At 60.5% G+C, this 47,542-nt stretch carries 39 protein-coding genes and 1 tRNA gene (1 of these 40 cut by a window edge); 15 read left to right on the forward strand and 25 right to left on the reverse strand.

Features of this window, described 5'->3' with window-relative positions; genetic code table 11:
- Positions 1-104: the beginning of an Lrp/AsnC family transcriptional regulator gene (locus POI8812_RS13865; protein ID WP_108783166.1), read on the reverse strand. The gene continues 400 nt to the left of window position 1, outside the view; only the first 104 of its 504 coding nucleotides appear in the window; it begins with the start codon at positions 102-104; its stop codon lies off the left edge, out of view.
- Positions 105-287: 183 nt separating this feature from the next.
- Between POI8812_RS13865 and POI8812_RS13870 the strand changes: the two genes are divergently transcribed.
- Positions 288-953 carry a 2OG-Fe(II) oxygenase gene (locus tag POI8812_RS13870; RefSeq protein ID WP_108783167.1) on the forward strand — a complete coding sequence of 222 codons (666 nt, stop codon included), beginning with the start codon at positions 288-290 and terminating at the stop codon, positions 951-953.
- Positions 954-972: 19 nt separating this feature from the next.
- Here the strand turns inward: POI8812_RS13870 and POI8812_RS13875 are convergent, their stop codons facing one another.
- Positions 973-1,917 carry a mitochondrial fission ELM1 family protein gene (locus POI8812_RS13875; protein WP_162844917.1) on the reverse strand — a complete coding sequence of 315 codons (945 nt, stop codon included), beginning with the start codon at positions 1,915-1,917 and terminating at the stop codon, positions 973-975.
- A gap of 137 nt (positions 1,918-2,054) precedes the next feature.
- Here POI8812_RS13875 and trxB point away from each other — a divergent pair, with 137 nt between their 5' ends.
- The gene (gene trxB, locus POI8812_RS13880; RefSeq protein ID WP_108783169.1) at positions 2,055-3,041 is read left to right on the forward strand and encodes a thioredoxin-disulfide reductase; all 987 of its coding nucleotides are present in this window, start codon (positions 2,055-2,057) and stop codon (positions 3,039-3,041) included.
- A gap of 63 nt (positions 3,042-3,104) precedes the next feature.
- Here the strand turns inward: trxB and POI8812_RS13885 are convergent, their stop codons facing one another.
- Positions 3,105-3,863 carry a glycosyltransferase family 2 protein gene (locus POI8812_RS13885; RefSeq protein ID WP_108783170.1) on the reverse strand — a complete coding sequence of 253 codons (759 nt, stop codon included), beginning with the start codon at positions 3,861-3,863 and terminating at the stop codon, positions 3,105-3,107.
- A 248-nt stretch (positions 3,864-4,111) separates the two neighbouring features.
- On the opposite strand from POI8812_RS13885, the gene POI8812_RS13890 reads away from it, so the two are divergent.
- On the forward strand, positions 4,112-5,818 hold the full coding sequence (locus POI8812_RS13890) for a bifunctional sulfate adenylyltransferase/adenylylsulfate kinase (RefSeq protein ID WP_108783171.1): 1,707 nt from the start codon (positions 4,112-4,114) through the stop codon (positions 5,816-5,818).
- A gap of 75 nt (positions 5,819-5,893) precedes the next feature.
- On the opposite strand, the gene POI8812_RS13895 is transcribed toward POI8812_RS13890, so the two are convergent.
- Both POI8812_RS13895 and POI8812_RS13900 read right to left on the reverse strand, forming a co-directional pair.
- Positions 5,894-6,127 (reverse strand): DUF1150 family protein, encoded by a 234-nt coding sequence (locus POI8812_RS13895; RefSeq protein ID WP_108783172.1) that lies wholly within the window; start codon positions 6,125-6,127, stop codon positions 5,894-5,896.
- The gene (locus POI8812_RS13900; RefSeq protein ID WP_108783173.1) at positions 6,124-6,546 is read right to left on the reverse strand and encodes an Hsp20 family protein; all 423 of its coding nucleotides are present in this window, start codon (positions 6,544-6,546) and stop codon (positions 6,124-6,126) included. Before POI8812_RS13900 ends, POI8812_RS13895 begins: the two co-directional genes overlap by 4 nt.
- Positions 6,547-6,724: 178 nt before the next feature.
- Here POI8812_RS13900 and POI8812_RS13905 point away from each other — a divergent pair, with 178 nt between their 5' ends.
- The 8 genes from POI8812_RS13905 to POI8812_RS13940 all read left to right on the forward strand — a co-directional run bounded on the left by POI8812_RS13905 (position 6,725) and on the right by POI8812_RS13940 (position 18,341).
- Positions 6,725-7,906 carry an acetyl-CoA C-acyltransferase gene (locus POI8812_RS13905; RefSeq protein WP_108783174.1) on the forward strand — a complete coding sequence of 394 codons (1,182 nt, stop codon included), beginning with the start codon at positions 6,725-6,727 and terminating at the stop codon, positions 7,904-7,906.
- Between the two features lie 11 nt (positions 7,907-7,917).
- Positions 7,918-9,099, forward strand: a complete 1,182-nt coding sequence (locus POI8812_RS13910) for an acyl-CoA dehydrogenase family protein (RefSeq protein ID WP_108783175.1) — start codon at positions 7,918-7,920, stop codon at positions 9,097-9,099.
- Positions 9,100-9,206: 107 nt separating this feature from the next.
- The gene (locus tag POI8812_RS13915; RefSeq protein ID WP_108783176.1) at positions 9,207-10,235 is read left to right on the forward strand and encodes an acyl-CoA dehydrogenase family protein; all 1,029 of its coding nucleotides are present in this window, start codon (positions 9,207-9,209) and stop codon (positions 10,233-10,235) included.
- 172 nt (positions 10,236-10,407) lie between these two features.
- The gene (locus POI8812_RS13920) at positions 10,408-11,847 is read left to right on the forward strand and encodes a sensor histidine kinase (RefSeq protein WP_108783177.1); all 1,440 of its coding nucleotides are present in this window, start codon (positions 10,408-10,410) and stop codon (positions 11,845-11,847) included.
- A 70-nt stretch (positions 11,848-11,917) separates the two neighbouring features.
- Positions 11,918-11,994 (forward strand) — tRNA-Arg (locus POI8812_RS13925).
- Between the two features lie 659 nt (positions 11,995-12,653).
- Positions 12,654-13,670 carry an AAA family ATPase gene (locus POI8812_RS13930; RefSeq protein WP_108783178.1) on the forward strand — a complete coding sequence of 339 codons (1,017 nt, stop codon included), beginning with the start codon at positions 12,654-12,656 and terminating at the stop codon, positions 13,668-13,670.
- A gap of 100 nt (positions 13,671-13,770) precedes the next feature.
- Positions 13,771-16,095: a S8 family peptidase gene (locus tag POI8812_RS13935; RefSeq protein ID WP_108783179.1), complete on the forward strand. Its 2,325-nt coding sequence runs from the start codon at positions 13,771-13,773 to the stop codon at positions 16,093-16,095.
- 932 nt (positions 16,096-17,027) lie between these two features.
- Entirely contained in the window at positions 17,028-18,341 is a 1,314-nt protein-coding gene (locus tag POI8812_RS13940) for an ABC transporter substrate-binding protein (RefSeq protein ID WP_211310384.1), read from the forward strand.
- A gap of 1,401 nt (positions 18,342-19,742) precedes the next feature.
- Here POI8812_RS13940 and POI8812_RS13945 read toward each other — a convergent pair.
- The 19 genes from POI8812_RS13945 to POI8812_RS14035 all read right to left on the reverse strand — a co-directional run bounded on the left by POI8812_RS13945 (position 19,743) and on the right by POI8812_RS14035 (position 42,614).
- Positions 19,743-20,666, reverse strand: a complete 924-nt coding sequence (locus tag POI8812_RS13945; RefSeq protein WP_108783181.1) for a sugar kinase — start codon at positions 20,664-20,666, stop codon at positions 19,743-19,745.
- Positions 20,663-22,723 (reverse strand): FAD-dependent oxidoreductase, encoded by a 2,061-nt coding sequence (locus POI8812_RS13950; RefSeq protein ID WP_108783182.1) that lies wholly within the window; start codon positions 22,721-22,723, stop codon positions 20,663-20,665. The genes POI8812_RS13945 and POI8812_RS13950 overlap by 4 nt, the downstream gene beginning before the upstream one ends.
- A gap of 22 nt (positions 22,724-22,745) precedes the next feature.
- Positions 22,746-23,756, reverse strand: a complete 1,011-nt coding sequence (locus tag POI8812_RS13955; protein ID WP_108783183.1) for a LacI family DNA-binding transcriptional regulator — start codon at positions 23,754-23,756, stop codon at positions 22,746-22,748.
- Positions 23,757-23,764: 8 nt separating this feature from the next.
- Positions 23,765-24,073: a Dabb family protein gene (locus POI8812_RS13960; protein WP_108783184.1), complete on the reverse strand. Its 309-nt coding sequence runs from the start codon at positions 24,071-24,073 to the stop codon at positions 23,765-23,767.
- Positions 24,070-25,668, reverse strand: a complete 1,599-nt coding sequence (locus tag POI8812_RS13965; RefSeq protein ID WP_108783185.1) for a GMC family oxidoreductase — start codon at positions 25,666-25,668, stop codon at positions 24,070-24,072. Before POI8812_RS13965 ends, POI8812_RS13960 begins: the two co-directional genes overlap by 4 nt.
- A gap of 11 nt (positions 25,669-25,679) precedes the next feature.
- Positions 25,680-27,197, reverse strand: a complete 1,518-nt coding sequence (locus POI8812_RS13970) for an FAD-dependent oxidoreductase (RefSeq protein ID WP_108783186.1) — start codon at positions 27,195-27,197, stop codon at positions 25,680-25,682.
- A complete protein-coding gene (locus tag POI8812_RS13975) occupies positions 27,194-28,306 on the reverse strand; it encodes an ABC transporter ATP-binding protein (protein ID WP_108783187.1) in 1,113 nt (370 codons plus the stop codon). The genes POI8812_RS13970 and POI8812_RS13975 overlap by 4 nt, the downstream gene beginning before the upstream one ends.
- A 55-nt stretch (positions 28,307-28,361) precedes the next feature.
- Positions 28,362-29,612, reverse strand: a complete 1,251-nt coding sequence (locus POI8812_RS13980; RefSeq protein ID WP_108783188.1) for an ABC transporter substrate-binding protein — start codon at positions 29,610-29,612, stop codon at positions 28,362-28,364.
- 100 nt (positions 29,613-29,712) lie between these two features.
- A complete protein-coding gene (locus tag POI8812_RS13985) occupies positions 29,713-30,594 on the reverse strand; it encodes a carbohydrate ABC transporter permease (protein WP_108783189.1) in 882 nt (293 codons plus the stop codon).
- On the reverse strand, positions 30,594-31,487 hold the full coding sequence (locus POI8812_RS13990) for a carbohydrate ABC transporter permease (RefSeq protein ID WP_108783190.1): 894 nt from the start codon (positions 31,485-31,487) through the stop codon (positions 30,594-30,596). The genes POI8812_RS13985 and POI8812_RS13990 overlap by 1 nt, the downstream gene beginning before the upstream one ends.
- A gap of 77 nt (positions 31,488-31,564) precedes the next feature.
- The gene (locus POI8812_RS13995; RefSeq protein ID WP_108783191.1) at positions 31,565-32,812 is read right to left on the reverse strand and encodes an ABC transporter substrate-binding protein; all 1,248 of its coding nucleotides are present in this window, start codon (positions 32,810-32,812) and stop codon (positions 31,565-31,567) included.
- Positions 32,813-32,873: 61 nt separating this feature from the next.
- Positions 32,874-34,400: an aldehyde dehydrogenase family protein gene (locus POI8812_RS14000; protein ID WP_108783192.1), complete on the reverse strand. Its 1,527-nt coding sequence runs from the start codon at positions 34,398-34,400 to the stop codon at positions 32,874-32,876.
- The gene (locus tag POI8812_RS14005) at positions 34,401-35,168 is read right to left on the reverse strand and encodes an enoyl-CoA hydratase/isomerase family protein (protein ID WP_108783193.1); all 768 of its coding nucleotides are present in this window, start codon (positions 35,166-35,168) and stop codon (positions 34,401-34,403) included.
- Positions 35,165-36,736: an acyl CoA:acetate/3-ketoacid CoA transferase gene (locus POI8812_RS14010; protein ID WP_108783194.1), complete on the reverse strand. Its 1,572-nt coding sequence runs from the start codon at positions 36,734-36,736 to the stop codon at positions 35,165-35,167. The genes POI8812_RS14005 and POI8812_RS14010 overlap by 4 nt, the downstream gene beginning before the upstream one ends.
- Positions 36,733-37,737, reverse strand: a complete 1,005-nt coding sequence (locus POI8812_RS14015; protein WP_108783252.1) for a Gfo/Idh/MocA family protein — start codon at positions 37,735-37,737, stop codon at positions 36,733-36,735. The genes POI8812_RS14010 and POI8812_RS14015 overlap by 4 nt, the downstream gene beginning before the upstream one ends.
- A gap of 505 nt (positions 37,738-38,242) precedes the next feature.
- Positions 38,243-39,322, reverse strand: a complete 1,080-nt coding sequence (locus tag POI8812_RS14020; protein ID WP_108783195.1) for a glycoside hydrolase 5 family protein — start codon at positions 39,320-39,322, stop codon at positions 38,243-38,245.
- A 65-nt stretch (positions 39,323-39,387) separates the two neighbouring features.
- Complete coding sequence (locus tag POI8812_RS14025) at positions 39,388-40,662, reverse strand: extracellular solute-binding protein (RefSeq protein WP_108783196.1); 1,275 nt, start codon at positions 40,660-40,662, stop codon at positions 39,388-39,390.
- Positions 40,663-40,692: 30 nt separating this feature from the next.
- On the reverse strand, positions 40,693-41,526 hold the full coding sequence (locus POI8812_RS14030; RefSeq protein ID WP_211310385.1) for a carbohydrate ABC transporter permease: 834 nt from the start codon (positions 41,524-41,526) through the stop codon (positions 40,693-40,695).
- The gene (locus tag POI8812_RS14035) at positions 41,526-42,614 is read right to left on the reverse strand and encodes a carbohydrate ABC transporter permease (RefSeq protein WP_211310386.1); all 1,089 of its coding nucleotides are present in this window, start codon (positions 42,612-42,614) and stop codon (positions 41,526-41,528) included. The genes POI8812_RS14030 and POI8812_RS14035 overlap by 1 nt, the downstream gene beginning before the upstream one ends.
- A gap of 82 nt (positions 42,615-42,696) precedes the next feature.
- On the opposite strand from POI8812_RS14035, the gene POI8812_RS14040 reads away from it, so the two are divergent.
- Positions 42,697-43,722: a LacI family DNA-binding transcriptional regulator gene (locus POI8812_RS14040; protein WP_146186176.1), complete on the forward strand. Its 1,026-nt coding sequence runs from the start codon at positions 42,697-42,699 to the stop codon at positions 43,720-43,722.
- A gap of 252 nt (positions 43,723-43,974) precedes the next feature.
- On the opposite strand, the gene POI8812_RS14045 is transcribed toward POI8812_RS14040, so the two are convergent.
- Complete coding sequence (locus POI8812_RS14045; protein ID WP_108783199.1) at positions 43,975-44,784, reverse strand: LuxR C-terminal-related transcriptional regulator; 810 nt, start codon at positions 44,782-44,784, stop codon at positions 43,975-43,977.
- Between the two features lie 182 nt (positions 44,785-44,966).
- On the opposite strand from POI8812_RS14045, the gene POI8812_RS14050 reads away from it, so the two are divergent.
- The 3 genes from POI8812_RS14050 to POI8812_RS14060 are packed head-to-tail and all read left to right on the forward strand — an operon-like array spanning position 44,967 to position 47,100.
- A complete protein-coding gene (locus tag POI8812_RS14050; protein ID WP_108783254.1) occupies positions 44,967-45,380 on the forward strand; it encodes an ester cyclase in 414 nt (137 codons plus the stop codon).
- Positions 45,380-46,558, forward strand: a complete 1,179-nt coding sequence (locus tag POI8812_RS14055; RefSeq protein WP_108783255.1) for an MFS transporter — start codon at positions 45,380-45,382, stop codon at positions 46,556-46,558. The genes POI8812_RS14050 and POI8812_RS14055 overlap by 1 nt, the downstream gene beginning before the upstream one ends.
- On the forward strand, positions 46,555-47,100 hold the full coding sequence (locus tag POI8812_RS14060; protein WP_108783200.1) for an amino acid synthesis family protein: 546 nt from the start codon (positions 46,555-46,557) through the stop codon (positions 47,098-47,100). Before POI8812_RS14055 ends, POI8812_RS14060 begins: the two co-directional genes overlap by 4 nt.
- Positions 47,101-47,542: the final 442 nt, after the last annotated feature.

Here is a 47,542-nt window from a genome sequence, read left to right on the forward strand (position 1 = left end):
GAAATGCCAACGCGGCGCGACAATTCAACATTGGTCATGCGCCCATCGGCCTGCAATTCGGCGAGGATCTTGCGGTCGATCGGATCAAGCTTTGTGCTCGGCATCTGGCTCTAAGGTCCTTTTTCGAAAGTTAGGGGAGTCTCTAAGGTTTGAGCAAGAATATTTCAAGACTCGGACCGATTTTTTCGCGCCTCGGCAATTATCGACCGCTTGCTTGACACCTCGTTGCGAGACACGACATTGAGGGGAAGCTGCAAAGTAAACGAGTCAGGAATAAGGGGCCGCATATGTCGCGTGCAGAGGAAATTCGCAACTCCATAATTGCATCCTTCCGCGCAGGTGAGCAGCGCGAAGCGCCCTACCGTCACTGGCTGATCGACAATGTGCTGCCAGCGGATGTCGCGGCCGAAGTCGCGGAACTGCCCTATGAAGCCCCCGCGCTAGAGATTGAGGGCGGCACGCGTGAGGCCAACAACAAGACCCGCAAGTACTTCGACGCGGACAGCATCGCGAAATATGACGTCGCCGCAGATGTCGCCACGGCCCTGCAATCGCCAGAGATGATTGCTGCGGTTGAAGACATTTTCGAAACCGACCTGACCGACACATATTTGCGCATCGAATATGCTCAGGACACGCAGGGGTTCTGGCTGCAGCCACATACCGATATCGGCGTGAAGAAATTCACCTTCCTGCTCTACCTGTCAGAGGGCGAAGGGCATGAGAAACTGGGAACGGATATCTACGCGGATGCCGACACTCACGTTGGGGCCTCTCCTTTCGCGCGGAATGCGGCCATGATCTTTGTGCCTGCCGACAACACATGGCATGGCTTTGAACCGCGTGAGATCAAGGGCGTGCGAAAGTCGCTGATCGTCAACTACGTGACGAAAGACTGGCGCGCGGTCGAACAGCTCGCCTTCCCTGGCGAATTCGTCAAGACCGCGGCCTGACGCCTTCACCAAGACTGTATCAGTGCGCCGCGATCCGGCGCCTGATCTCCTCTGCAATCTCGGCAGAGGCGTCTACTGCGGATGCCTGAAAGTCTTCGCCTCCATCGCGCAAATCCCGCAAAGCGCCCCGCTCTGCCATCCGGTCCAGAAACCGGTCGAGCTTGCGGGACAGACCCTTCGGCCGGAACACATGCAGCGGCACACCAAACATCGAGGCTTCTGATACCATGTTATGACTGTCGCCGGTTACGATCAGGCGGTCGGCATTTGTCAGGATATCGAGATACGGATTCTCCCCACTGCCATCCCAGTGCCACTGGCCCGGCAGGGCCGAGGCAACAGCCTCGCGCAATGCGTCAGGTGTTCTCCGTGACGGCACAACAACCGCAGTACCTGCCCCAATCGCCGCGCAGATCGCCTCGGCTGCGCGCAGGCTCTCGGCGCTTTCATATTTCACGGTGCCGGTGCGGCCGCCCAATATGACACCTGTCAGCGGGCGCGGTAGTGCGCCAAATCGGTCCTGCCCACGTGCGCGGGCTTCGGCCAGGACATCCGGTGTGAAGGGATGTGGCCCAGTATCGGTGCTCATCACCCGCGCCCCGCTCAACCCGTCATGAACGGGCGCCCAGATCATATCGAGCTCGACAGGTTGGATGCGCGGGTCCTTCAAGAAAACGGTGAATGTCCCCGGCGACGCCCGCTTGACCGCCCGAATATAGGGCACGGTGCGCCGCCCGCTGGCGATCAGCACATCGGGAAAGGGCGGGGCGATGGGGCTGTCTGGCTGTCCGATCCGCTCGGCGGGCGGCACCGGTCCGCGCGGCGCAAGCCAGACCCAGGGCTTGCCGGGACTGACCACCCGCTCCGTGACCTCACCGTCCAACCGTCGCGCCACGCCACGACATTGAACAAGATCCCCGATCTTGCCATCGGTCAGTATCCAGATACGTTGTCGCTCTGCCATGGTCTCGCTCCTGCCAGTCGCCTTGTGCATACGCGATAGAACCTCGGGGGGCACGCGCCTTCTGCCCCTTTATCAAGGCGATCCGCTCCCCTATATCTCAACGCCAGCCAGAAACAGGCCCGTATCAGGAGCGTTCCATGTCAGAGACCCGTCACACCCGCCTTCTCATCATCGGATCCGGTCCCGCAGGCTATACCGCAGCGGTTTATGGCGCGCGCGCCATGTTGGAGCCTGTTCTGATTCAGGGCATTCAGCCGGGCGGTCAGCTGACCACCACGACTGAGGTGGAAAACTGGCCGGGCAATACCGAAATTCAGGGCCCCGACCTAATGGTCAACATGGAAGCCCATGCCAAGGCGATGGGCGCGGATATCGTCTCAGACTACATCACTTCCCTCGATCTCTCCCAACGCCCCTTCAAGGCCTTTGCAGATAGCGGCCTCACCTACACAACCGACGCGCTGGTCCTCGCCACCGGGGCGCAGGCGAAATGGCTGGGACTTGAGAGCGAAGAGAAGTTCAAGGGCTTTGGCGTTTCAGCCTGTGCAACCTGCGATGGCTTCTTCTATCGCGGCAAGGAAATCGTCGTGATCGGCGGCGGCAACACGGCCGTGGAAGAGGCGCTCTTCCTGACGAATTTCGCCTCGAAGGTCACACTGATCCACCGCCGGGATGAGTTGCGGGCAGAGAAGATCCTGCAACACCGTCTGGAGAAGAACGAAAAGATCGAGATGCTCTGGAACCACCAGCTTGAAGAAGTGCTGGGCGACGACATGCCGCTGGGGGTCACCGGTATCAAGGCAAAGAGCACTATCGACGGCTCGATCACAGAGATCCCGTGCGCCGGTGTCTTCGTCGCTATCGGCCATGCCCCGGCCTCGGAACTGGTCAAGGACGTGCTCGAAACCCACAATGGCGGCTACGTGAAGACTGCACCTGACAGCACAGCCACCTCGATCCCCGGCGTGTTCGCAGCGGGCGACCTGACCGACCACATCTACCGTCAGGCCGTGACCAGCGCAGGTATGGGCTGCATGGCAGCACTTGAGGCGGAGAAATTCCTGGCCGAGCAAGAGGGCGACGACGTCTCCAAACCCCTCGGCTATGGCGCAGAGGTCGCCTGATCCGAAAAAGGGGAGCCCGCGCGCTCCCCTTTCTTTATCCCCCAAATATCCCCGCCGGAGGCGTCAGCCCCGCTCCAACAAACGCAGCACCCTCAACCAGCGCCCGAAGGCCGCAATGACGGCAACTGCAAATCCGCGCCATCCGGCACGCCAGTGCCCGCGTGTCAGCCAGATCTTCAGAACCTGAAGTGGAAATTCCAGCCAAAGCCGGATCAGCAATTGCCAACGCGGCTTTCGCTTCGCGGCCTCCGCCTGAAACGCCGCTGATCGCACGACCTTCTCGGCGAAGTCTCCATATGTCAGGATCGAAAAATGCCACATCGGCGCGTTGAGCTGGTGCACATTGGTCCCCGGCTCGGCATGAACCCGGTCGAATAGCGGATGGTCGGAAAACCGTGCGGCATCCAAATGATATAGCCGGATCACATTGTAGTCGAGCACCTGCCCGCGCGGCGCCTCATCACCGGGATAAACCAGATATTGCCGTGTCTTGTAACTCGCCGGTTCCGGTGCACCCTCCGCAAACAAGGCGGAGATCTCCTCCCGCAATTCCGGCGTGACCAGATCATCTGCATCGAGGTTCAGAACCCAGCGGTTGCGGCACGCCTCTTCACCATGCCGCTTCTGCTCTCCAAATCCGGTCCAGTCACGGTGCAACACGCGCGCGCCAGCGTCGCGCGCGATCTCCAGCGTGCGGTCCGTGCTACCAGAGTCCACGATCACCAGATCGTCGACCCAACCTTCAATCGCAGCCAGCGTGCGCGGCAGGCGGGCCTCCTCATTCTTGGTGATAATGAAGATCGACAAGGGAAGTCGTGTCATCGTCGCCTGCTCCGCTACAGTGAGCGCACCCTAGACAAGCCAGAGTGCCGCGACAATCGCGGGATGATCCTCCAAGCATTCAGCCGTTTATGGATCAACAACGCTGCCATTTCATCCTTTGCACCACTGCCATTCCTACTCTGCATATCAGATGATCACTGCATCCTTTTCTCTCAGGACATGTTGAGTTTTCGCACACAACGCGTCATCAACCGGCAAGCGTTCCGAACTTCAAAGGCAGATGTCCGATGCAACCGCAATCCCACGCCCCAATCCCCGAGCTCTTCGTCAGCTATGATAGTGCTCAGAAACTCAAGCAGGAGGCCGCAGGGCTGCCCTCATGGGATCTGACACCGCGCCAGGTTTGCGATCTGGAGCTCTTAATGAATGGCGGCTTCAATCCGCTGAAGGGGTTCCTGAGTGAACAAGACTATGACAGCGTGGTCGAGAATATGCGCCTCGCGGATGGTTCGCTCTGGCCCATGCCGATCACGCTGGACGTGTCCGAAAAATTCGCAGGCAGCATCGAGGAAGGCCAGGATATCGCCCTGCGCGACCCAGAGGGTGTGATCCTCGCCATCCTCTCTGTCACCGACAAGTGGGCCCCGAACAAGTCGCGCGAAGCCGAAAAGGTCTTTGGCGCGGATGACGTCGCGCATCCGGCGGTGAACTATCTGCACAACCACGCCGGTGCGATCTATCTGGGCGGCCCGATCACCGGCATTCAGCAGCCGGTGCACTATGACTACCGCGCCCGTCGCGATACGCCCAATGAGCTGCGCGCCTTCTTCCGCAAGATGGGCTGGCAGCGCATTGTGGCCTTCCAGACCCGCAACCCGCTGCACCGCGCGCATCAGGAACTGACCTTCCGCGCCGCGAAGGAAGCGCAGGCGAACCTCCTGATCCACCCGATCGTGGGCATGACCAAGCCGGGCGACATCGACCACTTCACCCGTGTCCGCTGCTACGAGGCGGTGCTGGACAAATACCCGGCCTCCACCACGAACCTGAGCCTGCTCAACCTCGCCATGCGCATGGCTGGCCCGCGTGAGGCTGTGTGGCACGGCATCATCCGCAAGAACCACGGCTGCACCCACTTTATTGTCGGCCGCGATCACGCGGGGCCGGGCAAGAACTCCGCCGGTGAAGATTTCTACGGCCCCTATGACGCGCAAGACCTCTTCAAGGCGCATCAGGAGGAAATCGGCATCGAAATGGTCGATTTCAAACACATGGTCTGGGTTCAGGAGCGGGCCGAGTACATGCCGGTCAATGAGGTGCCAGAGGGCGCGACCGTCCTCAACATCTCCGGCACCGAACTTCGCCGCCGCCTTCAGGAGGGGCTGGATATCCCCGAATGGTTCTCGTTCCCTGAAGTGGTCGAGGAACTGCGCCGCACCAAGCCTCCGCGCTCCAAGCAGGGCTTCACCCTGTTCCTGACGGGCCTCTCTGGGTCGGGCAAATCCACCATCGCGAACGCCGTCATGGTCAAGTTGATGGAGATGGGCGGCCGCCCGGTGACGTTGCTCGACGGCGATCTGGTGCGCAAAAACCTCTCTTCCGAGCTTGGCTTCTCAAAGGAGCACCGGGATCTCAACATCCGCCGTATCGGCTATGTCGCATCCGAAATCACCAAGAACGGCGGCATCGCAATTTGCGCGCCCATCGCGCCCTACACCGCGACCCGCCGCGCCGTCCGCGAAGACATCGAAGCGTTCGGCGCCTTCATCGAAGTGCATGTCGCAACCTCACTGGAAGAGTGCGAGCGGCGCGACCGCAAGGGCCTCTACAAACTGGCGCGTGAAGGGAAGATCAAGGAGTTCACCGGCATCTCCGATCCCTACGAAGCCCCGACACAGGCCGAACTGGTCCTCGACACCGAAGGCACCGATGTCGACTACTGCGCTCAGCAGGTCATCCTCAAACTGGAGAGCCTCGGCCTGATCGCGGCCTGATCCGGTCCACTCACCCAAAAAAAGAAAGCCCCGGCAACGACCGGGGCTTTTTCATGTCTGCACTGTTTTACGCTCTCAGTGAACGCTTACCGGTGCCATCTCGTTTTGGCGCGCGACCGTGAAGGCGAGGCGGCGATCACCGACCAGAGCCAGCCTTTGGCCCTCTGCATTGTGGATCGCGTAGAGCGTCTCAGCATCGGTCTGGTCGCGCACGTCCTGCGGCAGGTCCGCTGCCGCGACGGAACGTACGTAGACGATATTGCTCTCAGGCGCAGCGCCGGGCTTTTGATAAGTGGGATGTTCTGTCATTTTCCGCCGTCCTTTCTGATCGCAATCGTCTGGACAACCCGCTCCGGCACCTCGCGCGCCAGTTCGATATCCAGAAGACCATGTTCCAATCGTGCACCGCGCACCTCGACCCCATCTGCGAGAACGAAGGAACGGCTGAATTGCCGCGTCGCAATACCTCTATGGAGGAATACGCGCCCCTCATTGGTTTCGTTCCGTCGTCCCCGGATCATCAGTTGCCGATCTTCCAGCGTGATCGCCAGATCATCCTCGGCAAAACCGGCCACGGCCAGGGTAATGCGATAGGCATGCTCATCGAGCTGCTCGATATTGTAAGGGGGGTAGCTGTCAGAGCCTGCCTTCGCAGTCCGCTCTACCAGCCGGTCCAGCTCTTCAAATCCCAGTAGGAAGGGATGAGAGCCAAAAGAATGGCGTGTCATCGTGTCATGTCCTCGGTTCACAAGCGACAAAAGGCGTAGCCCCGCAACCGGCGGCCACTCAATAAATATGGGGAGCCTTGCGCCCCGGCACAAGTGACACAACGCGACGTGACGTCAGCAGACGACGGGGGGTCTTCCGCGCTACCCTTAACGAAAAGCGATTCTGGGAGGGATCAACATGCGCGAAGCCGTCATCGTCTCCAGCGCGCGCTCTGGCCTGACAAAGGCCGGACGCGGAGAGTTCAACAACACGACCGGCGCAACGCTTGGTGGGCATGTGATTGCCGAAACGGTCAGCCGGTCCGGCATTGACCCCGCCCGGATCGAGGACTGCCTGATCGGCTGCGCCTACCCGCAGGGCACAACGGGCGGCAACATCGCACGTCAGATTGTGATCCGGGCGGGTCTACCCGTCAGCATCGCCGGGGCGACGGTCAACCGCTTCTGCTCTTCGGGTTTGCAGACCGTTGCCATGGCCGCAAACTCCATCGTGAACGAAGGGTGCGAGGCCGTTGTCGCGGGCGGGATCGAGATGGTCTCCCAAATCGGGAACGCGCGCGCCGGCAAGCTGGATCAGGACCCATGGTTGCTGGAGCATAAGCCAGAGATCTTCCTGCCCATGATCGACACCGCAGATATTGTGGCCCAGCGCTATGGCGTCAGTCGCGAACGGCAAGACGAATACGGCCTGCGCTCCCAGCAGCTTTACGCCGCAGCGGTCGAGGCCGGGAAGTTCGATGAAGAGATCATGTCCATCAACACAGAAATGATGGTGCAGGATCGCGAAACAAAGGAAATCAGCATGCACGCGGTCACCGTTGATCGTGATACATGCAACCGGCCGCAAACCACACTGGACGGGCTCGCCGCGCTCCAGCCTGTGCGCGGCGAGGGCAACTTCATCACCGCCGGAAACGCCTCGCAACTCTCTGACGGCGCCGCTGGCGTCATGTTGATGGAGGCGGAGGCCGCAAAAGCGGACGGGATCGAGGCACTCGCCACCTTCCGTGGTTTTGCGGTCGCGGGCTGCGAACCCAACGAAATGGGCATCGGCCCGATCTATGCCGTGCCCAAACTGCTGGAGCGCGCAGGGATGACTGTTGACGATATCGACCTGTGGGAATTGAACGAGGCCTTCGCCAGCCAGGTGCTCTACTCCGCCGACACGCTTGGGATCGACTATGACAAGCTGAACGTGAACGGCGGCTCCATCGCCATCGGCCACCCGTTCGGCATGACCGGCGCGCGTCAGGTCGGCCACATCATTCGCGAGGGCAAACGACGCGGCGCAAAATGGGGCGTCGTGACCATGTGCATCGGCGGCGGCCAGGGTGCCGCGGGCCTGATCGAGATTCACTGAGGGAGCCGGGCATGAACCTGAACTTCACCCCCGAACAAGAGGCTTTCCGCGCCGAGGTGCAGGAATGGCTGGCCGACAACCTGTCCGCCCGCCTGGCGGACAAGGTGCGCACCTCCAAGCATCTGACCAAGCAGGACATGGAAGAATGGCATGCAAAGCTGAACGCTAAAGGCTGGCTCGCCAACCATTGGCCCGTCGAGCATGGCGGCCCCGGTTGGGACCCGGTGCAACGGTTCATTTTCGAGCATGAATGCGCGCTGGCCCACGCCCCACGCGTCGTGCCCTTTGGCGTGAATATGCTCGGCCCCGTGCTGCTGAAATACGGGACAGATGAGCAGAAGGCGCATTACCTGCCCCGCATCCTCGACGGCACCGACTGGTGGTGTCAGGGCTATTCAGAGCCGGGCGCAGGCTCCGACCTTGCCAGCCTCAAAACGGCGGCTGTCCGCGAGGGCGACCATTATGTTGTGAATGGCCAAAAGACGTGGACCACGCTGGGCCAGCATGCCGACTGGATCTTCTGCCTGGTGCGCACCTCGAAAGAGGGCAAGCCGCAGGAGGGGATTTCTTTCCTGCTGATCGACATGAACACCGCCGGCATCGAGGTTCGCCCGATCTACCTGCTCGATGGCGATCATGAGGTGAATGAGGTCTGGTTCACGGACGTGAAGGTTCCGGCCGAAAACCTTGTCGGCACTGAAAATATGGGCTGGACCATCGCGAAATACCTGCTCACTTACGAACGGACCGGGATCGCGGGTGTCGGCTTCTCCACCGCAGCTCTTGCAGAGCTGAAGCGCGTCGTCGCCCAGACCGAGAAGGCCGATGATCCGCTCTTCGCGGCCCGGGTCGCCAAAGTCGACATTGCGCTGGAAAACATGAAGACGACGAACCTGCGCGTGCTCGCCGCCGCAGCAGGTGGCGGCGCGCCGGGGGCGGAAAGCTCGATCCTAAAGGTCAAGGGCACCGAAATCCGACAAGAGATCAACGCGCTCTTCCTGCGCGCGATGGGTCCGCAAGCGCAGCCCTTCATCTCCGAGGCGCTTGAGGACGGGTTCAACGGGCCCGAAACCGGCCCTGATGGCGCGGCCTATGCCGCAAAGGATTACTTCAACAATCGCAAGCTCTCGATCTTTGGCGGTTCGAACGAGATCCAGAAGAATATCGTCAGCAAGGCGATGCTGGGCATGTAGCCACACGCCCTGCCCCGGACGTGATCCGGGGCCGCGCTGCAAAACCGATCCCGGACCTGATCCGGGAAATGCCAAGACAAAGACCGCGCCGCGACAGGAGCACCACCATGGATTTCACGCCCACCGATGACCGCCGGATGCTGGCCGACACACTGAATCGGTTTCTGACTGATCGGTATGACCATGACACCCGCATGAAAATCGCAGGGTCCGAGATCGGGTGGTCCGCCGAGTTATGGGCCGAAATGGCGGAACTTGGCCTGATCGGCGCGCTTTTCGCGGAAGATGAGGGTGGATTTGGAGGCCACGGCTTTGACATTGCGCTGATCTTCGAAGGGCTGGGACGCGCCCTCGTTGTAGAGCCGTTTCACGGCGCCCTCGCCGCACGCGCCCTTCCCGCCGATCAGCGTGAAGAGGTCATTGCGGGAGCATTGATCCCCGCATTCGCCCATTCCGAACCCGGAACAAGCTTCGCCCAAGACCGTCTGCGGACAACCGTGACGGACGGCAAGCTTTCAGGAACCAAGGTCGCCGTCGCACAGGCAGAAGCGGCGCATATCTTCATCGTGTCAGCGCAAGACTCCGACGGCCCTGCGCTCTTCATGGTAAATGCCGAACATGCAAACCTAACCGCCTACCCGCTTTTCGACGGCGGACGCGGCGCCGATGTTACATTCGATGACGCGCCCGCAACGCGGTTGTCCGCGCCACTCGACACTGTGCTCAACCGTGCGCTTCTCGCGCTCTCCGCCGAAGCGCTCGGCATCATGGAGCGCTGCAAGGACACAACTGTCGACTACCTGAAAACCCGTCGCCAGTTCGGCATTCCCCTTTCCAAATTTCAGGCCCTGCAACACCGGGCCGTCGATATGGTCACGGAAATCGAGCAAACCCGGTCCGCTGTCATCAATGCGGCCCATCACCTAGGCGGACCTGGCGCATCCAAATACGCCGCCGCCGCCAAGTACACGGCCGCCGCGACCGGGCGTATGATCTCGGAAGAGGCCATTCAATTACATGGTGGGATCGCCATGACCTGGGAATATGACCTCGCCCATGCGGCCAAGCGGCTGACCATGACAGCCCAGATCATGGGGGACGAAGACGTCCACCTGCGCCGGTTCCCAGCACTTTGACTTAGATGTGGACCTGACCTGATCGGCAATTTCTTGCGCGTCAAAGAGCCTTGTTAACACTTTGCGCCGCATTCTGCGGTTCACACAAACGGTGTACGGGTTGTGCACAGGTTGTGTACGGGCTGTGTACGGCCTAGTTTCGGTTAACAGACGCTCCGTTCGAGGTCGGAATATGTTCAATTCTCTCGCAGGTCGGGTCATTGCCCTGACGATCATCTTCGTGATGATTGCGGAAGTTTTGATCTTCGTTCCAACCGTTGCACGCTTTCGCGCCGACTATATGCAGGAACGGTTGGAGCGGGCACAGATCGCCTCGCTCGCACTGCTCGCCACCCCGAATGACATGGTCGCTCCCGCCTTGGAGGCAGAGCTTCTGGCCAATGCCGGCGTGTCCAATATCGTGTTACGCCGCGATTCCATGCGCGAGCTGGTCTTGGCCTCCCCGATGCCGCAACCCATTGGCGCAACGTATGATTTGCGCGATGCCGGGCCCTTTGAACTGATCGGCGATGCGCTCATGCTGCTGGCGTCGCCCACACAGGGTATGGTCCGAGCGATTGGCGAACCGGTGCAGGGCGGCGGCGTCGCGATCGAGATCACTCTGCCCGAAGCGCCCATGCGCGATGCGCTGATCCTCTACGGTCTGCGGATCCTGGCTCTGTCGCTGTTGATTTCCGTAATCACCGCAGCGCTTCTACTGATCGCCGTCAATCGCTTCATCGGGCGGCCGATCAAGCGCGTCATCGGTAACATGATGGAATTCAGGGAAGATTTCGAGAATCCCGAACGGATTATCCGCCCTGAATCCACGCTCCGCGAATTCCGCGCGGCCGAAGAGGCGATGTCCGAAATGCAGACAAAGCTGATCAGTGCCTTGCGCCAGAAAGACCGTCTGGCCGCTCTCGGTCAGGCCGTCGCAAAGATCAGCCATGATCTGCGCAATATGCTCACGACGGCCAGCCTGCTCGCGGATCGGATCGAGCGCAGCGAAGACCCCGCTGTGCGCCGCACCGCACCCAAGCTGCTCGGCTCCCTGAACCGTGCCGTTAATCTTTGCGAAAGCACTCTGGCATATGGACGTGTGGAAGAGCCGCAGCCGGAGAAACGATTTGTCGATGCGCACAGTCTCGTCGCGGACGTGTTCGAGGCAGAGTCACTCTCAAATCCCGACTGTCCCGTTAAATTCGTCAACGACGTTCCAGAAGAGGCGATGATCGAGGCGGATCCAGAGCAGCTCTACCGCGTGCTGCTCAATCTGGTCCGCAACGCACGTCAGGCTATGGAGACCCGGGCCGATCCTGGCCACATCACCATCAGCCTGCCACCGGACACGGCAGAGACGACGATCCGCGTCACCGATACTGGCCCTGGCCTGCCCCTCAAGGCTGTCGAGCATCTGTTCAAGCCGTTTCAGGGCAGTCAGCGCCGGGGTGGCACCGGTCTCGGGCTCGCGATTTCGGCGGAATTGATCCGAAACCATGGTGGAAGGCTCGATTTGGTGGACACATCGCCCGAGGGCACGATCTTCAGCATCACACTGCCAAATGAGCGTCGGGATTGGCTGAAAACCGGCGCGATCGAGCCAGCAACGACACCAACCCGCACCGCCTAGAAATTCATCCCAAATCCATGCGTTTCGCCCTTGCAAACCCCGACGCCGGGCGATACTTAGCCCCCACTGCGGACCGATAGCTCAGCTGGATAGAGTACCTGACTACGAATCAGGGGGTCGGGGGTTCGAATCCTCCTCGGTCCGCCACGTGCCCCTTGTCGAGAGTCGAGCAAACCTTCCTTTGTGGTGCTCGAACTACCATTCTCGACGGCTCTACCCTCTCCGCGCGTCTTATTCCCGAGGCCTCAAACAGCGCTGTCGCAGCTGCTGAAACGCACTGATCGGCCAAGCCCGGAGGCTCATTCGGCAACTTGTATCTGACGGTCATGAGGCACCCCTCTGGTCGCTGGTTTTGAGCGAAGCCCCTTGGGGCGCTCGTCTCTAAAGCCTTCTCCTGGCGAGGGTTGGGGGTACCAAGTGCAACACTATTCCACAGGGACTTGGTGCGGCGCGCAGCCCTTGGGCGAGGACACGGCCCTGTCTAATCGCGTTGCGCGCGCGTGGGGACGACGTCCCCTAGCTCTTCATGAAGAAGGAGGAATGCTCGCCGCAGACGGCGAGCTCAGTTCGCAGTGCGTCGGGGTTCGGAACCTGGAACCGGTGGGCGGGAAGGAGACATTCGCTGCACGTGCATTTCTGTCCTACCCTTGGCCAAAAGCGGACGTTACAAGGATAATCCAAGTATCTTCACAAGCCGTTGAATGCGTCTGTTGCAACAGTTCCCAAAAACAGAACTGACGGCGTCACGTCGCGTTCGCATTTTTGGATAATCAGGCTAAGGTGTTTACGAATGGGGGAAGACAGTCGTGGCAACCGCAAAGCAACTCATAGGACTCTTGAAGAGTCACGTTGAGGGGAACGAAGAACGATTCTTCGATCTCGCGCTTCAGCTTGCCTCTGCGGAAGAGCAGAAGGGTCACACCAGGCTGGCCGAGCAGCTGCGCCAGTGGGTGGAGGCCGGACAGCAGCCCCAGCCGAAATCAACTTCTCCCACACCTATCGCAAAGCCTCGTGGTGAACTCGGTGCGATCATTGGCACCGCATACCCAGAAACAAGGCTAAACGATCTGATCCTGCCAGATGCTGTCGCGTCCGAGCTAGAACAACTGGTCACAGAGTTCCGCAAACGGGATATGCTTGAAAAGCACGGGCTGTCACCTCGGCAGCGTGTTCTCTTGGCAGGCCCTCCTGGCACCGGAAAGACGATGAGTGCTTCTGCCCTGGCAGGTGAGTTGAAGCTGCCACTGTATTCGGTTCTGCTTCATGGTTTGATTTCCAAGTTCATGGGCGAGACTGCATCCAAACTAAACGCGATCTTTGAAGCCGTCAGGACGCAGCGTGGTGTCTACCTGTTTGATGAAATCGATGCCCTGGCCGCTGCTAGAGATAGTGACAACGATGTTGGTGAAGCCCGACGCACGTTGAACTCATTCCTCCAGTTTATGGAGGAAGATACCGGCCCCTCTTTGATCATTGCGACCACGAACCTGCCACGCATTTTAGATAAGGCAATCCTGCGTAGGTTCGACCTAGTGCTGAAGTATGATCTGCCAACAGCAGACGCTATGCAAAAGGCCATGTCCCGACGTTTGATCGGGTTTGATTTATCAGAAGTAATCTGGGACGATGTGGTTGAGCGGGCTCAGGGTCTTTCATCCTCTGATGTTATTCAGGCCGCTATGGATGCAGCCCGACGAGCCGTATTAGGCTCGAAAATGAGCATATCGTCGGACGACCTTCTACTTTCAATTGGCCGCCGACGCGACTTACAGGCGTTGGGTGTAAATAATGGCGGATCGAGTTCTTCCTCACATCGTTCTTAACGGTGTCTCTTCAGTTAAAGAGTTCAAAGGTCGGAGCGGGGGTGGAAATCCTAGACCATCCCCAGTCCAAAATCGCCAAGCCCACGCCCAACGCCTAGTGATGGCACTGGACACCATTCCGGTCGTTGAAACTGCCAAATCCACCTACATCGCTGTCGAAGGCCGTTCTGGCGAACCCCTGATCGCAGAAAAATTCAACGTAAGCGGATTGTCACTACTTTCCACGCAGGATGCCGACATCGACCAGCAGATTGCTGGACGTGCTATAGTTAAAGCAAATCGTGCCAATGGCGGGATCAGCAATCTCAAAGGTAAGCTAAACCAGTTCGCCGGGGAGCTTCGGCCACCAAACAGGAAAGGGGTAAGGAATCCCTACAATGCCGATCTGGCAAACAGTGTGAACCTGTTTGCTGAGATCGAACTTCGGGATTTATGGCGACATCCCACGAAGCCCTTTCCACAAGCGGCTAATCCAATCGCATGGGAAGTGTGGTTGGAACCCTCTGAGGTCGATGATTTCGTGGCCACGGCTGTTCAAGAAGGTATGACTGTATATCCTGACCGTCTTGAGTTTCCTGAAGACACAGTTGTGCTGGTGGAAGGAACCACGGATCAATTGGCCACAACCACTGTTGGAACTGGCTCTGTCCGTGCCGTATCCCCACCAGGGGTGCCAATTGATTTCGTCGAGGGGCTGGAAGCCGAAGAACAGGCTGAGTGGGTTCAAGATGTCCTTGGGCGTACCCACTATGGTCCAAACGATCAGCAAACGGCGACCTATGTCACGCTATTGGACACAGGCATCACTCTCGCCCATCCCCTAATTCAGCCAGCATTGGTTGCCGCTGATCGTCATGCCGCTGTTCCAGGCTGGGACCTGGAAGACCTTGATGGACATGGTTCCAGGATGGCGGGGGTGGCGCTCTATGGCGATCTGAGATCGCACTTGCAAAGCACCTCAGGTATCAATGTGCCGCATCGACTTGAGTCTGCGAAGGTGATCCCAGACGCGGGGCAAAACCCGCACCATCTTCTGGGCGATCGAACGCAGAAAGCAATCAACGCTGTTGAAGTTGAACCGGATCGGCTCAGGACGTTCGCATTGGCTACAACAACAGATGCTGACACGCCGCACAGTGGTGCGCCCACGTCGTGGTCAACAGAATTGGATCAGCTTTCTGCAGGTCGTTCGGGCATCGTCAAACAGCAAAGACTCATTGTCGTCTCGGCGGGAAATCTCTCCCCTCAGCACGACGGAACCAACGATTATCTTTCAAAGTGTGACGACGATGACGAGGCGGAGCTCGAGTCTCCCGCTCAGGCATGGAACACGATTGCAGTCGGTGCGATGACAGAAAGGAATGGCGTTGGCGGACCCACGCAGGGATCCACTCTGGCGGCTCTTGGAGACTTGGCTCCGATGTCGCGCACGGCGAGCTGGACCAAGACTTGGCCAATTAAACCCGACATCGTTCTGGAAGGCGGCAACTGGTTCAACGACGGATATTCCACTACGCCGAACCAGCACTCTGATCTGATGCTGGTAACAACCAGCCGGAACTACCCAGTCCGCTCGTTCACGCACATTGCCGATACAAGTGCCGCCACCGCCTTGGCAGCCCGTGAAATAGCTATTCTGCGTTCCGCCTATCCTGATCTTTGGCCGGAAACGATCCGAGCCCTGTATGTCGGATCGGCAAGATGGACAGATCAAATGTGGTCCCATGTCGCCATCGCCGACCGGAACAGGAAGGGTGCATATGATGTCATGTTCACCCGATATGGCTACGGCCAGCCTGACCTAGAACGTGCACTCAGGAGTGCAAGCAGTGCAGTGACGCTGATCGCTGAGGACCAAATTAGACCATACGAGAACAAGGGCTCTGGGCGGAAGCTGAATGAGATGCGTCTGTTTGAGTTGCCGTGGCCGACAGATGTTTTGCGTGGAATGGTGGGGCAGAACGTGACCTTGCGCATCGCGCTCAGCACGTTCATCGAACCAAATCCGTCAGAGGTCGCCCGTGGCCGAAAGAACAGATACGCCTCACATGGGCTGCGCTTCTCGTTGAAGGGTGCGGATGAGGATGTCGAAGCGTTCACCCGTCGCGTTGGACGAACCGCCGTTGATGACCTCCAGGACGACAATGGGCCGGACAGCGGCGAATGGGATTTCGGCTACAATCGTCGCAGCGTCGGATCGATGCACATTGATACACTGACCATCGCGGCAAGTGACTTGGCCCAACGGGGTGTCATTGCTGTCTACCCCGTTGGAGGCTGGTGGAAAGAGAACCGCAAAGTGGCCCCCGAGCGGTGCGTCGCGCGGTTCTCATTGGTAGTTGAGATTAATGCCGACGAGGCGGAAGTGGATCTATATGCTGAAGTCCAACAGAAAGTGGCGCCGCAAGCTGCAATTGTAGTTTGACGGTTTTTCGAAGCTTGACTAGTTTTTCCGCTTCAAAGCTTGTCAGTCAAAGTCTGCTTTGGTGAAGCTGCAATGCAGCGTCGATGACCGAGACGAATGTCGGGTATGGGCCGGCATGTGTTGAGAAATAAAGCGATGTAGCTGAAGCTTGGTGCCACCAGCTTTGATTTACGCAGCACGTTGGGCCAGGCTTGATAATATCTTAGCTAGTCCTGTAATAATTCACGGTGGATACGAACTTGCAATATTGCCGACAATATTGGCTTAGTCTAATTACTAGGTTAATGTAAGACGCGATTATTCATACAAATTTTCTGTTCGGGCTACTTTGGCGCGTTTTGGCTCAAAGGTCGCCCGTACTTGTACCTGAAGGCTCAAACTCCGCATTGGAGGTAAGGCAGTCTCCCGAAAGCGCGTCAAAAAATATCTCATCTGCAGAATTTAGTATTGCCTCGTATGGAACGTTCCAATACAAATTATGGAACGTTCCAATTCCTCTAATGCAATTGGGGCAACCGGAGAAAGAGAGTGACATGAGGCATAGACCTGAGTGGGCAAATTTTCGCTCTTGATGATGTTGGAGTGCGCCGAAAGTCATTTGTGGCCAGGCTTTTGGTGGCGGACAAAAGTTACAGAGTGTCTTGGTTCGTTAGCTCACCGCCATGCCGATAAATTAATTGCGGCAAATTGCGGTGATTACGTCATCGCAGGGTAAAGTAGTGTCGAGCCTGTCAGTGAAGCTGCTGCATACGAACTCATCCAGGTTAAGGAAATTATTACATAAACCCAGAGTACTCGCTGCCGTTCGGCCAAACTTGTGCGCTTACATTGCCGCAAACCGCTACTTCGCGGGCGGCCTCGTGGAGGGATCATTCAAAGACTAACCCAGGGTTGGCCGGGATGCGGCGGCAACCGCTCCCGGCCATGTTGAGATGGAAAAACCATCGGTTTCCAGAGCCGATCCCAACGTGAGAGGAAAATCACAAATGAAGACAATTGCCAACATCGCGACACTCGCGATTTGTTTCTCTGCTGCTCAGGCACATGCGGAAAATGATGTCGAAGTCATGCATTTCTGGACGTCCGGCGGTGAAGCCGCAGCGCTTAGCGTCATCCGGGACAGGGTGGTTGTCGCCGGGATTTTCTGGGAAGACACTCCGATCGTCGGCGGCGGCGGGGATCAGGCCAGAACCGCGTTGCAAGCGCGAATTGCGGAGGGCAACCCACCGTCTGCAATGCTGATGCTAGGCCAAAACATTATCAATTGGGCTGATGAAGGATTACTGGGTGAGGTAAATGCCGTCGCTGAAACGGAAGGATGGGACGCTGTGCTCTCTCAAGCCGTTATGGACTTCAGTAAAATCAACGGAAATTATGTCGCTGCTCCGACCAACGTGCATCGCACCGATATGATCTGGGCGTCGCGTGAAGCCTTTGACGCGATTGGGGCGAATTACCCCACCACATGGGAGGAGTTTAACGCCCTGGCACCGCGCTTCATCGAGGCGGGTATCGTGCCGATCGCCCACGGCGGACAGGCTTGGCAAGAAGCCTATATGTTCGAAGCCCTGGTGCTCGGCGTCGGTGGTCCGGACTTTTACCGTGACGCGCTAGTCGAGTTGAACCCCGATGCGCTGAGCTCGGAAACCATGCAATCCGTCTTTGCACAGATGGCTGAAATACGCGGCATGGTCGATGACGACTTCGCTGGCCGCGACTGGGACGTCGCCACCTCAATGGTCATCAACGGCGAAGCCGCAATGCAGATCATGGGTGATTGGGCCAAAGGTGAATTCACAAACGCGGGTCAACGGCCTGGCCAACATTACGCCTGCATTCCCATCCCCACTGCTGGAGATGAAGGATTTATCTACACCGTGAACTCGCTCAGCTTCTTTGCCCAGCCGGACGCAGATGCTGCAGACACACAAGCGATCCTGGCTACAGTGATAATGGACCCGGAGGTTCAGGTCGCATTCAGTCAGGCTAAGGGTGCCATTCCAGCGCGCACAGACTCAGACGTTTCGAGCTTGGATGAATGTGGTCAAGCGAACGCTGCGGCTTTCTCGGCGAGTGAAATCGCCGGAACAGCCGTACCGACCTTCGCGGGCACCCACGCAGCACAAGCCAATGTGGTCGCCGCGGCATCAGAAGTGATCACCGATTTCTTTAACAGCGATATGTCCCCGGAAGACGCAACCGGGCAGCTTGCTGAGGCAGTCGAACTTGCCTTAGGACAAATCTGAGTGAACGTGCCCCTTGCGCGGCTGGTAATCGTTACATGAAGCAGGCCTAACTGATGCTTGGCGGTTCAAGCTTTGGCCACTAAGTAAATATTTTCGGCTGTCACTATGTGACAGTCGGACAATTTTATTGGAAACTAGCTAAGTATTTAGCACATAGTATCAGATTGCGCCTCGATATGATCCTGCTGGACTACTTCGCGTTCAGGCGTGGCGCCTGAATTAAGCCCACAATGCATCAATCACGTAGGGTTTAGTCGGCTAGCCGAATGGGGCCTTGTGGGTGCGGTTCTTTCGCCATCAATCATTGCGGTGATAGAAAACCCATTTGCGGAACTATTTTGGCTCGTGATTTACGGTGCCCTTGCTGATGAAACCCAGTTAAACCTTCGACAGAACTGAGTATGCCACCGTTAAACCAAAATTCACGGCGGCGCACATTCAATAGAAGAACTGTTCGTTGTTATGCTGATTGCAATATCCGACACCATAGCCAAATTTAGCGACGCACAGGATTAGATCGGATCACAGAAAAGGCCCCTAGCGCTCAAGCTGGCCCTAAGCGCTAGGGGTGATGCCACCCATCCGGGAAGGACGATGGGTGACTAGCTGATCGGAGCACGCCTTCGCGATCAAAAGTTTCGACGTAGTCTCCCACAAGACTGTCGAACGCTTCGTCAGCTATGTCATTGCACGCCAACTCAGAAGCGTCTGTGATCGGCGATGCTGTTAAAATTGCACTAAGGATACCATCAAGAATCTATTTGGAACGTTCCACAACAATAGTGGAACGTTCCAAATTTGACAATACGGGAATCCGATGTTGTCTCTAAAAAAGATTTCTGAAGGTGCTTCTCTTTCACAGTCAGCATCGTTGACCGGCTGAGTTCTTAGATTTCAGAGGGCGAATCTAAGATGGCATTCTAAGGCCTACCTACTCTGCCAGTGTTTGAAATCCGGTTTGGTTGCTGCCCACGCGCAGAGCAAAAAAGCTAGGCCGATATTACAGCCAGGGACAAGTTCGCCTCAAAGTTGCTGCAGGCGATCGCAGAAGGCCGATCATATCCGTGGATTGCAAGTAACAAAGGCATCCCACAAGTTATTGCCACAGATATCATCAAGTGTTTCAATCACTCTGAAATGTCACTGTCTCAGCAAAGCAGGAACGTCACTCGCAGGTGGGACGGAGCAAAGCTTCGGAGCCTACAGACCCCAAAATATCAGAAGGTAGGTTTCAGCAATAAGGATACCGCGAGACGGTCTGGTCGATGAGACCTCACCGAGAGAAAGCTTGACCCATGTTGTTTTGAGTGCGGACTTGCCGCGTGTTGGCGCACCGGAACGCCCGTTAGGGGCTTGCGAACTGTGGCTGTTCCAAGGTCACAACCGACAGACTATCTATGCTTAGTCCTGCAAGATATCCAGCCCGATGCTGTCGCGCGCGGCGAGCGCGCCGGCTGTGGTGAGCACGATCGCCGCGACCCGTTGGCCAATACGCACAGCCTCCACACACGGCCGACCCGCGACCCTCGCGGCCAGATAGCCCGCGTTGAATGCATCGCCCGCGCCGGTCGTATCCCGGATGCCTGCGACAGGGGGGGTTTCGAGGACGTGGCACGCGGTGCCGTCGTCCAGATGGACCGCTGACGCACCATCCTTCACCACTATCTCCCCCCCGTCCCGACCAGCAAGCCGCCGCACGGTCGTCGCCGGATTGGCATCCGACCACAGAGCGGCCTCGTCATCGAAGCTCGGTAACAGGATGTCCGCCGCTGCGAGGAAGGGCAGCAGCGCAGCGCGTGTTGCCTCCGGCCCGGACCAGAGGGCAGGCCTGACATTGGGATCGAAGGAGAGGCGCGCGCCCCGCGCCTGCGCTGTGCGCAGCGCGGCAAGCATCCGTTCGCGTGCCTCGACCGAAAGGATTGCGACCGTAATGCCAGACAGGTGGATCAGGTCCGCGCCATTAAGGTCCGCCGCAAGTCGTGCGGGATCATCGGCCAGCGCCTTCGCCGCCGACTGCCCGCGCCAGTAGTGAAAGGAACGTTCCACCCCGTCCAGTGCGATCATGTAAAGGCCCATGGTCCGATCCCCGGACCTTGAGACCGCACGAACATCGAGGCCGTCCTGCGCCATCTCCGCCACGAACTGATCAGATAGCGCATCGCGCCCGACCTGCGTCAGCATCCCGACCGGGGCATAGGGACCCAGAAGGTGCGCCATATGCCAGGCGGTGTTGAACGTGTCGCCGGCAAAACCGCGACGATAGAGCCCGCCTTCGACCGGGGCCAGCTCAACCATTGCCTCGCCGACGCAAAGCACACGGGTCATGTGACGACCCCGTCATAGATCCTGCCTGTCAGCCATGCGGGCCAATCCCGCTCGAAAAAGGTGGGGGCCTCGTCCCGACGGCGGTTCGGGCGGATTCCAATTTCGAACCCGGTGGGGGTCAGGTGCACCGTGATCTGCTCGGCGGTATCCGCTGACCGCTCCTCGCGAAAGCGCATTGCTTCCACGGTTCCGGTGCGGGTCTCTGGAACGGCGGTGCCTTGCGGATCGCATATCGCACGCGCGCCCCGGCTGCCCCCACCATTCGCGATATAGTGATCGAGCGCAGTCAGCACAGCCTCGGAGGCGAGCGCCATATGCCGCCATTGCAGCGCCCGGGACAGCTGGTTTGGACGCGGCAGTGCCAGACCCTCCACCGCGATGGCTGCATTCAGGTCGCTGGCCGCGCGGCGGGCCGCCTCCACATCCTCTGGCACGCAGAACGGTCCGGCATTGTCACTCATCCGGGCCTGAATTGTTGCCTGCAAGGCTTCAACGCTGTGCGCGCTGCGCTCCCGGAACAGACCGGCAAGGGCTGCGACCTCCCGCCCGACGGCGTTGCGATCAACGCGTTGACTCGTGTGGGACCGCTTCGCCAGATGCTCCGCTGCTCTTGTACCGAACACCTGCCCCGCATTGAGCGCGGAGCCGCCGGGCCGCGTGACGCCATGGGTGCCCGCAGCCTCCCCCACGGCATAGATGCCGGGGACGGAGGATTGCCCCCAGATATCCACCGCGATCCCGCCATTCATGTGCTGGTTGTTCACCGCGAATTCGAGGGGTTCGGTTGCGACGTCAATCTTGTAGCGGCGGTAGAGCTCAATCGCTAGCGGGTTCATGTGGCGGAGCCGGTCGATCGGCAGGTCCTGCGACGCCCCCGCCGTACCGAGATAGTGCGCCACATCGTCGTCCAGCCGGTCGAGCGAAAAGGGCTTGTCCCCCGGCACCATCAACGGGTTGCGGTTAAAATCCATGTACACCCGCCGCCCCTGCGCGGATTCCCGCACTATGGCGAGATCCACGAGGCTGGAGCCGAAATTCAGCATCCGGCTCGCATGGAACGGCCACTGATAGCCCTTGCGGAAAATGTTGGAGGCAAGCTCCTGCGTCGTGCGGTAGTAATCAGCGAGGAAATGATATTCCTGCCCCTCGGCATCAACCGAATAGATATGCGGCATCGCCTGCACGTAGGTGCCGGAGAGGTTCCAGGGGAAACCTTCGCGCCGCGTGCCGATCCCGAACTGGCTTTCGGTCAGGTTCACAAGCGCCACCCCCGCCTCCAGCGCGAGACCGAGTGAGCCGAAACAGCCATTGGGGAACACGCTGTCGCGGTAAAGCTCCCCCGGTCCGCCTGCGGCCAATACCAGTGTGGGTGCACGGAAATAGATCAGGCCAAGCGGGTTTTTCTCGCCTCGATCGCGGTTGCGCATCGCCAGCACGCCGCAGATTGCGCCGCCTTCATCGCGCACGATCCGCACGGCGGTGGTCAGGTTGTAGAAGGGAATGCCCAGCCGCAACGCCTCATCTGCCAGCACGCGAACCATCAGCCGGGAGGTGCGCGGCCCGCAGCTGGTCGCGCGGCCGACCTCGTCGTGGTCGGTCTGATAGCGCAAGGTGCCACCCAGCGGGTCTTGTGGAAGCGGCAGGCCGAGATATTGCAGGCTCGCCATCGCACGCACCGAACCTACGGCCTCGATATAGGCAGTGTCCTGATCCATCGCGCCGCCTGCGCCGATGGCCCCGGCCATGTCGCGGAAATCGTCGCCCCGGTCTGCGGTGTTGGCGGTGTGAAGTGTCTGCTTGTCTGAGCCGGAACAGGCCGAGGTCCCGCCCCAGGCCGACTGCGACAGGATGACCACGTCCACCCCGCGCCGCTGCGCCTCTACCGCTGCGCGTAGGCCCGCAGCGCCGCTGCCGATCACAGCGCATGCGGCCTCCACCACCGGCACGCGGTGGCCATCAAGTTCAAGCACCGCACCGGGCAACGGCGGCTCGGGCAGTTTTGGCATGGCCACATCGGTCAATGCATCAAGGATTGGTTGCGGGATCTGGGTCAGCACAGGTCAGGCGCTCCGGTTCGCATTAGGAAGAGGTGGACGAGGCGCGCAGGCGAAGGGAGACAGGGCTGAACCACTCGGAATAGGGCCAGACGCCCGCACCGATCCGATCGAGCACCACGTGAGCGATCTTCTCCCCGAACTGCGCAATGTCACAGCGCACCGAGCTCAGCGGTGGCCAGACCTGCGCGCATTCCTCGATATCATCGAAGCCCACAACGCGCAGACCCTCCGGCCCGATCCTGCGTCCCACCTCGTGACAGCCTGACAGCATGCCGAGGGCAACAAGATCGTTGAAGCAGACCACACCGTCCACCTCGGGGTGGTCCTGCGGCAACCGCGCACCCAGCTCACGGCCAAAGGCACGGGTGGAGCGCCCGGTCAGGATCAGCTCGGGCAATCCGGCATCGGCCAGCACCTCCCGATACCCCTGCATCCGGCGCAGCGTGACCGCACGCTCGGGCAACCCGCCTGCGAAGGCAATTCGGCGCGCGCCCATCTCGATCAGGTGCTCGGTCGCGCGACGCCCGCCTTCCTGATAGTCGGGAGAGGCGAAGGGGAAGAGGTCGGTCCGGGCATCGCCGCGACGAAGCACCTGCATGGTCGGAATACCCGCACGCTCCAGCGCGTCGAAGCCGCCATGGCCCTCACCGTAAGCCGGAGAGACAATCACGGCGGCCACGCCATGTTCGATCATCGCACCGATCATCTGCTCCTGCGTCCCGATATTCTCATCTGTGTTGGCCACAACCGCAGCCAACCCCCGCTCCGACAGGGCCATCTGGAGGGAGGTCGCAAACTCCGCAAAGAACGGGTTGCGCAGATCATTGATGACGAGGCCGACCAGCCCGGTTGTCGAACTGCGCAGCGTCGCCGCCGCACGGTTGTAAACATAGCCGATCTCCTCCATTGAGCGGCACACCTGCGCGCGGGTCTCTGCCTTGACTGCAGGGCTGTTTTGCAGGACTAGGCTCACGGTGGACTTGGATACGCCCGAGTGTCGGGCGACGTCGATGATGGTGGGGCGGCGTTCCATGCCTGCGCTCAGACGTCCAGATCGAGGACGAGGATGCCGTCGGTCCCGCCCACCGCATTGGCCACGAGTTTCCCGCCTGCGGCCTTATGGTCTGGATGCTCCTGATAGGCGGCCAGAGCCTCCCAGCTTTCAAAATCGACCGTGAAGCCGTGCATGTAGCCCCGCTCGATCCCCTCGGGGCTTTCGCTGCGCCCGCCGCGCATGTCGATGAAGCCCGGCACGCGGTCGCGGATGGCGCCGATCTCATCAAAGATCTCGGCGATAGTCGCCTCCGCAATATCTTCGCGGAAACGGATAAGAACAATATGGCGGATCATGAGGCAGCTCCCATTGCGTGGTCCTCGCGGATCATGTCGGCGGCTTTTTCACCGATCATGATGGCCGCAGCATTGGTGTTGGATGAAATTACGGTGGGCATGATCGAATTGTCCACAACACGCAGTCCCTCAATCCCGTTGAAACGTAGGCGGATGTCCACAACCGCGCGGTCATCGACGCCCATCCGGCAGGTGCCTGCGCAGTGATGCGAGGTTTTGGAGTGCTTGCAGACGAAGTCGAAATATTCCGCATCCGTCTTTACGTCTGGGCCGGGCAACCGCTCGGCTTTCACGAAGTCACCAAAGGGTGCCTGGGCCATGATCTCCTGCGTGATCTTCAGGCCACGGATCGACATCTCCCGGTCGCGCGGGTCGGCGAGGTAGTTCGGATCGATCAGTGGGGCCTTCGCCGGATCGGCGGAGGCAAGCCGCACCTTGCCGCGAGAACGGGGCCGCAAATAGCACGAATTGAGCGTCACGCCCCCGTCGGGCATTGCCGCCACCCCGTGCTCGATCCCAGTGCCGAGGCCCAGATGGAACTGGATGTCCGGGCTGCGCGCATCGGGGTCGGCATACCAGAAGCCCCCTGTCTCGAAGAGGGAGGAGGCGACCGGCCCCTTGCGCGTCAGCACATATTGCAAACCTGCCACCGCTGCCCAGAAGGGCTTCGCATAACGGTCATAACTGTAAGGTCCCGAAAGCTCGGAAATGCAGTACAGATCGAGATGATCCTGCAGGTTCTCCCCCACCTCCGGCGCATCGAAAACAGGTGTGATGCCAAGCTCGGACAGCCCGTCCGCAGGCCCGATGCCGGAAAGCTGCAACAGACGCGGGGAGCCGACGGCACCTGAAGACAGGATCACCTCTCCCCGCACCGTAATTTGTTTGCCGTCTGCCGTTTGAACACCCACGGCGCGGCCCCTCTCCACGAGGATCCGCGCGACCTGCAACCCCGTGCAGACGGTAAGGTTTGGGCGGCCTTCATTCGGCGCGAGATAGGCCATCGCCGCAGAAGAGCGGCGCGCATTGCGCTGGCTGAGCTGATAGAAGCAGACCCCGTCCTGCACCTGCCCGTTGACGTCTTGGTTGCGTGGAATGCCGATGGCTGCTGCGGCCTCAAAGAACGCTTCGCAGACCGGCAGCGGGGCGGAGGGCTGGCTGACCCCAAGCGGCCCCCCCTGCCCGTGAAACTCATTGTCGTAAGTATCGTTATCCTCGGCCCGGCGGTAATAGGGCAGTACGTCGGCATAGCTCCAGCCCTCGCATCCCATCTGCCGCCACTCATCGTAATCCAGGGCATTGCCGCGCGTATAGATCTGCGCATTGATGGCCGAGCCACCGCCGATCACCTTGGCCTGAGTATAGCGGAACACCTTGTCCTGCATATGCCGCTGAGGGACCGTATCCCAGCCCCAGGAGCCGATGCCCTTGGTCATCTTCGCGAAGCCCGCGGGCAGGTGGTAGAACGGATGGCGGTCGCGTCCGCCCGCCTCGATCAAAAGGACGCTGCAGTTGCGATCCTCGCTCAGCCGCGCTGCGACGACCGAGCCTGCGGACCCGCCGCCGATCACGATGAAATCATAACTGTCCCGCATGGGTGTCGTCCTCAAGCCGGGGCGACGACGGAGGCGTCGCGCAGAATGGTGTCGCGGATGTGCTGGCCCGAGCGCAACGCAAGCGCCGCCACGGTCAGCGCCGGGTTCACCGCCGCCGAGGTCGGCAAGAGGGAAGCGTCCGCGATGAAGAGATTGGGGTGATCGTGGCAGCGGCCCAGAGGATCGGTCACGCTTGTCGCAGGATCATCGCCCATCCGCGCCGTGCCGCATTGATGGGAGGGCGTGCGCCGATCGAAGGCCTTGGCCAGCGTGATGGGGCAGCCCGCGCGCCGCAACACCGTGCGCACCTTCGCAACAAGGGCCGCATGTGCGCGCATGTTTGAGCGTTGCCAGTTGAGCCGTATGCCATCGCCGCGCAGGGTCACGCGGCTCTCAGGATTGGGCAGATCCTCCGACATGACATAGACATCCAGTGAGCGTGCCGCGATCCAGTACGCCAGCGGCCGGGGCAGCCCGCTCGTCGCCGCAAGGATCGGCCCGGTGATCTTGCCCAGCATCTGCACATTCCCGAGTGGTGCGTTTTGTGGCCCGCCTTCGAGATAGAAATCGTTCAGCATCAGCGTCTTCTGATAAATCGCGCGGTTCCGCCGGAACGGATGCAACCCCAACACGGCAGAGCAATTGTGGTTCATGAAGTTCCGTCCTACCTGATCGGAGCGGTTGGCAAGCCCGGTAGGCCGCGCCTCATCCGCCGAGCGCAGCAACAGCGCGGCGCTCTGCACAGCCCCGGCGGCAAGGATCACTATTCTCGCCGTCAGCCGGACCGGCCCGTCCCGCCCGATCGCCTCCACTACGTTGACCGTCCCGTCAGCCCCGGCGCGCAGCCGCGTGACGCGGGTGCCTGTGCGCAGCTCCACATTCAGATGGGCAAGCGCGGTGTCGAGGGCGTGCTCCCCGTCGCGCTTGCCGCCATTCGTGCCTGGATGGCCGTCCCACGTGGTCTTGCCGCCCTCGGCCCAGCGGTCCAGATCGACGGCCAGCGGGATCGCGCTGGGGTTTAGACCCTGCGCCGCAAGTGCCTGGCGGAACCGCGCGATGTCAGGCTCGTCCGCAATGGCCGGTTGGGGATAGGGCGCGCTACGCCAAGGCTCCGTCGGGTCCTCCCCAGTACGCCCACGCACCTCAAACAACGTCTCGGCCTGAGCGTAATATGGTTCAAGTGTATCATAGGAGATCGGCCAGCCCGGCGTCGTGCCGCCCAGATGGGCAATCGGCCTGAAATCCTCCGCGCGGTAGCGAATCAAGGCCGCGCCATAGAACTTCGAATTGCCCCCGACCATGTAGTAGTTGCCGGGGCTGAACGGCTTATCAGCACCGTCATGCCACTGCTCCTGATCGCGGAAATGCCCGGTTCGAAAGATTGCGTCGGCATCCCGATCCTGCGGCGAGGGCGCAAGACGCTCTCCCCGTTCGAGGATCAGAATGCGGGCTCCGGACGGCGCGAGGGAGGACGCGATCATCGCGCCGCCCATTCCGGATCCGATGATGATGATGTCGGCCTGGGTCACGGCTTGATACGCGCCTCGGTCTTGGGGTCAAAGGCCACGGCCTTTTCCATGTTCACCGCAAACTCGAACATCTCCCCCGCTGCGACATGGGCATCCGCCCGCATCCGCGCGATCACGTCTTTCCCACCCAGCGTCATGGTGACGAAGGTGTCCGCGCCCGCAGGCTCGGTCACACCGACGCGGTTGTGCATGGCAACAATATGGCGGGAATCCGTATCAGCCCCCTTGGGGTCAGTCAGCGCCTCGGGCCGGATGCCCAGAAGGATATTGCGCCCGTCCCAGGCTGCCAGGTTGGGCTGCGGGATGGCGAGCGACACTTCCTGCCCCTCGCTGTCGGTGATGATCGCCTGCGGCACGCCGCCCTCAACCGCGACACGCACGGGGATCACGTTCATCGCAGGGCTGCCCATAAAGGTCGCCACAAAGACGTTTTCAGGCGTGTCGTAGATTTCCTTGGGCGTGCCGAGCTGTTGGACATAGCCGTCAAACATCACTGCGATCCGGGTTGAGAGCGTCATGGCCTCGATCTGGTCATGGGTGACATAGACCACAGTGGTCTTGAGCGTCTGATGCAGTTTCTTGATCTCGGTGCGCATGTCCACACGCAGCTTGGCATCGAGGTTCGACAGCGGTTCGTCGAACAGGAAAACGTCCGGGTTGCGCACCAATGCGCGGCCCATTGCGACGCGCTGGCGCTGCCCGCCCGAAAGCTGACCCGGTTTACGGTCAAGCAGGTGGTCGATCTGCAAGAGGGCCGCAACCTCCTTGAGCGCCTTATCCCGCTCCGCCTTCGGCGTACCGTGCATTTCAAGCCCGAAGGTGATGTTCTGGGCAACTGACATGTTGGGATAGAGCGCATAGCTCTGGAACACCATCGCGATATTGCGCTTGGACGGATGCACCCCGTTCATCACCCGGTCCTTGATGCGGATTTCACCGCTCGTAATCTCTTCAAGTCCGGCAATCATGTTAAGCAATGTGGACTTGCCGCAACCCGAGGGGCCGACGAGAACGAGGAACTCTCCCTCCACGACAGAGATGTCGACTTTGTGTAGAACTTCGACCGCGCCATAGGATTTGGTCGTGTTGTCGATATCCAGGAAACCCATTTCCACTGCTCCATTCGTTGGTCGGGGTGCGCCTGATCTGCGCACCCCGTAGCTTTTATTGCGCCAGCTCAATCGCCTCGGCGAGCAGCGTCGCTGCTTCGTCCGGGGTCATGTCTGTGTTGAAGAATTCAGTGATCACATCCGTTGCAGCACCGACCACGCTGGCCTGCGCCGCGTGGGTCCCGGCGAATGTCGGAACAGCGGTGCCAGCCGCATCGGTCGCGGCAAAATCGGCGGCTGTTTCCTGCGCGCAGGCATCAAGCGCGGACATGTCCACATCCGTCCGTGCGGGGATCGCGCCTTTTGCCTGATTGAACGCGACCTGCACCTCAGGGTCCATGATGGCGCTGGCCAGCACCGCCTGCGCGTTTGCTGCATCCGCATCTGGCTGTGCAAAGAAGCTGAGGGAATTGACGAGGTACACGAAACCTTCATCCACGGCTGTGGGCACGGGGATACAGACGAAATCCTCACCCGGGGTCTGGCCCGCATTGGTGAACTCGCCCTTGGCCCAGTCACCCATGATCTGCATCGCGGCGTCCCCGTTGATCACCATCGCCGTGGCGAGGTTCCAGTCGCGACCGGAGAAGTCCTCATCCACCATGCCACGAATGTTGCCCATTTGGGCGAAGACCGCCTGCATCGTGTCGGATTGAAGCGCATCAGGGTTCAAGTCCACCAGCGCATCCCGATAGAAGTCGGACCCGCCGACGCCCAGCACGAGCGCCTCGAACATGTAGGCTTCCTGCCAGGCCTGCCCGCCATGGGCGACCGGAACGATCCCTGCTTCAACAAAGCGTGGGGCGAGCGCGTTGAACTCCTCCCAGGTCGTTGGATAGTCAGCGCCGATCGCATCGAAGGCCGCCGTGGACGCCCAGATCATGTCGGTGCGGTGCACATTGGTCGGTGCGGCGACATAGTTGCCATTCACTTTGTTGAAGTCCTGCACCGCTTGCGGCAACACCTCATCCCAGCTCTCGCGCTCGGCAACCGCGTTCACGTCGCCCAGAATGCCCTCATTGGCCCAGTCAATGATGTTCTGACCCAGCATCAGCATCGCGGCGGGCGGATTGCCCGAGGCGACACGCGCCTGAAGCACGGTCTTGGCCTGATCGCCACCTCCCCCGGCGACGGGCGCGTCATCCCACGCGACGCCTTCTTCCAGCACACGGTCACGAATGACGCCCAGTGCGGCGGCCTCCCCACCGGAGGTCCAGAAATGCATGACCTCGACCCGGCTTTCCGCGACCGCGGCGGTTGATGTCAAAAGAAAAGTGATGGCGGATGCCTTAACAAGTCTGGGCATTTGTGATTTTCCTTTCACGTTGGGAACGGCTTACCAGTCCGGTATTGGTTGGTCTCGACACGGCCGGGGGCGGTCGCACCCGCCTCCGGCCACAGTTGCTTTATCCTTTCACGGAACCGGCCATCAGCCCGCGAACGAAGAAGCGTCCGGCGACGATGTAGACCAGCAGGGTCGGCAGGGCGGCAAGGATCGCGCCTGCAAAGTGAACGTTGTATTCGCGCACCCCGGTCGAGGAGTTGACGAGGTTGTTAAGCGCCACCGTCATCGGGGCTGCATCGCCGCTGGCGAAGGAGGCTCCAAACAGGAAGTCATTCCAGATGTTGGTGAACAGCCAGATGACGCAGACCACCGTTATGGGCCCCGAGGACGGAAGCAGGATACGGTAGAAGATCTGGAAGAACCCCGCCCCGTCGATTTGCGCCGCGCGCACCAGTTCGGTTGGGAACGCCGCGTAGTAATTGCGGTAATAAAGCGTGGCAAAGCCGATCCCGTAGACGACATGAACCAGCACCAGACCTGCGCTCGTCCCGCTGATACCGAGGATGCCAAGCACGCGCGCCATCGGGATCAGCACGATCTGAAACGGGATGAAGCAGGAAAACAGCATCAGCCCGAAAACGATGGTGTCACCGCGAAAGCGCCATTTCGTGAGGATATAGCCGTTGAGCGCACCGATGATCGTGCAGATGACGACCGCTGGCACGACCATGCGGATCGAGTTCCAGAAATAGGGCTTCAACCCCGTCGGCTCGACCCCGATCTGTGCGGTGGACCACGCGGAAAGCCAGGGCGCGATGGTCCAGTCCTGTGGCAGCGCGATCATGTTGCCGCCCGTGATCTCCCCCAGTGGTTTGACCGAGTTGATCAGCATGATCGCGAAGGGGATAAGGTAGAAAAGTGCGAAGAGCAGCAGCACCAGATAGACGAAGGTGCGCCCGATCCGGCCGACGGAGGCGGCGTTGTCCTGAGTTGCGATGGCCATCACTTCTTCTCCCGCAGTTCGGCGTAGAGGTAGGGCACCATGATCGCGGCGATGGTCATCAGCATGATCACGGCAGAGGCCGCGCCGATCCCCATCTGATTGCGCGTGAAGGTGTAGGAATACATGAAGGTCGCAGGCACCGCCGTCGCATTGCCCGGCCCCCCGCCCGTCAGCGCTATGACAAGGTCATAGGACTTGATCGCCAGGTGGCTGAGGATGACGAAGGCCGACAGGAACGCAGGCCGCAGAAGCGGAATGATGATCCTGCGGTAAAGCTGGAAGTTCGTAGCGCCGTCCATCTGCGCGGCTTTCAGGATCTCGTTGTCGATCCCGCGCAGGCCAGCAAGGAACATCGCCATGACGAAGCCAGAGCTTTGCCAGACGGCGGCGATCACGATCGTATAGATCGCCATATCGCGATCCTTGATCCAACCAAACTCGAAACTCTCCCACCCCCAGAGGTGCATCGTGTTCTCGATGCCGATGCCCGGATCGAGAAACCATTTCCACGCAGTGCCCGTCACGATGAAGCTGAGCGCCATGGGATAGAGGAATATCGGCCGCAAAAGCCCCTCCCCCCGGATTTTCTGGTCGAGAAAGATCGCCAGCATCAATCCGATCACCGTGCAGATCACGATGTAAAGCGAAGCGAAGATGGCGAGGTTCGTGATCGCCGTATCCCACTCGCGGATGCGGAAGAGCTTGGAATAGTTTTCCCATCCCTCCCAGCCATAGCTCGGCAGCATCCGGCTGTCGGTGAAGCTGAGATAGATGGTGAAGAGGATGAAGCCGTATACGAACAGCAGCACGAGCGCGAATGACGGCGCTAGGACCAGCTTGGGCAGGAATTCCTGCAGGCGCGTGCGGATGTCGACGGAATTGGCGCGGTTCACGACCGTCCTCCCTGTCCGGATGGGTGAATGAAGCGGTGGTACGGCGCGCGCGACTTGGGGCGCGCGCCGGGGGCGTGTTACTGAGCCAGTTCGACTGCTGTCACCATCTCGGCGGCGGCTGTCTCGGCGTCGTACTCACCGTTGAAATGGGCCGTGATCACGTCATACATCGCGTTCTGCACGGCAGGTGGGTTCGCGTGACCATGTGCCATCGACCCGAACAGACCGCCCGAGGACGCAGCCTCAGCCAGTTGCGCCATGCCTAGCTGACCGCAGGCATCGAACTCCGCATCAGAGATGTCGGTGCGCGCCGGGACCGAGCCTTTCACCGTGTTGAACGCAACCTGGAACTCCGGGCTCATTACTGCGGACGCCATCGTAAGCTGGGAGGCCATGGCGGTCTCGTCGGTGACGTTGAACATCGCGAACTGGTCGGAGTTGAAGGTTACCGTGCCTTCGGAGCCGGGCACGCGGAAGCACTGGAATTCCTCACCAGCAGTCTGGCCCGCATTGACGAACTCACCCTTCGCCCAGTCACCCATGATCTGGAACAACGCCTCGCCATTCGCGACCATCGCGGAGGCGAGGTTCCAGTCACGGCCAGAGAAGTTGTCATCGACGAAGCCGCGCAGGGTCGCCATGCGCTCGAACGCCTCGACCATCTGCTCACCGCCGAGCGCGTCGGCATCGAGCTCAACAAAGGCCGCCTGATAGAATTCCGGCCCGCCGACACCCATCGCGATACTGTCAAAGACCGTGGCATCCTGCCAGGCCTGACCGCCATGCGCCAGCGCGACATAGCCTGCGGCCTGAGCCGCTTCCATCGCCGCGACGAACTCGTCCCAAGAACTAGGCTGCTCCAGTTCAAGTTCTGCCATGATCGCAGAGTTGGCCCAGACCCAGTTGGTCGAATGTACGTTCACCGGTGCGGAGACCCAGGAGCCGTCATATTTAGAGAAGGCCTGCAGTGCCTCTGGCACCACGTCGTCCCAGCTCTGCTCAGCGGCGAGGTCATTGAGATCGGCAAGCGCGCCTTCGGCGGCCCAGTCCTGGATCGCAAAGCCCAGCATTTGCACGGCGGTCGGCGGATCGCCTGCGGTGACGCGCGCGCGTAGCACGGTCATGGCGTCTGAGCCGCCACCGCCCGCAACGGGCATGTCGGTCCAGCCGATGCCCTGCGCTTCCAGATCGCCCTTCAGAACGTTGAGCGCTGCGGCCTCACCGCCCGAAGTCCACCAGTGCAGAACTTCCACACCCTGTGCCTGCGCCATCGTGGTGCTCGCCATGAGCACGGCAACCGCGCCCGTCATTTTCGTGATACGCATGTCTTTCCTCCCTGAAATTTTGCGTTTTCGACTTCTCTTCTTTTCGTGTTCCCCGCTGCTTTCAGGGGGCATTCACCCAAGGTGCCCGTGTGCGACCGACACGCATCACGACTGATTTGACCTCAAGGAATTCTTCGAACCCGTAGCGCCCGTTCTCGCGCCCCTGCCCGGATTGCCTCATGCCGCCAAAGGCGACCTCCGGGAATCCGTCCATCCAGGTGTTGGTCCAGACCGTTCCAGCCCCGGCCCCGCGCGCGAAGGCAAGACAGGTATGGACGTCACGGCTCCATACGCCTGCCGACAGGCCGTAAGCGCTGTCATTCACCAGCGCGAGGGCTTCTTCCATCGTGCGGAAGGTGAGCACCGACAATACGGGGCCGAACACTTCCTCCCGCGCGATTGCCATGTCCGGCGTCAGGTTGGTGACGATTGTGGGCTGGTAGAATTGCGGCCCGAGCCCCTCCACATCGAGCGGATTGCCCCCCAGTTCGACCTGCGCCCCGGCAGCGGCGGCCTCCTGGACATAGGAGTCAATCTTGCGCTGATGCTCAGGCGTCACAATGGCACCGACCTGCGTGGCGGGATTGAGCGGATTGCCGAAGGCCACATGCCGCGACAGCTCCACGACCCGCGCCGTAAACGCCTCTGCAATATCGTCGTGCACGATCACCCGGCTGGAGGAGTTGCAGCACTGCCCGACATTGAAATGCACGCCGAAGGTCACGGCATCCGCCGCGTCTTCCAGATCAGCATCGGGAAAGATCACCTGCGCGTTCTTGCCACCAAGCTCCAGCGCTACCTTCTTCAGCGTACCGGACGCCGTGGCGGAGATCATCTTGCCGACAGCCGTTGATCCGGTGAACGAGACCATATCGACAAGCGGATGCTCGCTCATCACCGCCCCGACTGGCGCGCCATAGCCCAGCACGATGTTGCACACACCCGCAGGCAGGCCCGCCTCGACAAGCAGTTCAGCCAAAAGCGCCGTGGTGGCTGGCGTCATCTCCGACGGCTTGACCACGCAGGTGCAGCCCGCAGCCAGAGCGAAGGGCAGTTTCTGGCCCAGAATCCAGAACGGGAAGTTCCAGGGCGTGATGATGGAGACAACGCCAATCGGTTCTTTCAGCACCATCGCCAGCATGTCTTCGCCCAGCGTGTCGTGACTATCGCCATGAACTGTGCGCGCGAGCGAGGCGGCATAGCGCCAGAGGTCCGCCGACCCGCCGACCTCCCCGCGCGATTGGCCTATTGGCTTGCCGCTCTCCATCGTTTCAAGAATGGCAAGGCGCTCTGTTTCCCGCTCGATCAGGTCAGCGACTTTCAGAAGGACTTTTGCCCGCTCCCTGCCCGAGATACGGCTCCACCGCCCATCATCAAATGCGCGGCGCGCGGCGGCGATGGCAGCCTCGGCCTCTGCCTTGCCCCCCTTTGCAGCACGGCTCACCACGACGCCGTGGGAGGGGGAGACCCGCTCGCTCACCGCACCATCCACGCTGTCGCACCATCCTCCGTCGATGAAATGGCGCAGGGTGACCGGCTCCACCGGAACCGCGATCTCGCCCTCGATTATGATCTTCATATCCAGCATTCAATGTCCCCCGAACTCGGGTTTGCGCTTTTCATGGAAGGCGCTGACGCCCTCCGCCCGATCCTCTGTCGCGGCGATAGCCGCGGAGCCAAGCGCCTCAACCGCGGCTCCGCGATCCTCGCCAACCGCCGCATGGATCATCGCCTTTGCGATCTCGACTGCGCGCGGAGAAAGGTCCGCGACCCCACCCGCAAGCTCCAAGGCCCGCGTCAGCGCATCATCCACCACCTCTGTGGCGAAGCCTGCGTTGACCGCGCGCTCCGCCGGGATCCTCGTGCCGAACAGCGCCATTTCCTTGACCATCGCCTCCGGCATCAGCCGTGCGAGGCGCTGCGTCCCGGACCAGCCGGGGACGATCCCCACCCGCGCCTCGGGAAGTGCAAGCGTCGCACGCGGTGTCATCACCCGAATGTCGCAGGCCGCCGCTAGTTCCAGCCCGCCACCAAAGGCATGGCCGTTGAGCGCTGCCACCGTTGGCCGCGACAGCGCGGCCAGCCGGTCGAACAGCCGATGACCATCGCGCACCCAGTGCCGCGCGAACTCCGCCGGGCTGAGGTCGCCCCAGGCTCCGATATCGGCGCCTGCACAGAACGCCTTTTCGCCCGTGCCGGTCAGCACCACTGCGCGGCAAGAAGCATCCCGCTCCACCGCGCGCAGATGCCGCTCCAGATCGTCGAGCATAGCAACCGTGAACGCGTTGAGCTTGGCGGCATTGTCCAGTCGCAGGACGGTTACACCGCCGCGATCCTCCCGCACCACGCCGCTCATCCTGCCCACTCCATCACACCGCGTGTCAGCAGCGACAGCGGCATCCGCGTCGCATTCTCCGCAACGGTCACCCGTCCGTGGGAGGCCGCGATGATGTCACGATCCACGTCGATGCCCGGCATGATCTCGGTCGCGACCAGCCCGTTTTCGCCCAGCCGCATCACGCAGCGCTCGGTGATGTAGAGCACATCCTGCCCCAACTCCCGCGCCCGGTTGCCGGAGAAGGTCACATGCTCCACCCGGTCGACCATCTTGGTGAACTTGCCCGGCGCCGCGATACGCACACCCTCCTCATCAAGCTCGACCTGTGCGCCCGCCTCGAACCAGCCGGAGAAGACGATCTTGCGCGCCTGGCTGGTGATATCGACGAAACCGCCTGCTCCGGCGGTGAGGTAGGGCTTCTTGCCGAGCTTGGAGACGTTGACGTTCCCCTCCACATCGACCTCAAGGAAGGAGAGGAACGACATGTCGAACCCGGCCCCTTGGAAATAGATGAACTGCTGAGGCGACGGCACGAAGCCGTCCGCATTCGACGCACAGCCAAAGGCGAAATCAGTCAGCGGCATGCCCCCCACGGCACCCTGTTCGATGGCCCAGGTCACCGCCTCCGGCTCCCCGGCCTCCAACAGGATGCGTGGCACGATGGCAGAGATGCCAAAGCCCAGATTGGCGGTCATGCCGCGCTTCAGTTCCATCGCGGCTCGCCGCGCGATGACTTTTTCCACCCCATATTCAGGAAGTGAGAAACTATCCCACGGCCGTTGAATCTCCCCAGAGATCGCAGGGTCATAGACCGTTCCGGTGGTCTGCATCTGCTCAGGCTCCACCACGATCAAATCGACCAGATGCCCCGGCACCCGCACGTCCTGAGGATTGAGCGATCCACGCCGCGTCACCCGCTTGACCTGCGCGATGACAAGACCCCCATGATTGCGCACGCAGATCGCCTGCTCCAGCCCACCCAGATAAGCGCCCTCATGTTCGTAGGTGAGGCTGCCATGCTCATCCGCTGTGGTCGCGCGCAGGATGCAGACATTGGGTATGATGTTGGGGAAATGCAGCCAGTCCTCCCCGCCGAACTCGACGCGGCTCACGATGGGCGCGGCTTCGGCGCGCGCATTCATCGCGCAGCCTTCGCGCTGCGGATCAACAAATGTGTCGAGGCCGATTTTTGTGAGCACACCGGGGCGGCGCGCGGCAGCGTCCCGCGTCATGTCGAACATGATGCCCGACGGCACGTTGTAGGCCGCGACCCGGTCCTCCACGATCATCTGCCAGATCCCAGGCATTGGCAGGCTCGACGGTCCGGAGGGATAGGAGCCTGCAAGCACCCGGGTCAGCAACGCGTCCTGCGCCAGATGCTCCATACCCTTGACGCCGTACATGTCGCCCGCCGCAATGGGATGCAACGTCGTTAGGTCACGCGGATGGCCCTCCTGCGCAAAGCGCGCACCGATGGCGGCGAGCACCCCATCCGGGCAGCCAAGCGCGGAGGAAGAGGAGATGGTAAGAACCGCCCCATCCGGGATACGGGCCGCCGCCGCGTCTGCTGAGACAACCTTGCTCATTGCGCGCCACCGTAATCGACGTTAAGCGCCCGGCCCTGAGCCGCCGCGGCTCGCACCGCATGAGCCACTGCGAGCGACTTCACCCCGTCCCAACCGGTTGCCGCAGGTGTGCCCTCACCCCGGATCGCCGCCGCGAAATCGGCAAGCCCCTGCGTGTACAGATCATGGTCCGAGAAGGGCACCACCTCGCGCCCCTCCCGCGTTACAAGCTCGACATCGCCAACGGGGCGCTGGGTCATGACACCGCGTGCAAAAATCGAGCCTTCGGTGCCATGCACCTCCAGCCCTGAGCCTGCGAACGGATGTGTGAAGCTCTCATGTGCCATGACCATCGCACCGGACGGCATGGTCCAGACCGACATCGCGCTGTCCTCAACCCCTTCGCCCATGCCTGACGCAGCCATCTGCGCTGTCACGCGCACAGGGTCTTCGCCCAGGATGAAGCGGGCGACGTCCGCATCGTGCACAGTGATATCCGGAATCACCCCGCCCCCGGCAGAGGCGTCGTTGATCCGCCAGCCCTGCAAATGCTGCGGCAGGTGCACAGCGTGAAAGACGCGCATCGACAGCACCCGCCCGATGCGCCCGTCCGCGATCAGATCCCGGATGGCCCGGTGGCTGCCCGAACACCGTAGGTGGTGGTTCGTGCCGAAGACGATCCCTGCCCTCTGCGCCGCGTGCACCATTTCCGCAGCCTCTCCCACCGTCATCGCCAATGGCTTTTCGCACAGCACGTGCTTGCCCGCCCCAATGGCGGCCATTGCTTGCGCATGATGCTTCTCGTTGGTGGTGGAGATGTAGACGGCGCCAACCTCCGGGTCGGAGAGGGCAGCGGCAAGATCGGCAGCCGTGTGCGGAATGCCCTCAGCCTTTGCATACTCTGCCCCGCGCGCAGGTGAGCCGGACAGGACCGAGTGGACTTCATGCCCGGCCTGCGCCCGGATGGCATTCATGACATAGTCGCGCGCAATCGTGCTCGCGCCGATAAGAGCCCATTTCACGCCCGCCACTCCCTTGTTTGGAACGTTCCATATTCGATATTTGGAACGTTCCTATTTGTCAAAGGAATTTTGCAGGACGGCTGGGAGCTGCTCTTTCCGTTGATGCTGTCGCTTGGTGTGGCCGACGCAGTTCCTTCTAAAACACCGGAGCATATGCCGACGCATTCTGAGCATGCCGAAGATTGAGAAATCCCGCAGACTGTGGTGGTACCATGGATCGGAGAATTATTCTGTTTTCTGCGAAGTATTGGGTGGGGCACTCCTACCGCGTTTTGCTCTCCACTGCTCTAACGCGGGCGCCCTATGCAGTTTTTTGCGACAATCGCGTCATGTTGATTGCGGCAGCAGAGGGCATACAGACCACTTGTCGAAACCGGGCCGAGTTAGCCCGGAGCACTGCGAGAGCCAGTGCAACTTTCTGGCAATCGACGTCGCTTTCGGAGAACCGGGGCGGTGCACCCCTTCCTGTATATCCCTTCACGCGTTCGCTCACCGCGCGCTGAAGTTATCTCGCCTGTGAGATTTCAGAACGTATGGTTGCGATCTCGGTGGGCAAATACGGTGTTCCGTCCCGGTGCAGCAGGTCGTGGAACCACTCGTGCTTGGTGATATTGCCGCCATGCGCCGCAACAAGCTCACGCGGCCAGGGAAGCTCTGTTTGGCTACGCCCTTTGACCATGCCCCATTGAAAGCAACCGATCCCTCTTTCGCGGAACAGGCCGAGTTGATCTTCTATTCGGCTGTCGATTGCACGAGCCATCCATTCAGTGCACAGCATCGGACGGTCAAGCACTTCGAGATAGGCAATGAACTCTTCGACCTTGGCACGGTTCCAGTATGCATGGAACGTCACGATGTCGGATTGAAGCAGTGCGACCCGGTCGATCTCGGTCTGATAAGGGTGCGCGTCTTCGTCGGGAAGCGGCGTGGTCCAAGCCGCCACGGTCAGTGGTGCGGTCGGGTTGAGCGCGCGCGCCCAAAGAAAGCTGCGCTCCATGAGTTCAAGCGACACCGCCGGATCTCCGATAGCGCTTCTGGAATATCCAGTCGCATCGAACTCCATCCGGTTTCCCGGTTCGTTATAGAGATCCCAGAACAGCACACGCGGATCGTTGCCATAGCGTGTGATTACGTCCTGCACATAGCGTTCGAAATCGTCGAAAAGGCTCGTGTCTTGCAGCAAGATGCGACCCGGCGAGGCGACCGCGCGAGAGTTGTGAACACCCGCGATCGGCTCTTGCTGCGGTCCCCAAACAGGGACGGACCCGCCAAATTCGCAATCGTCGAAGAGGCAAGGAACGGAACGGATGCCGAGGCGGTGGCCGATTTCGAGCACTGCGTCCACACGGTTCAAGAGTCCCTCACGATCCTCCTGCCAGCCAACGAAGGGCAGATTGAACCGCATTGCGTTGAAGCCAATATCCGCCGCCCAGCCTAACTCACGCTCAATGCCGGCACGATCGAAGGTCGGGGGATGCCACATCTCGATGAAGTTCACGGCGCTGGACGGCAGGAAGTTGAACCCGCAAATCCAGGGCTGACGCGCCCACCACGCCTTTGCATCATCTTCGGACCAGCGTGCCATCTCGGGTTGCACCTTCATTTGGTCGGGAAATGCCCCGCCGTAGCTCGCACGGCGAGGCACAGCTCTTAGCGATCAAGCAGGTCTTGGACCTCAAGCTCCGCGTCGGAGAGCGCGGCCTGAACGTCCTTGTCCGTCAGCCAGATCGCCTGAAGCTCGCGGTTCAGGACATCCTGGATCGCGCCATAGCGCTCGGACGGAGGGGTGTCGCGCGCAATGGATGCGGTGCCGGCATACTCATCGCGATGGGGCAGCGAAGTGTAGGCGTCGCTTTCGATCACCGAGGTGCGCACGGCCATGTGGCCGGTGCGCGCCCAATCAATATTGTGATCGTTGATGAAGGCGAGCACGCGAAGGGCTGCGGCGCGCTCCTCGCCCTCAAGAGAGGACGGAATGGCCCACATGTGGCTATCGGCCCAAGTAGCACCGGTCTCGAACAGCGTCGGGAAGTCGGCGACATAGTAGCTGTCGAGCCCGGTCTCCTCCTTCGCAGCCTCGGCGGTGTAGAAATCCACCACCCAGGTGCCGTTGACGAGGATCGCGGCCTCACCATTCAGAAAGGCCTGCTGGCTGTCTGCGTAGTTGAGCTGCGGATTGGCCAGTTCCGCATCAAAGAGCTGCGTGATCGCCGTTACGGCGTTCCGGCCCGCTTCGGTATCAATCGTGGCCGTACCATCCTCGCCGAAGATATTTGCGTCCTGCTGCCACATCAACGCCAGAACCAGACGCACACCGATCGGAAACTGTGCGAAGTCAGCTGCGAGATAATCCTGCCCCGTCGCGTCCTTAACCATCTGCGCATGCTCGAGCAGTTCTTCGGGCGAGGTCGGCAGCACGGGCGCGCCGTTCTCAACCAGACCGGCAGCTTCCATCAGGTCCATGTTGACGTGCCAGAGGTTGGCGTGGAAATCCATCGGCACGCCGTAAATGCCGCCGTCGAAGCTGACCGCGTCGAGCGCCGCTGGCGCCCAGTCCGAACTATCGATCCCGGCTGCTTCGAGATCTGCGGAAATGTCTGCGATGGCGCCGAGCCCCGCGAATTCCGGCACGCGGTGGCGGTGCATGACGTGCACGTCCGGCGGCGTCCCACCGGCATAGGCCGCCTTGATCTGATCGTAATAGTTGCCCCAATCCGTCGGCAGCGTCGTGATGCTGACGCCGTCGAGTTCGGCATCCGCTGCGTTGATGATCGACTGGATGATGCACGCCTCTCCGGTCGAGGTGGTCGTGTCCGTGCCCGCATCCTCGCAAGCGCCGAAGAAGCGGCCGAGGGTGACCTCCTGAGCGGGCAGGCTAGTTGCCAGCAGAGTTGCGGCCGTCGTGGCCAGAATGAGATGTTTCATGGATCGTCTCCCTAGTTTGTTTTTGATGTGTCAGCCCTTCGATCCACCTGCTGTCATCGCTTGGACGACGTATCGCTGGAAGATGAGGAACAAGAGGACCACCGGCAGCGAGGCGATTACGCCCGAAGCCATGACCCGGCCCAGCCCTTCGGACTGCGCGAAGTTCGACTGGATGGAAGCTAGGCCGAGCGTGATCGTGAAATACTCACGCTGCTGCGCGCTCACGAGCGGCCAGAGGTAGTCGTTCCAAGCATAAAGGAACGTCAGGATGGCCAGCGTCATCATCGCAGGACGTGCCAGCGGCAACATCACGTACCAGAAGATTTGCAGCCATCCGACGCCGTCGATCCGCGCAGCCTCCTCGATATCCTTTGGGATAGCCTTGAAGAATTGGAGCATCAGAAAGACGCCGATAGGGACCGCGACCCGTGGCAAAATCAGGGCATGATAGCTGTTATGCCAGCCGAAATCGGCGAACATCGTGTAGAGCGGGATGAAAACGGCCTGCTCAGGCACCATCAGTCCCAGCAGACAGATCACGGTGATCGTGCGCTTGAATGGGAAGTCGAGGCGGGCAAGCGCATAGCCTGCTGTCGTCGATACAAACAGCACGGCGAGCGTCATTCCCAGCGAGACGATCAGCGAATTCAGAAACCAGTAAGGTGTCTGCCCGAAGGAAAACAGCGCCGCATAGTTGTCCAGCGTGAACGGAAGCGGGATCAGACCAAAGAAGGTGCTCGACGTGGTGCGCGCCAGAATCTCGTTCGGCTGGAACGACAGCGAGACCATCCAGAGTGTCGGAATGAGCCAAAGGAACGCGGGTATAGAGAGGCCGATCACCAGCCAGTAATAGGAGCGCGGCATCATTGCTTCTCCCTCCCCACGATAAACTGGATCGCAGAGAAAGCGCCCATAATGACGAAGAGGAAGACGGCCATCGCAGACGCCCGGCCCAACTCACTATCGCGAAATCCGGTCTGGTAGATGTAGCGGACGAGGACTTGTGTCGTGTCGTTGGGACCGCCCTGCGTCATCAGGTGTGATTGGCCGAAGACCTGAAAGTGCAAGATGATCTGCAGGATTACAACAAGGGTGATCGTCCGCTTCAGATTCGGAAGGGTGATGTAATAGAACGCCTTCACGCCGGTTGCGTTGTCGAGCGCCGCGGCCTCGTAGATATCGCGCGAGATGTCCTGAAGACCCGCGAGAAACAGGATCATGGCAATCCCCAGCGACCACCACACGGTCGCGATCACGATGGCGGCCATCGCAAATTGCTGGTCGGTCAGCCAGTTGATCGGGGTTCCGCCAAAAGTCCCGGTGATATTCGCGATCAGGCCCTGTCGCGGGGAAAACATGATCTGCCAGATCAGCGTCACCACGGTGACCGAGAGCACCTGGCTGAGAAAGAACAGCGTTCGCAGGATGGACATGGCCCGAGTCTGTCCACTGAGCATCGCTGCTAGGATTAATGCGGTGATGGTGACTCCCGGAACCGCGAGGCCTACGAAGAGCAGAGTGTTCCCGACCGTCGGCCAGAACCGCCGGTCATACCATCGTCCGCCCTCGCCCGGATGAAACCCCGGGAGGAACACCAGGAGCGCAGATGCCAGCCCGAGAGCAATGGCATTGAACAGGCTCAAACGGTCCATCCGGTAAAAGGCGAACGATAGCACCAGACCCATAAGGCCCAGTCCCTGCCAGAACGGAGCGGCCATAAGGCTCCATTCGATCTCACGGCCCCACATCACGCGCTCGTAATTGCGCAGGCCGACATATTCCTTTGCATCCGGGTTGAATGCCACGGCCAGAAGGTTCCAGTCGTGAAGGCTGATCCAAACGCCCTTGAAGAAGGGGTAGACGAGAAAGAGCGCATAGGCGGACAGGAACGGCAGCAAGAGCAGGAAGGCGGCCTGGCCTTGACTAAGCGTCTTACCGCCACCTCCACGCATCTCCTGCCTCCCATGTCTTGTGCGATTCCGCTTGTGATAAAATTATTAGCAATATTTATTAGCGGCAAGCAAGGACTATCTCGTGACCCGCAAAACGCCTGATAAACCAACAGCCCGCGTGACGATGAAGGATGTTGCCCTGCGCGCGGGCGTCTCGCAGTCGACCGTCTCCTTCGTCCTCAACGGAATGGAGGACATGCGCATCAGCGAAGAAACGCGGCGCAGGGTCATGAGAGCCGTCCAGGAACTGGGCTATAGGGCACGCGGCGCGGGACGCCCGCGCAAGTCGAACGGCTACCGCATGATCGGCATGATCCTCGACGAGATCGCGACGAGCCCCTTTGCCGCGATTTCGATCGAAGGCGTGCAGGAGGAGGCCTGGAAGAACGGCATCCTTGTCGAAGTCGCTATGACCCGCGGGGACAAGCAATACGAGGCCGAACTCCTTCGCCGATGGTCGGAGGAAAATGCGCTGGGGGTAATCTACAGCTCGATCCTGACGCGGGAGGTCGCTCTACCTGATCTCCTGCGCAGGCACAGGGCGGTGCTGCTCAATTGCTATGATCAGGCTGGGGAGGTGACATCCGTGGTCCCCGCCGAACGTCGCGGCGGGGAACTTGCCACGAAGGCGCTCATTGACGAGGGCTACCGGCGCATCGCTTTCATCTCTGGCGAGCCCTGGATGGAGGCATCGGATCAGCGGATGGAGGGCTATGAGCGGGCCTTGCGCGCAGCCCGCATTCCCGTCGATCCGTCGCTGATCGTCGAAGGCAACTTTATGCCGTCCGGCGGGCGTGACGCGACCCTGCGCCTGATGGCGATGGACGCTCCGCCGGATGCGATTTTCTGTGCGAACGACCTGACCGCCATCGGGTGCTACGAAGGTTTGAAAGAGCTGGGATTGCGCCCTGGCGGATCAGTAGCCGTCATGGGCTATGACGATCAGGAAATTGCGCAGCACCTCTCTCCACCTCTGTCCACGGTGGTTCTACCACACCGCGAAATGGGCCAGCTTTGCGTATCGGTCCTTTCCGGACAGGAGCACAAGCCCGAGCAGCACCGCATCGAATGCCCCTTGGCGCTCCGCGCGTCGCATCGCGGTGAGTGATGTCTCGGACTGCACTATCTGCGGCATTGGATCGGGAGGGAATAGCCGTCGCATTCAAGCCTGCGAATTCCGCGGTTCCCCGCAGAGCTTAATGGTTGTCCGACCAAGTTACTGACGCTGAAACAAGCGATGGCTGCTGGAAACTGGATGGCTCCGCTTAAACCACTGCACGAATGTCCGGCAATTGTATGTTGCGCTGCGGTACCGTCGCGCGGGATGAACGGCAGCTATGGGCCGGACCTTCGCACCCGATCAAGAGTTCGATCCCGGTTTGGCTCCGCCCAGCAAACGCGCGTTCTCTAGCGCGATGACGCTTTGCGCGGCAAAGATCTGGGCGAGCCGCAGCGCTTCGTCTGAGAACGGACGCACGGATTGCCGATAGATCGTGAAGGCGCCGACGAGGCGACCCGCAGCTACCATCGGGATCGCCACGAACGACCGCGCGCCGCCAAGATCAGCGGTGGCAAAGCGCAGTGGATCGTCGGTGCGATAGATCGCCTCGGATTTAACGTCGATGATGTGGATGACGTTTTGGCGGGTCGTCAGGCGGCCCAAACCGGTCTGATCACCGACCACGAATGTCCCGTTATCGTCCAGCCACGCCTTGAAGGCCGGGGGGATCCCCAGCGTGAAGCTGGCAAGGTATCGCTTGTTCTGCCGATACTCGAAGAGGATGCCGAACTCCGCGTCGCATAAATCGAGGGCATAGCCGAGGATCGCCGGCATCACCTGGCTCAAATCCCCTTGCGATGCCCCGATGATGCGCAGGACCTCGGTCAGTGCCTTCTCCCGGCTCAGCGCCTCTTCGAGGCTGAGTGCGAGTTCGGATATGATCGCGGCATGGTCCACGTCCGTGCTGCGAGCCGCTGCCGATCCGCCAAGCCGTGCGGCGAGTTCGACCTTGGAGGAGACCTCGAGCTTTCGGTAAATCGTCGCGAGATGCGTGCGGACGGTCGACGGGGCTATATGCAGATCGGACGCGATCTCCTGATAGCTACAACCCGCGGCGTAACTCTCTGCGATCTGGTTTTCCCGAGGGCTGAGGTCTCTGCTGTCGAGCATGCGTCAATTTCCATTTCCCGTTCTGCACCAAGCTAAGCAGCCTGCGCGGAGCCGAACAATCCTGCAGATGCAGTAGTCAAATACAGCACGCTTGAGCCGCGATTTACTGCAACTGCCCGATAGGTTGGTCCTCACCCTCAAAGTAGCGTGCCCGGGACAGAACAGTGCGTGAGGAAATGATCATGACACAACTCGAAACGGCAAAAGCCTTCTTTGACGCTTGCGAGACCGGCAAGGGCTGGAATGCTTGCAAAATGTGGTGCCACGAGGAAGCCAGCTTTTCCTGCCAGGCGGATGCGTTGGCGGAGACCAAAACGCTCGCAAACTACTGCGCCTGGATGCAGGGGCTACTTACCCCGATCCCAGATGGCCAATACAAACTGACCGCTTTTGCTTGGGACGAAGCGCGCCAGGCAGCCGTCGCAACTGCGAAGTTCTATGGCAGACAGACAGGTAAGGGAGGACCCGTTCCACCAACCGGTAGAACGGTGGTGTCTGACTACGCCTATGTCTTGCGGTTTGACGGGGACAAAATCTCCCACATGACCAAGATCTGGAATGACGCCATAGCTCTGCGTCAATTGGGCTGGGCATGATGCGCTGGAAGATTTTGGCGCTCCTGTTCTTTGCCCGGATTGGCTTGGGCTTCCAGTTTCAGACCCTTGGCTCAGTGAGTGACGGATTGGTCGTGGCCTTCGGTCTCGATTATGCAAGCGTAGGGTTGTTGGTGGGCCTATTCATGGCACCCGGTTTGATATTGGCGCTGCCAGCTGGATATCTGGGACGCCTGATTGCCGACCGAGAGATGGTGACATTTGGGTTCGCGGCACTTGCGCTCGGAGGACTTCTCTCCTCAATGGCTGAGAGCAGCGTTGGCGTGGGTATCGGCCGTGTGATCTCTGGCGCAGGCTTCCTCTTCACGACGCTCTACCTCACGAAGATGGTCGCCGACTGGTTCGAGGGGCGCGAGATCGCAACCGCGATGAGCGTCTTGGTGATGTCCTGGCCGTTCGGGATCGCGATGGGGCAAGTCGGCCATGCGTGGCTGGAGCTTGCCTTCGACTGGCGTGCGCCCTTCCTGATCGCATCGGCTTATTGCATGATGGCGGCTATGGGCGTGTTCGCCCTCTACCGCCCACCGCAAAGTCATCGCAACGCTGGTTTTTCGACCTCGGCCCGATTGGCCGGTCTGGAATGGCGATTGGTGCTTTGTGCAGCGGCTGCCTGGGGCGTCTTCAATGCGGCCTATGTCACCTATCTGACGTTCGGGCCAAAGGTGCTCGAGGCGAGCGGAACATCGGCTGTGGCTGCTGCAGGGGTCATCAGCATCGGCAGTTGGCTGATGATCGCCTCCGGCACGCTGTGCGGCCAAATCGTCGACCGCTTCGGACGCCGCGACGTGGTGCTGGCGCTCTGCATGAGCGGTGCGGTCCTGTCGCTCTGGATGCTCAGCCTCCAGGGCGCGGGAGTACTGGCCAGTCTGCTCTTTGGTCTCGTGGGCATGGCGCCAGCAGGCGTGATCATGTCTCTTGCTGGATTGGCGCTGAGGCCACAGTCTCGCGCCTTCGGCATGGGCGTCTTCTTCACCAACTATTACGCGATAATGTTCCTGACACCCCCGGCGGTCGGTGCGATCCAGGACGCGACGGGGCAACCTGAGGGCGCGATCCTGCTTGCGATGGTCCTTTTCGCAAGTGTTGTTCCCCTCGCGCTGGCCTTTACCTTCTTCAAAACACGCGCGACTTCCGCGCGCCAAACGGAGCAAAAAGCATGATCGTCCGCAAAACCCTGTTCACGAAAGAGATCATCAGTTCCGATGAAAGGGGACAACCCTGTGCGCCGATCACGCGGGTGGCCGCATTGGCAGTCGTTCAGAATCCCTTCGCAGACACAGATCAGGACGATCTCTCAGAGCTCTTTGAGATCGCGGTTAACCTCGGCCCTGTGCTGTCAGCAGAGCTCGTCTCCATGTTGTCAGGTCCTGCCGTGAGTTACGGCAAGGCCGCTCTTGTTGGCATGGCAGGCGCAATGGAGCATGGCGCGGCCGTCCTGCACCCCAAACTTGGCGCACCCGTCCGCGCCGCGATCGGGGGTGGCGCGGCGTTGATGCCCTCTAACCATAAGGTCGGAACGATGGGCGACCGGATCGATCTGCCGCTCGGTCACAAGGACGATCCTTGGTCGTTTAACTTCATAGACACCATGACACTCAGTGTTGCCGACGCCCCCCGCGCGGATGAGCTTGTCTTGTGCATCGCGCTGTCCGATGGCACCCGCGCTCATCCACGGGTTGGCGCGAGACCGCAAGGCAAGTGATATAGGTTCGCAGCTCGATGACCCGAAGGCCCACAGTCGGAGGCAATACTCGCTCACATTAAAGAGCTGCAGTAAGCCGCGTAGCGATGGGCGGTAGCTATCGGGAAGAAGTAGCGGTTGCGCTCATGTTGAAACCTATGGGCTCTACAGGCAGAGCTTCATCTTTCGATGCATCGAACGGCACTGCCGCGAATGGCAGATCCAAAGCACGCTCGACTGTATTCAGGCCACCACCCGATCGACGGGTATGGGCCGCGACTGATTGGTGGCTCAGACCCGCCAGACAGTTGCTGCCCTGCAGCCAATGTCCCGAACGAGCCCAAAACCTACCGTAATTCTGCAAGGCGGCGAATGTCGGTTTTGCGGAGTTGCTTTAACCGCTATTAGCGAGCGCTCGAAGGATCATTTCACATTGCCGCTCGACCGACGCAGCGATTGGTTG

The sequence above is a fragment of the Pontivivens insulae genome (genome assembly GCF_900302495.1).
Classification (GTDB): Bacteria; Pseudomonadota; Alphaproteobacteria; order Rhodobacterales; family Rhodobacteraceae; genus Pontivivens; species Pontivivens insulae.

What these genes read in the sequence shown, in the direction of transcription:
- POI8812_RS13995 (WP_108783191.1), bottom strand. Translation starts at nt 32,812, where the DNA reads ATGCGTATCACGAAAATGACGGGCGCGGTTGCCGTGCTCATGGCGAGC.
- POI8812_RS14035 (WP_211310386.1), bottom strand. Translation starts at nt 42,614, where the DNA reads ATGCGTGGAGGTGGCGGTAAGACGCTTAGTCAAGGCCAGGCCGCCTTC.
- POI8812_RS14030 (WP_211310385.1), bottom strand. Translation starts at nt 41,526, where the DNA reads ATGCCGCGCTCCTATTACTGGCTGGTGATCGGCCTCTCTATACCCGCG.
- POI8812_RS13875 (WP_162844917.1), bottom strand. Translation starts at nt 1,917, where the DNA reads ATGGCAGAGCGACAACGTATCTGGATACTGACCGATGGCAAGATCGGG.
- POI8812_RS13945 (WP_108783181.1), bottom strand. Translation starts at nt 20,666, where the DNA reads ATGACCCGTGTGCTTTGCGTCGGCGAGGCAATGGTTGAGCTGGCCCCG.
- POI8812_RS13890 (WP_108783171.1), top strand. Translation starts at nt 4,112, where the DNA reads ATGCAACCGCAATCCCACGCCCCAATCCCCGAGCTCTTCGTCAGCTAT.
- POI8812_RS14060 (WP_108783200.1), top strand. Translation starts at nt 46,555, where the DNA reads ATGATCGTCCGCAAAACCCTGTTCACGAAAGAGATCATCAGTTCCGAT.
- POI8812_RS13935 (WP_108783179.1), top strand. Translation starts at nt 13,771, where the DNA reads ATGGCACTGGACACCATTCCGGTCGTTGAAACTGCCAAATCCACCTAC.
- POI8812_RS13940 (WP_211310384.1), top strand. Translation starts at nt 17,028, where the DNA reads ATGGAAAAACCATCGGTTTCCAGAGCCGATCCCAACGTGAGAGGAAAA.
- POI8812_RS13915 (WP_108783176.1), top strand. Translation starts at nt 9,207, where the DNA reads ATGGATTTCACGCCCACCGATGACCGCCGGATGCTGGCCGACACACTG.
- POI8812_RS13900 (WP_108783173.1), bottom strand. Translation starts at nt 6,546, where the DNA reads ATGACACGCCATTCTTTTGGCTCTCATCCCTTCCTACTGGGATTTGAA.
- POI8812_RS13895 (WP_108783172.1), bottom strand. Translation starts at nt 6,127, where the DNA reads ATGACAGAACATCCCACTTATCAAAAGCCCGGCGCTGCGCCTGAGAGC.
- POI8812_RS14000 (WP_108783192.1), bottom strand. Translation starts at nt 34,400, where the DNA reads ATGCTGGATATGAAGATCATAATCGAGGGCGAGATCGCGGTTCCGGTG.
- POI8812_RS13920 (WP_108783177.1), top strand. Translation starts at nt 10,408, where the DNA reads ATGTTCAATTCTCTCGCAGGTCGGGTCATTGCCCTGACGATCATCTTC.
- POI8812_RS14055 (WP_108783255.1), top strand. Translation starts at nt 45,380, where the DNA reads ATGCGCTGGAAGATTTTGGCGCTCCTGTTCTTTGCCCGGATTGGCTTG.
- POI8812_RS14025 (WP_108783196.1), bottom strand. Translation starts at nt 40,662, where the DNA reads ATGAAACATCTCATTCTGGCCACGACGGCCGCAACTCTGCTGGCAACT.
- POI8812_RS13910 (WP_108783175.1), top strand. Translation starts at nt 7,918, where the DNA reads ATGAACCTGAACTTCACCCCCGAACAAGAGGCTTTCCGCGCCGAGGTG.
- POI8812_RS14010 (WP_108783194.1), bottom strand. Translation starts at nt 36,736, where the DNA reads ATGAGCAAGGTTGTCTCAGCAGACGCGGCGGCGGCCCGTATCCCGGAT.
- POI8812_RS13975 (WP_108783187.1), bottom strand. Translation starts at nt 28,306, where the DNA reads ATGGGTTTCCTGGATATCGACAACACGACCAAATCCTATGGCGCGGTC.
- POI8812_RS13985 (WP_108783189.1), bottom strand. Translation starts at nt 30,594, where the DNA reads ATGGCCATCGCAACTCAGGACAACGCCGCCTCCGTCGGCCGGATCGGG.
- POI8812_RS13905 (WP_108783174.1), top strand. Translation starts at nt 6,725, where the DNA reads ATGCGCGAAGCCGTCATCGTCTCCAGCGCGCGCTCTGGCCTGACAAAG.
- POI8812_RS13955 (WP_108783183.1), bottom strand. Translation starts at nt 23,756, where the DNA reads ATGGAACGCCGCCCCACCATCATCGACGTCGCCCGACACTCGGGCGTA.
- POI8812_RS14045 (WP_108783199.1), bottom strand. Translation starts at nt 44,784, where the DNA reads ATGCTCGACAGCAGAGACCTCAGCCCTCGGGAAAACCAGATCGCAGAG.
- POI8812_RS13885 (WP_108783170.1), bottom strand. Translation starts at nt 3,863, where the DNA reads ATGACACGACTTCCCTTGTCGATCTTCATTATCACCAAGAATGAGGAG.
- POI8812_RS13965 (WP_108783185.1), bottom strand. Translation starts at nt 25,668, where the DNA reads ATGCGGGACAGTTATGATTTCATCGTGATCGGCGGCGGGTCCGCAGGC.
- trxB (WP_108783169.1), top strand. Translation starts at nt 2,055, where the DNA reads ATGTCAGAGACCCGTCACACCCGCCTTCTCATCATCGGATCCGGTCCC.
- POI8812_RS14005 (WP_108783193.1), bottom strand. Translation starts at nt 35,168, where the DNA reads ATGAGCGGCGTGGTGCGGGAGGATCGCGGCGGTGTAACCGTCCTGCGA.
- POI8812_RS14050 (WP_108783254.1), top strand. Translation starts at nt 44,967, where the DNA reads ATGACACAACTCGAAACGGCAAAAGCCTTCTTTGACGCTTGCGAGACC.
- POI8812_RS13960 (WP_108783184.1), bottom strand. Translation starts at nt 24,073, where the DNA reads ATGATCCGCCATATTGTTCTTATCCGTTTCCGCGAAGATATTGCGGAG.
- POI8812_RS13980 (WP_108783188.1), bottom strand. Translation starts at nt 29,612, where the DNA reads ATGCCCAGACTTGTTAAGGCATCCGCCATCACTTTTCTTTTGACATCA.
- POI8812_RS14020 (WP_108783195.1), bottom strand. Translation starts at nt 39,322, where the DNA reads ATGGCACGCTGGTCCGAAGATGATGCAAAGGCGTGGTGGGCGCGTCAG.
- POI8812_RS13870 (WP_108783167.1), top strand. Translation starts at nt 288, where the DNA reads ATGTCGCGTGCAGAGGAAATTCGCAACTCCATAATTGCATCCTTCCGC.